Source organism: Buchnera aphidicola (Muscaphis stroyani) (assembly GCF_005080865.1).
GTDB classification, from domain to species: Bacteria; Pseudomonadota; Gammaproteobacteria; order Enterobacterales; family Enterobacteriaceae; genus Buchnera; species Buchnera aphidicola_AG.
On sequence record NZ_CP034861.1, the window covers coordinates 519,043 to 574,884 of the forward strand.

Annotated in this window: 71 protein-coding genes, 4 tRNA genes and 2 rRNA genes (1 of these 77 only partly in view); 19 read left to right on the plus strand and 58 right to left on the minus strand. The window is 27.7% G+C overall.

The genetic code is table 11. From position 1 onward, the window contains the following. Positions 1-952: the 5' portion of a cysteine--tRNA ligase gene (cysS, locus tag D9V75_RS02350; protein ID WP_158343829.1), read on the minus strand. The gene continues 434 nt to the left of window position 1, outside the view; only the first 952 of its 1,386 coding nucleotides appear in the window; the start codon lies at positions 950-952; its stop codon lies off the left edge, out of view. 222 nt (positions 953-1,174) lie between these two features. Between cysS and ybeD the strand changes: the two genes are divergently transcribed. Next, positions 1,175-1,438, plus strand: coding sequence for a DUF493 family protein YbeD (gene ybeD, locus D9V75_RS02355; RefSeq protein ID WP_158338733.1), 264 nt, complete (start codon positions 1,175-1,177; stop codon positions 1,436-1,438). A gap of 121 nt (positions 1,439-1,559) precedes the next feature. Here the strand turns inward: ybeD and cspE are convergent, their stop codons facing one another. The 7 genes from cspE to D9V75_RS02390 form a co-directional block, all read right to left on the minus strand. Then, the gene (gene cspE, locus D9V75_RS02360; protein ID WP_009874442.1) at positions 1,560-1,769 is read right to left on the minus strand and encodes a transcription antiterminator/RNA stability regulator CspE; all 210 of its coding nucleotides are present in this window, start codon (positions 1,767-1,769) and stop codon (positions 1,560-1,562) included. 231 nt (positions 1,770-2,000) lie between these two features. After that, a 5S ribosomal RNA gene (gene rrf / locus D9V75_RS02365) occupies positions 2,001-2,115 on the minus strand. Between the two features lie 91 nt (positions 2,116-2,206). Further along, positions 2,207-5,122 (minus strand): 23S ribosomal RNA (locus tag D9V75_RS02370). 173 nt (positions 5,123-5,295) lie between these two features. Beyond that, positions 5,296-5,368, minus strand: a tRNA-Glu gene (locus D9V75_RS02375). 177 nt (positions 5,369-5,545) lie between these two features. Further along, on the minus strand, positions 5,546-6,388 hold the full coding sequence (aroE, locus tag D9V75_RS02380; RefSeq protein WP_158343831.1) for a shikimate dehydrogenase: 843 nt from the start codon (positions 6,386-6,388) through the stop codon (positions 5,546-5,548). Further along, positions 6,381-6,953: a Sua5/YciO/YrdC/YwlC family protein gene (locus D9V75_RS02385; protein WP_158343833.1), complete on the minus strand. Its 573-nt coding sequence runs from the start codon at positions 6,951-6,953 to the stop codon at positions 6,381-6,383. The genes aroE and D9V75_RS02385 overlap by 8 nt, the downstream gene beginning before the upstream one ends. 55 nt (positions 6,954-7,008) lie before the next feature. Further along, positions 7,009-7,482 carry a DUF494 family protein gene (locus tag D9V75_RS02390; protein WP_158343835.1) on the minus strand — a complete coding sequence of 158 codons (474 nt, stop codon included), beginning with the start codon at positions 7,480-7,482 and terminating at the stop codon, positions 7,009-7,011. 253 nt (positions 7,483-7,735) lie between these two features. Here D9V75_RS02390 and def point away from each other — a divergent pair, with 253 nt between their 5' ends. Together def and fmt are read left to right on the plus strand one after the other, a co-directional pair. Continuing rightward, entirely contained in the window at positions 7,736-8,254 is a 519-nt protein-coding gene (gene def / locus D9V75_RS02395) for a peptide deformylase (RefSeq protein WP_158343837.1), read from the plus strand. A 14-nt stretch (positions 8,255-8,268) separates the two neighbouring features. Beyond that, complete coding sequence (gene fmt / locus D9V75_RS02400) at positions 8,269-9,210, plus strand: methionyl-tRNA formyltransferase (protein ID WP_158343839.1); 942 nt, start codon at positions 8,269-8,271, stop codon at positions 9,208-9,210. Positions 9,211-9,387: 177 nt separating this feature from the next. Here the strand turns inward: fmt and rplQ are convergent, their stop codons facing one another. The 36 genes from rplQ to fkpA all read right to left on the minus strand — a co-directional run bounded on the left by rplQ (position 9,388) and on the right by fkpA (position 29,675). Continuing rightward, positions 9,388-9,780, minus strand: a complete 393-nt coding sequence (rplQ, locus tag D9V75_RS02405; protein ID WP_158343840.1) for a 50S ribosomal protein L17 — start codon at positions 9,778-9,780, stop codon at positions 9,388-9,390. Positions 9,781-9,828: 48 nt separating this feature from the next. Next, on the minus strand, positions 9,829-10,821 hold the full coding sequence (locus D9V75_RS02410) for a DNA-directed RNA polymerase subunit alpha (protein ID WP_158343842.1): 993 nt from the start codon (positions 10,819-10,821) through the stop codon (positions 9,829-9,831). A 30-nt stretch (positions 10,822-10,851) separates the two neighbouring features. Then, a complete protein-coding gene (rpsD, locus tag D9V75_RS02415; RefSeq protein WP_158343844.1) occupies positions 10,852-11,472 on the minus strand; it encodes a 30S ribosomal protein S4 in 621 nt (206 codons plus the stop codon). Positions 11,473-11,489: 17 nt separating this feature from the next. After that, complete coding sequence (gene rpsK / locus D9V75_RS02420) at positions 11,490-11,879, minus strand: 30S ribosomal protein S11 (protein ID WP_158343846.1); 390 nt, start codon at positions 11,877-11,879, stop codon at positions 11,490-11,492. A gap of 17 nt (positions 11,880-11,896) precedes the next feature. Beyond that, positions 11,897-12,253: a 30S ribosomal protein S13 gene (rpsM, locus tag D9V75_RS02425; RefSeq protein ID WP_158343848.1), complete on the minus strand. Its 357-nt coding sequence runs from the start codon at positions 12,251-12,253 to the stop codon at positions 11,897-11,899. 62 nt (positions 12,254-12,315) lie between these two features. Then, positions 12,316-12,432: a 50S ribosomal protein L36 gene (gene rpmJ, locus D9V75_RS02430; RefSeq protein WP_158343850.1), complete on the minus strand. Its 117-nt coding sequence runs from the start codon at positions 12,430-12,432 to the stop codon at positions 12,316-12,318. A 34-nt stretch (positions 12,433-12,466) separates the two neighbouring features. Then, positions 12,467-13,786: a preprotein translocase subunit SecY gene (secY, locus tag D9V75_RS02435; protein ID WP_158343852.1), complete on the minus strand. Its 1,320-nt coding sequence runs from the start codon at positions 13,784-13,786 to the stop codon at positions 12,467-12,469. Between the two features lie 10 nt (positions 13,787-13,796). Continuing rightward, positions 13,797-14,234: a 50S ribosomal protein L15 gene (rplO, locus tag D9V75_RS02440; protein WP_158343853.1), complete on the minus strand. Its 438-nt coding sequence runs from the start codon at positions 14,232-14,234 to the stop codon at positions 13,797-13,799. A 7-nt stretch (positions 14,235-14,241) separates the two neighbouring features. Then, positions 14,242-14,421 (minus strand): 50S ribosomal protein L30, encoded by a 180-nt coding sequence (gene rpmD, locus D9V75_RS02445; protein WP_158343855.1) that lies wholly within the window; start codon positions 14,419-14,421, stop codon positions 14,242-14,244. Between the two features lie 8 nt (positions 14,422-14,429). Then, positions 14,430-14,933 carry a 30S ribosomal protein S5 gene (rpsE, locus tag D9V75_RS02450; protein WP_158343857.1) on the minus strand — a complete coding sequence of 168 codons (504 nt, stop codon included), beginning with the start codon at positions 14,931-14,933 and terminating at the stop codon, positions 14,430-14,432. A gap of 15 nt (positions 14,934-14,948) precedes the next feature. Further along, positions 14,949-15,317 (minus strand): 50S ribosomal protein L18, encoded by a 369-nt coding sequence (rplR, locus tag D9V75_RS02455; protein WP_158343859.1) that lies wholly within the window; start codon positions 15,315-15,317, stop codon positions 14,949-14,951. Between the two features lies 1 nt (position 15,318). Further along, positions 15,319-15,855: a 50S ribosomal protein L6 gene (rplF, locus tag D9V75_RS02460; RefSeq protein ID WP_158343861.1), complete on the minus strand. Its 537-nt coding sequence runs from the start codon at positions 15,853-15,855 to the stop codon at positions 15,319-15,321. 26 nt (positions 15,856-15,881) lie between these two features. Continuing rightward, complete coding sequence (gene rpsH / locus D9V75_RS02465) at positions 15,882-16,274, minus strand: 30S ribosomal protein S8 (RefSeq protein WP_158343862.1); 393 nt, start codon at positions 16,272-16,274, stop codon at positions 15,882-15,884. Between the two features lie 28 nt (positions 16,275-16,302). Further along, positions 16,303-16,608, minus strand: a complete 306-nt coding sequence (gene rpsN, locus D9V75_RS02470; RefSeq protein ID WP_158343864.1) for a 30S ribosomal protein S14 — start codon at positions 16,606-16,608, stop codon at positions 16,303-16,305. An 18-nt stretch (positions 16,609-16,626) separates the two neighbouring features. Further along, the gene (rplE, locus tag D9V75_RS02475) at positions 16,627-17,160 is read right to left on the minus strand and encodes a 50S ribosomal protein L5 (RefSeq protein ID WP_158343867.1); all 534 of its coding nucleotides are present in this window, start codon (positions 17,158-17,160) and stop codon (positions 16,627-16,629) included. A gap of 18 nt (positions 17,161-17,178) precedes the next feature. Beyond that, positions 17,179-17,490 (minus strand): 50S ribosomal protein L24, encoded by a 312-nt coding sequence (gene rplX, locus D9V75_RS02480; protein WP_158343869.1) that lies wholly within the window; start codon positions 17,488-17,490, stop codon positions 17,179-17,181. Positions 17,491-17,514: 24 nt separating this feature from the next. Next, a complete protein-coding gene (gene rplN / locus D9V75_RS02485; RefSeq protein ID WP_158343871.1) occupies positions 17,515-17,883 on the minus strand; it encodes a 50S ribosomal protein L14 in 369 nt (122 codons plus the stop codon). Positions 17,884-17,999: 116 nt separating this feature from the next. Beyond that, on the minus strand, positions 18,000-18,251 hold the full coding sequence (gene rpsQ / locus D9V75_RS02490; RefSeq protein ID WP_158343873.1) for a 30S ribosomal protein S17: 252 nt from the start codon (positions 18,249-18,251) through the stop codon (positions 18,000-18,002). Beyond that, on the minus strand, positions 18,251-18,448 hold the full coding sequence (gene rpmC, locus D9V75_RS02495) for a 50S ribosomal protein L29 (protein WP_158343875.1): 198 nt from the start codon (positions 18,446-18,448) through the stop codon (positions 18,251-18,253). The genes rpsQ and rpmC overlap by 1 nt, the downstream gene beginning before the upstream one ends. Beyond that, positions 18,448-18,858, minus strand: coding sequence for a 50S ribosomal protein L16 (gene rplP, locus D9V75_RS02500; protein ID WP_158343877.1), 411 nt, complete (start codon positions 18,856-18,858; stop codon positions 18,448-18,450). The genes rpmC and rplP overlap by 1 nt, the downstream gene beginning before the upstream one ends. A 19-nt stretch (positions 18,859-18,877) precedes the next feature. Then, positions 18,878-19,579: a 30S ribosomal protein S3 gene (gene rpsC / locus D9V75_RS02505; RefSeq protein WP_158343879.1), complete on the minus strand. Its 702-nt coding sequence runs from the start codon at positions 19,577-19,579 to the stop codon at positions 18,878-18,880. Between the two features lie 23 nt (positions 19,580-19,602). Then, on the minus strand, positions 19,603-19,935 hold the full coding sequence (rplV, locus tag D9V75_RS02510; RefSeq protein WP_158343881.1) for a 50S ribosomal protein L22: 333 nt from the start codon (positions 19,933-19,935) through the stop codon (positions 19,603-19,605). Positions 19,936-19,947: 12 nt separating this feature from the next. Further along, a complete protein-coding gene (gene rpsS, locus D9V75_RS02515; RefSeq protein WP_158343883.1) occupies positions 19,948-20,226 on the minus strand; it encodes a 30S ribosomal protein S19 in 279 nt (92 codons plus the stop codon). A 16-nt stretch (positions 20,227-20,242) separates the two neighbouring features. After that, complete coding sequence (gene rplB, locus D9V75_RS02520; protein ID WP_158343885.1) at positions 20,243-21,064, minus strand: 50S ribosomal protein L2; 822 nt, start codon at positions 21,062-21,064, stop codon at positions 20,243-20,245. A gap of 15 nt (positions 21,065-21,079) precedes the next feature. Then, positions 21,080-21,382, minus strand: a complete 303-nt coding sequence (gene rplW / locus D9V75_RS02525) for a 50S ribosomal protein L23 (RefSeq protein ID WP_158343887.1) — start codon at positions 21,380-21,382, stop codon at positions 21,080-21,082. Next, complete coding sequence (rplD, locus tag D9V75_RS02530; protein WP_158343889.1) at positions 21,379-21,984, minus strand: 50S ribosomal protein L4; 606 nt, start codon at positions 21,982-21,984, stop codon at positions 21,379-21,381. Before rplD ends, rplW begins: the two co-directional genes overlap by 4 nt. Before the next feature lie 17 nt (positions 21,985-22,001). After that, the gene (gene rplC / locus D9V75_RS02535; protein ID WP_158343891.1) at positions 22,002-22,631 is read right to left on the minus strand and encodes a 50S ribosomal protein L3; all 630 of its coding nucleotides are present in this window, start codon (positions 22,629-22,631) and stop codon (positions 22,002-22,004) included. A gap of 33 nt (positions 22,632-22,664) precedes the next feature. Continuing rightward, the gene (gene rpsJ, locus D9V75_RS02540; protein ID WP_158343892.1) at positions 22,665-22,976 is read right to left on the minus strand and encodes a 30S ribosomal protein S10; all 312 of its coding nucleotides are present in this window, start codon (positions 22,974-22,976) and stop codon (positions 22,665-22,667) included. Between the two features lie 263 nt (positions 22,977-23,239). Next, positions 23,240-24,424 carry an elongation factor Tu gene (tuf, locus tag D9V75_RS02545; protein WP_158343894.1) on the minus strand — a complete coding sequence of 395 codons (1,185 nt, stop codon included), beginning with the start codon at positions 24,422-24,424 and terminating at the stop codon, positions 23,240-23,242. Positions 24,425-24,488: 64 nt separating this feature from the next. Continuing rightward, the gene (gene fusA, locus D9V75_RS02550; protein ID WP_158343896.1) at positions 24,489-26,597 is read right to left on the minus strand and encodes an elongation factor G; all 2,109 of its coding nucleotides are present in this window, start codon (positions 26,595-26,597) and stop codon (positions 24,489-24,491) included. Between the two features lie 101 nt (positions 26,598-26,698). Then, on the minus strand, positions 26,699-27,169 hold the full coding sequence (rpsG, locus tag D9V75_RS02555; protein ID WP_158343898.1) for a 30S ribosomal protein S7: 471 nt from the start codon (positions 27,167-27,169) through the stop codon (positions 26,699-26,701). Between the two features lie 92 nt (positions 27,170-27,261). Then, complete coding sequence (rpsL, locus tag D9V75_RS02560) at positions 27,262-27,636, minus strand: 30S ribosomal protein S12 (RefSeq protein ID WP_158343900.1); 375 nt, start codon at positions 27,634-27,636, stop codon at positions 27,262-27,264. A gap of 113 nt (positions 27,637-27,749) precedes the next feature. Continuing rightward, positions 27,750-28,037 (minus strand): sulfurtransferase complex subunit TusB, encoded by a 288-nt coding sequence (gene tusB / locus D9V75_RS02565; protein WP_158343902.1) that lies wholly within the window; start codon positions 28,035-28,037, stop codon positions 27,750-27,752. A 12-nt stretch (positions 28,038-28,049) separates the two neighbouring features. Next, positions 28,050-28,409, minus strand: coding sequence for a sulfurtransferase complex subunit TusC (tusC, locus tag D9V75_RS02570; RefSeq protein WP_158343904.1), 360 nt, complete (start codon positions 28,407-28,409; stop codon positions 28,050-28,052). Positions 28,410-28,439: 30 nt separating this feature from the next. Then, positions 28,440-28,826, minus strand: a complete 387-nt coding sequence (gene tusD, locus D9V75_RS02575) for a sulfurtransferase complex subunit TusD (RefSeq protein ID WP_187306302.1) — start codon at positions 28,824-28,826, stop codon at positions 28,440-28,442. 117 nt (positions 28,827-28,943) lie between these two features. After that, complete coding sequence (gene fkpA, locus D9V75_RS02580) at positions 28,944-29,675, minus strand: FKBP-type peptidyl-prolyl cis-trans isomerase (protein WP_315984340.1); 732 nt, start codon at positions 29,673-29,675, stop codon at positions 28,944-28,946. 486 nt (positions 29,676-30,161) lie between these two features. Here fkpA and tsgA point away from each other — a divergent pair, with 486 nt between their 5' ends. Beyond that, positions 30,162-31,337 (plus strand): MFS transporter TsgA, encoded by a 1,176-nt coding sequence (gene tsgA, locus D9V75_RS02585; RefSeq protein WP_158343910.1) that lies wholly within the window; start codon positions 30,162-30,164, stop codon positions 31,335-31,337. 66 nt (positions 31,338-31,403) lie between these two features. On the opposite strand, the gene trpS is transcribed toward tsgA, so the two are convergent. The 4 genes from trpS to aroK form a co-directional block, all read right to left on the minus strand. Then, the gene (gene trpS / locus D9V75_RS02590) at positions 31,404-32,423 is read right to left on the minus strand and encodes a tryptophan--tRNA ligase (protein WP_158343912.1); all 1,020 of its coding nucleotides are present in this window, start codon (positions 32,421-32,423) and stop codon (positions 31,404-31,406) included. A 37-nt stretch (positions 32,424-32,460) separates the two neighbouring features. After that, positions 32,461-33,147: a ribulose-phosphate 3-epimerase gene (gene rpe, locus D9V75_RS02595; RefSeq protein WP_158343913.1), complete on the minus strand. Its 687-nt coding sequence runs from the start codon at positions 33,145-33,147 to the stop codon at positions 32,461-32,463. 271 nt (positions 33,148-33,418) lie between these two features. Beyond that, entirely contained in the window at positions 33,419-34,510 is a 1,092-nt protein-coding gene (gene aroB, locus D9V75_RS02600) for a 3-dehydroquinate synthase (protein WP_158343915.1), read from the minus strand. A gap of 33 nt (positions 34,511-34,543) precedes the next feature. After that, positions 34,544-35,068: a shikimate kinase AroK gene (aroK, locus tag D9V75_RS02605; protein ID WP_158343917.1), complete on the minus strand. Its 525-nt coding sequence runs from the start codon at positions 35,066-35,068 to the stop codon at positions 34,544-34,546. A 578-nt stretch (positions 35,069-35,646) separates the two neighbouring features. On the opposite strand from aroK, the gene D9V75_RS02610 reads away from it, so the two are divergent. Then, positions 35,647-35,731 (plus strand) — tRNA-Ser (locus tag D9V75_RS02610). Positions 35,732-35,767: 36 nt separating this feature from the next. On the opposite strand, the gene deoD is transcribed toward D9V75_RS02610, so the two are convergent. Genes deoD through D9V75_RS02625 form a run of 3 tightly spaced genes read right to left on the minus strand, consistent with a single transcriptional unit; the run spans position 35,768 to position 39,372 of the window. Beyond that, complete coding sequence (gene deoD, locus D9V75_RS02615; protein WP_158343919.1) at positions 35,768-36,475, minus strand: purine-nucleoside phosphorylase; 708 nt, start codon at positions 36,473-36,475, stop codon at positions 35,768-35,770. A 31-nt stretch (positions 36,476-36,506) separates the two neighbouring features. Next, positions 36,507-37,727, minus strand: coding sequence for a phosphopentomutase (locus tag D9V75_RS02620; RefSeq protein WP_158343921.1), 1,221 nt, complete (start codon positions 37,725-37,727; stop codon positions 36,507-36,509). Between the two features lie 52 nt (positions 37,728-37,779). Continuing rightward, the gene (locus tag D9V75_RS02625) at positions 37,780-39,372 is read right to left on the minus strand and encodes a peptide chain release factor 3 (RefSeq protein ID WP_158343923.1); all 1,593 of its coding nucleotides are present in this window, start codon (positions 39,370-39,372) and stop codon (positions 37,780-37,782) included. Positions 39,373-39,674: 302 nt separating this feature from the next. On the opposite strand from D9V75_RS02625, the gene ansA reads away from it, so the two are divergent. Continuing rightward, on the plus strand, positions 39,675-40,694 hold the full coding sequence (gene ansA / locus D9V75_RS02630; protein WP_158343925.1) for an asparaginase: 1,020 nt from the start codon (positions 39,675-39,677) through the stop codon (positions 40,692-40,694). Positions 40,695-40,705: 11 nt separating this feature from the next. Here ansA and D9V75_RS02635 read toward each other — a convergent pair whose 3' ends face one another. Next, on the minus strand, positions 40,706-41,281 hold the full coding sequence (locus tag D9V75_RS02635) for an NfuA family Fe-S biogenesis protein (RefSeq protein ID WP_158343927.1): 576 nt from the start codon (positions 41,279-41,281) through the stop codon (positions 40,706-40,708). 132 nt (positions 41,282-41,413) lie between these two features. Here D9V75_RS02635 and D9V75_RS02640 point away from each other — a divergent pair, with 132 nt between their 5' ends. Together D9V75_RS02640 and D9V75_RS02645 are read left to right on the plus strand one after the other, a co-directional pair. After that, on the plus strand, positions 41,414-41,788 hold the full coding sequence (locus tag D9V75_RS02640) for an alpha/beta fold hydrolase (RefSeq protein ID WP_158343928.1): 375 nt from the start codon (positions 41,414-41,416) through the stop codon (positions 41,786-41,788). Beyond that, positions 41,740-42,189 (plus strand): hypothetical protein, encoded by a 450-nt coding sequence (locus tag D9V75_RS02645; RefSeq protein ID WP_158343930.1) that lies wholly within the window; start codon positions 41,740-41,742, stop codon positions 42,187-42,189. The genes D9V75_RS02640 and D9V75_RS02645 overlap by 49 nt, the downstream gene beginning before the upstream one ends. Before the next feature lie 64 nt (positions 42,190-42,253). Here the strand turns inward: D9V75_RS02645 and ssb are convergent, their stop codons facing one another. Next, positions 42,254-42,763 (minus strand): single-stranded DNA-binding protein, encoded by a 510-nt coding sequence (gene ssb / locus D9V75_RS02650; RefSeq protein ID WP_158343932.1) that lies wholly within the window; start codon positions 42,761-42,763, stop codon positions 42,254-42,256. An 816-nt stretch (positions 42,764-43,579) separates the two neighbouring features. Between ssb and dnaB the strand changes: the two genes are divergently transcribed. From dnaB to hemW, 5 genes are all read left to right on the plus strand, one after another. Continuing rightward, the gene (dnaB, locus tag D9V75_RS02655; protein WP_158343934.1) at positions 43,580-44,977 is read left to right on the plus strand and encodes a replicative DNA helicase; all 1,398 of its coding nucleotides are present in this window, start codon (positions 43,580-43,582) and stop codon (positions 44,975-44,977) included. A 310-nt stretch (positions 44,978-45,287) separates the two neighbouring features. Further along, complete coding sequence (gene gshB / locus D9V75_RS02660) at positions 45,288-46,265, plus strand: glutathione synthase (RefSeq protein ID WP_158343936.1); 978 nt, start codon at positions 45,288-45,290, stop codon at positions 46,263-46,265. Then, positions 46,262-46,681, plus strand: coding sequence for a Holliday junction resolvase RuvX (ruvX, locus tag D9V75_RS02665; RefSeq protein ID WP_158343938.1), 420 nt, complete (start codon positions 46,262-46,264; stop codon positions 46,679-46,681). The genes gshB and ruvX overlap by 4 nt, the downstream gene beginning before the upstream one ends. A 16-nt stretch (positions 46,682-46,697) precedes the next feature. Then, entirely contained in the window at positions 46,698-47,375 is a 678-nt protein-coding gene (locus tag D9V75_RS02670) for a YggS family pyridoxal phosphate-dependent enzyme (protein WP_158343940.1), read from the plus strand. Positions 47,376-47,453: 78 nt separating this feature from the next. Continuing rightward, entirely contained in the window at positions 47,454-48,584 is a 1,131-nt protein-coding gene (hemW, locus tag D9V75_RS02675) for a radical SAM family heme chaperone HemW (RefSeq protein WP_158343942.1), read from the plus strand. On the opposite strand, the gene trmB is transcribed toward hemW, so the two are convergent. Beyond that, on the minus strand, positions 48,581-49,315 hold the full coding sequence (trmB, locus tag D9V75_RS02680) for a tRNA (guanosine(46)-N7)-methyltransferase TrmB (RefSeq protein WP_158343944.1): 735 nt from the start codon (positions 49,313-49,315) through the stop codon (positions 48,581-48,583). The genes hemW and trmB overlap by 4 nt on opposite strands. 107 nt (positions 49,316-49,422) lie before the next feature. Between trmB and mutY the strand changes: the two genes are divergently transcribed. From mutY to murI, 3 genes are all read left to right on the plus strand, one after another. Further along, positions 49,423-50,472, plus strand: coding sequence for an A/G-specific adenine glycosylase (mutY, locus tag D9V75_RS02685; RefSeq protein WP_158343946.1), 1,050 nt, complete (start codon positions 49,423-49,425; stop codon positions 50,470-50,472). Between the two features lie 28 nt (positions 50,473-50,500). Beyond that, positions 50,501-50,737: an oxidative damage protection protein gene (locus D9V75_RS02690; protein ID WP_158343948.1), complete on the plus strand. Its 237-nt coding sequence runs from the start codon at positions 50,501-50,503 to the stop codon at positions 50,735-50,737. 75 nt (positions 50,738-50,812) lie between these two features. Continuing rightward, positions 50,813-51,592 carry a glutamate racemase gene (murI, locus tag D9V75_RS02695; protein WP_158343949.1) on the plus strand — a complete coding sequence of 260 codons (780 nt, stop codon included), beginning with the start codon at positions 50,813-50,815 and terminating at the stop codon, positions 51,590-51,592. Here the strand turns inward: murI and sbcB are convergent. Then, positions 51,584-53,035 (minus strand): exodeoxyribonuclease I, encoded by a 1,452-nt coding sequence (sbcB, locus tag D9V75_RS02700; protein ID WP_158343951.1) that lies wholly within the window; start codon positions 53,033-53,035, stop codon positions 51,584-51,586. The genes murI and sbcB overlap by 9 nt on opposite strands. 116 nt (positions 53,036-53,151) lie before the next feature. On the opposite strand from sbcB, the gene D9V75_RS02705 reads away from it, so the two are divergent. Continuing rightward, on the plus strand, positions 53,152-53,460 hold the full coding sequence (locus D9V75_RS02705) for a DUF496 family protein (RefSeq protein ID WP_158343953.1): 309 nt from the start codon (positions 53,152-53,154) through the stop codon (positions 53,458-53,460). A gap of 37 nt (positions 53,461-53,497) precedes the next feature. Here D9V75_RS02705 and D9V75_RS02710 read toward each other — a convergent pair. Next, positions 53,498-53,570 (minus strand) — tRNA-Asn (locus tag D9V75_RS02710). A 142-nt stretch (positions 53,571-53,712) separates the two neighbouring features. On the opposite strand from D9V75_RS02710, the gene D9V75_RS02715 reads away from it, so the two are divergent. After that, positions 53,713-53,785 (plus strand) — tRNA-Ile (locus tag D9V75_RS02715). A 139-nt stretch (positions 53,786-53,924) separates the two neighbouring features. Then, positions 53,925-54,569 (plus strand): orotate phosphoribosyltransferase, encoded by a 645-nt coding sequence (gene pyrE, locus D9V75_RS02720; protein WP_158343955.1) that lies wholly within the window; start codon positions 53,925-53,927, stop codon positions 54,567-54,569. A 13-nt stretch (positions 54,570-54,582) separates the two neighbouring features. Here pyrE and dut read toward each other — a convergent pair whose 3' ends face one another. Continuing rightward, positions 54,583-55,038 carry a dUTP diphosphatase gene (dut, locus tag D9V75_RS02725; protein ID WP_261979451.1) on the minus strand — a complete coding sequence of 152 codons (456 nt, stop codon included), beginning with the start codon at positions 55,036-55,038 and terminating at the stop codon, positions 54,583-54,585. Positions 55,039-55,067: 29 nt separating this feature from the next. Next, positions 55,068-55,817 carry a 3'(2'),5'-bisphosphate nucleotidase CysQ gene (cysQ, locus tag D9V75_RS02730; protein WP_158343959.1) on the minus strand — a complete coding sequence of 250 codons (750 nt, stop codon included), beginning with the start codon at positions 55,815-55,817 and terminating at the stop codon, positions 55,068-55,070. Positions 55,818-55,842 lie beyond the last annotated feature (25 nt).

A 55,842-nucleotide genomic window follows, 5' to 3' on the forward strand; every position in this document is an offset into this window, starting at 1 on the left:
GTTTAAGAGACGCATTTGCTTTATTTAAATTGTTTTCACAAAAATGAATAGGGTGACGATAATGTGTTAATAAAAAAAAATATCTTAAAGTTTCAGCATCATAATTTGATAAAATGTTCCTTAAATAATGAGCATTTCCAAGGGATTTAGACATTTTTTGATTTTTTATAATTACCATTCCTGCATGCATCCAATAATTTATTATGCATGAATTATTCAAGCAAATAGATTGAGAATATTCATTTTCATGATGAGGAAATAATAAATCAGATCCACCTCCATGAATATCTATATGATTTTGAAAATAATGATTAGTTATAGCGCTACATTCAATATGCCAGCCAGGACGACCTTTTCCCCAAGGAGAATCCCAAGAATACTCTTCTTCAATAGATTTTTTCCACAGTATAAAATCTAATGGATTTTTTTTCATATAATTAAAAGGTACTCGCGAACCAGACTTTAAAAAATTTAATGATTGCCGAGATAACGTTCCGTACTTTTTGCTGCTTTTTATTGAAAAGACAACATCACCAATTTGGTTAATATAAGCATGTTTTTTATTAATAAGTTCTGTTATACATGTTATAATTTCATGAATATGTTTTGTTACTCGGGGTTCTTGATTGGGAACTAAAAGCCCCAAAGAACTAAAATCTTTATTCATTTCTTTAATCATATTATCAGTAAAATGTTTGATGCTCATTTTATTTTTTATCGATTTAAGAATAATTTTATCATCTACATCAGTAATATTGCGAATATATGTCACTTGAAAACCAGAATCTCTTAAATAACGAACAATCATATCAAAAACTACAAAGGTACGACCGTGACCAATATGGCATAAATCATATACGGTTACACCGCATACGTATACATTAATTTTATTGTTTATAATTGGTTTAAAAATTTCTTTTTTGCACGTTAACGTATTAAAAATCTTTAACATAATTTATGTCCTATAAAAACGCATTTTATTGTTAATAAATAACATAAAATATATAATATTCTCTATAGAGAATATGTTAAACTAGTAATCTTATAGAGATTTTATCTTAATAATTTTTTATTATTTAATTATTCTCATTTGTTTTAATATTTTTTTTGAATAAAATTAACATAAAGAATTTTATGCAAAAAATAAAATTTTTATAAAAAACAAGGATCAATAATGAAGACAAAATTAAGAGAAATGTTAAAATTCCCTTGTTTTTTTACTTATAAAATCATTGGTTTAGCTCAACCTGAACTTATTGATCAAATAATAAAAGTCATTCAAATTCAAATTCCTGGAGATTATACGCCTCAAGTTAAATCAAGTAATAGAGGGAATTATCTTTCTGTTTCAATTACAATTTGCGCTAAAAATTTTGAACAAATTGAAATTTTATATCATGAAATTAGCAAAATAAATATTGTGAGAATGGTTTTATAGAAAATATAACACTATTTTAGAAAAATAATTTAAAAAAATAATTTTGTTAAAAAGTACGACTCTTTCGAAAAAGAGCCGTATCGTGCAGAATATATTTTGTTTTTAAAAAAATAAAAAAGTTTTATAAACTAATAACATTAGCCGCAGAGGGTCCCTTTGCTCCTTCGGTAATTTCAAATTCTACACTTTGACCTTCTGCTAAAGTTTTAAATCCGTTGCTTTGTATAGCTGAAAAATGAACAAATACGTCTTTACTTCCATCTTCAGGAGTAATAAAACCAAACCCTTTAGATTCGTTGAACCACTTAACATTACCTTTAATCTTGGACATCTATATTACCTTTAAATGAAAAATATATACTGATATTAAAAACATTTAAAATGCTAAAATATAAAAATAGCATTTTAATTTAGATAGATTAACATCTAAATTCATTATTGGCTAGAAAGTAATTTATTAAAAAACTGAATTTTTATAAAAATTTATTACTCTTAAAAAGATATAATAATTTTTTTAAAATTACTCACAGCAAATACAAAAATTTCGGGTTTTTTTGTATTTGCCTGGAATTACCTACTCTCACACGGGGAGACCCCGTACTACCATCAGCGTTAAAGCGTTTCACTTCTGAGTTCGGAATGGATTCAGGTGGTACCACTTTACTATTTTTACCAGGCATTTTTAAAAAAATTTTATTAAATTATAAAAAATAAATTCAGCAAAAACAAGCTTTTATTAAATTTATTTTAAAACACCTCTGGTGTTGTAAGGTTAAGCCTCTCGGGTCATTAGTACTAGTTAGCTCAACGTATCACTACGCTTACACACCTAGCCTATCAACGTTGTAGTCTTCAACGTCCCTTCAGTAAACATTTCAGTCTTCAGGGAAGACTCATCTTGAGGCAAGTTTCGTGCTTATATGCATTCAGCACTTATCTTTTCCGCATTTAGCTACCGGGCAATGCCATTGGCATGACAACCCGAACACCAGTGATGCGTCCACTTCGGTCCTCTCGTACTAGAAGCAGCCCCCCTCAATCTTCCAACGCCCACGGCAGATAGGGACCGAACTGTCTCACGACGTTCTAAACCCAGCTCGCGTACCACTTTAAATGGCGAACAGCCATACCCTTGGGACCTGCTTCAGCCCCAGGATGTGATGAGCCGACATCGAGGTGCCAAACACCGCCGTCGATATGAACTCTTGGGCGGTATCAGCCTGTTATCCCCGGAGTACCTTTTATTTGTTGAGCGATGGCCTTTCCATACAGAACCACCGGATCACTAAGACCTGCTTTCGCATCTGTTCGCGTTATCACGCTCACAGTTAAACTGGCTTATGCCTTTGCACTAACCTTACGATTTCCAACCGTAATTAGCCAATCTTCGTACTCCTCCGTTACTCTTTGGGAGGAGACCGCCCCAGTCAAACTACCCACCAGACACTGTCTCTATGCCGGTTTACGGCACTAGGTTAGAACACTCAAGTTTTAAGGGTGGTATTTCAAGTTTGACTCCATTAAAGCTTGCGTTTTAATTTCATAGTCTCCCACCTATCCTACACATAAAAATTAAGAATTCAGTGTCAAGATATAGTAAAGGTTCACGGGGTCTTTCCGTCTTGCCGCGGATATACTGCATCTTCACAGCAATTTCAATTTCACTGAGTCCCAGGTGGAGACAGCCTGGCCATCATTACGCCATTCGTGCAGGTCGGAACTTACCCGACAAGGAATTTCGCTACCTTAGGACCGTTATAGTTACGGCCGCCGTTTACCGGGGCTTCAGTTCAGAGCTTCAAGTTTCCTTTAACTCCTTCGATTAACCTTCCGGCACCGGGCAGGCGTCACACCGTATACGTCCACTTTCGTGTTTGCACAGTGCTGTGTTTTTAATAAACAGTTGCAGCCAGCTGGTATCTTCGACTAGATTCAGCTCTTGGAGTAAATCCATTCACTTAAAACTAGCGTGCCTTCTCCCGAAGTTACGGCACTATTTTGCCTAGTTCCTTCACCTGGGTTCTCTCAAGCGCCTTAGTATACTCTACTTAACCACCTGTGTCGGTTTAGGGTACGATTTAACTTTACCTGATGCTTAGAGGCTTTTCTTGGAAGCGTGGTATTAATTACTTCATCACCTTGATGATTCGTCTTCATGCCTCAGATTAAAAACAATCGGATTTTCCTAATTGTTATACCTACACACTTAAACCAGGATAACCGTCACCTGGATAATCTAACCTTCTTCGTTCCCACTTCGCAGTAAAATTAAGCACAGGAATATTAACCTGTTTCCCATCGACTACGCTTTGCAGCCTCGCCTTAGGGGTCGGCTTACCCTGCCCCGATTAACGTTGGACAGGAAACCTTGGTTTTTCGGCGAGCAGGTTTTTTACCTGCTTTATCGTTACTCATGTCAGCATTCGCACTTCTGATACCTCCAACATACTTTACAATACATCTTCAACGGCTTACAGAACGCTCCCCTACCCAGCAAAAAAACATTTTTTACTGCCGCAGCTTCGGTGCATAATTTTAGCCCCGTTACATCTTCCGCGCAGGCCGACTTGACCAGTGAGCTATTACGCTTTCTTTAAATGATGGCTGCTTCTAAGCCAACATCCTGGCTGTTTATGCCTTCCCACATCGTTTCCCACTTAATTATGACTTTGGGACCTTAGCTGGCGGTCTGGGTTGTTTCCCTTTCCACAACGAACGTTAGCACCCGCTGTGTGTCTCCCGTGATAACATTCTACGGTATTCGGAGTTTGCATCGGATTGGTAAGCCGGGATGGCCCCCTAACCGAAACAGTGCTCTACCCCCGAAGATGAATTCACGAGGCGCTACCTAAATAGCTTTCGGGGAGAACCAGCTATCTCCCGGTTTGATTGGCCTTTCACCCCTAGCCATAAGTCATCCGCTGATTTTTCAACATCAGTCGGTTCGGTCCTCCAGTTAGTTTTACCTAACCTTCAACCTGCTCGTGGCTAGATCACCGGGTTTCGGGTCTGTACCCTGAAACTTAACGCCTATTTAGGACTCGGTTTCCCTTCGGCTCCCCTATTTGGTTAACCTTGCTACAGAGTACAAGTCGCTGACCCATTATACAAAAGGTACGCAGTTACATAAAAATTAAAGAAATATGCTCCTACTGCTTGTACGTACACGGTTTCAGGTTCTATTTCACTCCCCTAACCGGGGTTCTTTTCGCCTTTCCCTTACGGTACTAGTTCACTATCGGTCAGTCAGGAGTATTTAGCCTTGGAGGATGGTCCCCCCATCTTCAAACAGGATTTCTCGTGTCCCGTTTTACTTTTTGAACTCACAATAAAAATTATTTTATATACGAGGCTATCACTCTGTATCGCTAATTTTTCCAAATTATTCTACTTTAATTTTTATTGATTTTAGTTCTGGGCTTTTCCCTTTTCGCTCGCCACTACTAAGGGAATCTCATTTGATTTCTTTTCCTCAAGGTACTTAGATGTTTCAGTTCCCTTGGTTTGCTTTATTAACTTATTTGATTCAGTTAATAATGATGCATTTTTGCATCGGGTTTCCCCATTCGGATATCGCCGGTTTTAGCGCTTCATATCAGCTTGCCGACGCTTTTCGCAGATTTGCACGTCCTTCTTCGCCTCTGACTGCCAAGGCATTCACCATGTACGCTTATTTGCTTAACCTTACAACCCACAGGTGTTTTTAAATAACAAATATAAGTTATATATGCTTGTTTTTTCCGAATTTTTAAAGAGCTAAGTTTTTAACTTTTAATTTATTTTAAATTACATATTAAGAATAACATAGTAATTTAATTTAGTATATAAAAATTTTTAAAAAATTTTTGAAATATTATTGTCCCCTAGGGGATTTGAACCCCTGTTGCCGCCGTGAAAGGGCGATGTCCTAGACCTCTAGACGAAGGGGACTTTAAAAAAATATATAGAAGAACTGAGTATTATAAATAATACAGATCGAAAAAAGAGTCAAGCATTTTTTTATGAAAAATTAAAACAATAAAATATTTTTATAATTTTAATTTTTTAAAAAATTAAAAAACTTGTATTAATTAAAATAATTAAAATTAATTTAAAATAAAAAACATATCATTTTAAACACATTTTGTTTTCTTGACTTAATATTTTAATAATTAATTCAGTGCTTGGAAAAATATCATGCCATAAAAAAAAAGAATGAGCTGCTTGAAACACTAGCATTCCAATTCCATCAGAAAAAAAACGAGCTCCTATGCTTGAACACCAATTAACAAAAGGAGTATTAATAGAATTATAATTCATATCATAAAAAAAAGTCTTAGAGGAAATCATAGATAAAGGAACAAAATTCTTCATATCCTTTGCATCTCTTGATCTAGCATTAATAATTAAATTAAAATATTTTTTGTTCATTAATTGATTATTAAAAACATTTAAATTTCCATATTTTTTAAATTTTAATACAACTTTTTCTGCATTGACATTACTTCTATTCAAAATAAAAACTGAGCATCCAAAAGATAAAAGCGGATGAAGAATTCCTCTTACAGCTCCACCTGCTCCTAAAATTAAAACTAAATAATTTTTCTTAATAAAGTTTAATCGAATTAAATCAGATAAAAGTCCTGTTCCATCAGTATTGTCTCCTAAAATACTTCCATCATCTACTTTTTTCAATGTGTTAACAGACTCAGCTATTTTAGCCCTTTCAGTCAATTTATCAGATAATAGATATGCTTGCTCTTTAAATGGAGCTGTAACATTTGAACCTTTTCCATATCCTTTAAAAAAGTCTAAAACTACTGAAGGAAAAACACCTAATGGAACATTAATAGCCTTATAAGAATAAAAAATACCCGTGATTTGAGAAAAATAACTGTGGATTTTAGGAGATTTGCTGTGATTAATTGGATTCCCAAATACAGCGTAATCATATTTTTGAAGTTTACACATGACGAATTAATTTTCCATTAATAATATTAATGATTTTAGAGGGATATTTCTCATTTCCTATTTTTCCATTTAATAAAGGAAAATTTTTTCCAAAACACTTAAAGACTTCTTCTGGAGTTAAACATGGAACCATATTTGTAATATTAGCGCTAGTTGATATTAAAGCTTTTCCAAAAGAATCACACAATTTTTTTATGCAAAAATGATTACTTATACGAACAGCTACGGTGTTAAAACTACCAGTGAGCCAATAAGGAGCTGAAGAATTTGCTGGTACTAAAAAAGTAAATGGTCCCGGCCAATGTAAAAACATTTGATTTTTTTTTCGAATAGATATTTTTGATTCATTTATATACATTTTTATTTGATCATATTGTGAAGCTACTAATATTAAACCCTTTTTTATGCTTCTTTTTTTTAAAATCAATAATTTTTTTACAGCCTCTTCACTAGTTGGATCACAACCCAATCCAAACATAGATTCTGTAGGATAAGCAATAACATTCTTATTATTCAAGACTTGAACGCAATAAAACAACGAATTTAAAAAATTATTAGTATTCACTAAAATCTCTCATAAAAACAAAATTTTGAATATTTTAATATTTAAAAAATTAAATTTAATGAATAACTTCTATTTTAAAATTAAATAATAAATTTTCAAGTTTTCGATAAACTGTTTCACATCCAGGAATATTAAATAAAATAATTAAAACAATCCATTTTAAATCTTCAAGACTTAATCTATCTACGTCTAATTCCATTATTCTATCAATTATGACTTCACGAGTGTCTAATGTGAGTATCTCGAGTTGTTCTAAAAAAAGAAGAAAGCCACGACAGTCAGAATTTAATCTAAAACACTCTTCTTCTGTATAAATTCTAGTTGAAATTTGATGTGAATTTAAATCAATAGATGAAATTATATTTTTTTTGCAAGAAGACAAATTTTTTAACCAACGTAAAGTATTATAAATATCTTTTCTTTGAAAGCCTATATTTAATAAATCATTGGTTAAGCTCTCATAATTAATAGAAATTCCTGATTCTCCATGAATATGAGTTTCAAATAAATATATTAATATTTCAAACATTATATCCTCAATTACATATTAAAAAATTTTAGTATTTTTTATTAAATTCTTTAAAAATTTATTTTAAATATAATTATATAGAATATGTAAAATATTGCGTATTTTTTAAATAAAATGTTCAGAAAGTACGAAATTATAATATCTATTGAAAAAATTTAAATAAATTTATTCACAATTGAAAAAGTAAACTTTTAATTATAATAAAAAAGTTTATACTAATAAATAAAATTAAATAATCTCATATCTAAACTATATGTCAGTTTTAAAAATACTAAATTATCCAGACAAGAGATTACAATTGGTAGCAAAACCCGTTCTTGTAATCGATGAAAAAATAAAAAAAATCGCAAAAAATATGATAGATACTATGAATTATGGAGAAGGAATTGGATTAGCAGCAACTCAAATAGACATTCAATTACAAATTATTGTTATTCATAAAATGGAAACACAAAAAAATAATTTAATACTCATAAATCCTAAAATTATTGAAAAAAATGGTTTTATCAGTATAAAAGAAGGTTGCTTATCGATACCTGAGTATCGAGATTTTGTACCTAGATTTAAATACATAAAAGTTTTAGCAACGAATTTAAATGGAGAAAATGTACAAATAAAAGCTGAATCAATGCTGTCTATTTGCATTCAACACGAAATAGACCATCTTCAAGGAAAATTATTTATTGATCATCTTTCTTTATTTAAGCAAGAAAGGTTTCAAAAAAAAATTAAAAAAATACTAAAAATAAAAAATCAAAAAAAATTTTATTAAAGGATAAAGTAAATTTGAAAAAATTAAAAATAATTTTTGCTGGAACAGCTTATTTTTCTGCAGAACATTTACAATCTTTAATAAATTCTCAACATTGTATAAAAGCAATTATTACCCAACCAGACCGACCTTCTGGGAGAAATAAAAAAATAATTTTTTCTGCTGTAAAAATGATTTCTATAAAATATAATATTCCTATAATTCAACCACTAAAATTCAATAATAATACTATTAATCAAATATCTAAATATAAAGCAGATATTATGATAGTTGTATCTTATGGACAAATAATACCTAAAGAAATTTTATCTATTTTTCCAATGGGCTGCATTAACGTTCATGCATCATTACTACCCAGATGGAGAGGGGCTACTCCCATTCAATCAGCAATCTTAAATGGAGATAAAAAAACTGGAATAAGCATCATTTCTATTAATGAAAAAATTGATGCAGGGAATATTCTTTATTCAAAAGAATGCAGTATATGTCCGAAAGATACAACTCATAGTTTATCTTTAAAATTAATTCCGATTGGTATTCAAGCATTATCAGAAACTTTAGAAAAAATAGCAAGAAATAGAATAATACAAAAAATTCAAAATGAAAAATATGCAACTCTATCGAAAAAAATTTTTAGAAAAAATGCCTTTTTAAATTGGAATATAGAAGCTGAAATATTAGAACGTTTAATAAGAGCTTTTAATCCGTGGCCCATTTGTTATTTTATGATAAACAAAACTATAATTAAAGTGTGGAAAGCAAGCGTAATGTCCAAATATAAAAAAAATTATTCTATAGGAGAAATTATATTAGCAGACAAAAGAGGAATTCAAGTGAACACTATTAATAAAATACTGAATATTGAACAAATCCAAATATCAGGAAAAAAAGTTATGTCTGTAGAAAAAGTGCTTATATCAAAGAAAAAATGGTTTAAAATTGGTGTTATTTTATAAAAAATTTTTATTACATTTGAAATAAAATTTTAAATATTATTGAATATTTATAATTTTATAATAAATTAAGCAAACGGGATAGTTCCGTTTGCTTAAAATTTTAAATCAAACATTATTTACTACTTTAAAAAATTACAAACAATTAACACTCATAAATATAAATAAGTTTAATAGATATTAAGATGTAATAACTTTTTGATTTTTCTTATTTTTTACACGGTCAACTAGTTCAATATAAGCCATTGGCGCTTTATCTCCAGATCGAAATCCACATTTTAAAATACGAGTATATCCACCTAATCTACTTAAAAAAACAGGACCTAAATTATTAAATAATTTTGATACTATTTTGTTATCACGGATACGAGAAAAAACTAATCGTCTATGAGCCACAGTATCAACTTTTGACAATGTAATTATAGGTTCGACAACGCGACGTAGTTCTTTCGCTTTTGGCAAAGTAGTCTTTATAATTTCGTGATCAAACAAAGAACATGCCATATTTCTTAACATTGCTTTTAAATGAGCTCTATTTCGATTTAATTTACGACCAATTTTTAAATGACGCATACATTATTCTCTTATTAATAAAAAGTTATTAATACTATAGTGTGTATTTTATGACTGATCTGACAGATCCAAAGGTGGCCAATTTTCTAATTTCATACCAAGAGAAAGATTGCGAGAAGCCAATATGTCTTTAATTTCTGTTAAAGATTTTTTTCCTAAATTCGGTGTTTTGAGAAGTTCCACTTCTGTTTTTTGAACTAAATCTCCTATGTAATGTATTGATTCTGCTTTGAGACAATTAGCTGATCTAACAGTTAACTCTAAATCATCTACAGGACGAAGTAAAATCGGTTCAAACTCAGGCTTTTCTTCTTTCACTTCAGGTTCTCGAATATCTCTTAAATCAACAAAAGATTCTAATTGATCAGATAAAATTGTAGCCGCTCTTCGAATTGCTTCTTCAGGATCTATGGTTCCATTTGTTTCCATTTCAATAATTAATTTATCTAAATCTGTTCTTTTCTCAACTCTTGCCGCTTCCACATTATAAGAAATTCGATCTATTGGACTATAGCATGCATCCACTAATAAGCAACCAATGGGTCTAGCATCATCTTCTATATGAACTCTAGAAGAAGCTGGCATGTAACCTCTTCCTCGTTGCACTTTTATTCTCATTTTGATAGAAGCTTTTTCATAAGTTAAATGACAAATAACATGCTCAGGTTTAATTATTTCTACATCACCATCATGAATAATATCTGCAGCAGTTACGGAACCAACACCAGATTTATTTAACGTAAGGAAGACTTCGTCTTTTCCATATACTTTAATGGCTAGTCCTTTTAAATTTAGTAATATTTCTAAAATATCTTCTTGAATTCCTTCTTTAGTGCTATACTCATGTAAAACTCCATCGATTTCCACTTCAGTAACTGCGCAACCTGGCATAGAAGAGAGTAAAATTCTTCGAAGTGCATTGCCAAGTGTATGACCAAATCCTCTTTCTAAAGGTTCTAAAGTTACTTTAGTATGAGTTATGCTAATTTGCTCAATATCAACTAAACGCGGTTTTAAAAATCCCATTACTGAACTCTGCATACATTGCCCTCTCATAAATTAAAAACTTTATTACTTAGAATAAAGCTCAATAATTAAATGTTCATTAATTTCTGCAGATAAATCAGAACGTTCAGGAAATCTTTTTAAAAATCCTTTCATTTTTGAAGTATCGACTTCTATCCAAATAGGTTTTTCTCTTTGCTCTATAAGTTCTAACGCGGCTTTTATTCTTGATTGATTTTTAGATTTATCTTTTACTGAAATTTGATCATTAATACATATTTGATATGATGGAATATTGACAATTCTATTATTAACCATAATAGATTTATGATTAATAAGCTGCCTAGACTCTGACCTAGTAGATCCAAAACCCATACGATAAACTACATTGTCTAATCGTCTTTCTAACAATTTAAGTAAATTTTCTCCAGTATTTCCTTTTAAACGAGCTGCTTTTTTGTAATATATTTTAAATTGACGCTCTAGTATACAATACAATCGTTTTACTTTTTGTTTTTCACGTAATTGAATAGCATAATCAGATAATCTCGGTTTTCTTATTCCATGTTGACCAGGAGGCTGTTCTAGTTTACATTTAGAATCTATAGATCGAAATCCTGATTTTAAAAATAAATCAGTTCCTTCACGACGACTTAATTTTAATTTGGGACCTAGATATCTAGCCATAATCTCTTCTCCAAGATTTATACGCGTCGTTTTTTGGGAGGACGACAACCATTATGAGGGATAGGTGTTACATCAGTAATATTCGTGATACGAAATCCGGCGGAATTTAAAGCTCTAATTGTAGATTCTCTGCCAGGACCAGGACCTTTTACCATGACTTCTAAATTTTTTATACCATAATCTTTCACTATCTCAGCGCAGCGCTCTGCAGCGATTTGAGCAGCGAAAGGAGTTGATTTACGAGAACCTCTAAATCCAGAACCTCCAGAAGTTGCCCAACCTAAAGAATTTCCTTGCCTATCTGTAATAGTAACAATAGTATTATTAAAAGAAGCATGTATATGAGCTATTCCATCTAAAATTTGTTTTTTTACACGTTTTCGTGTACGAATTGAGTTTTTTGTCATGATTACAATTACCTAAATTATTTTTTTATTGGTTTTCTAGGGCCTTTACAAGTTCGAGCGTTAGTTTTTGTTCTTTGTCCGTGAACTGGAAGGTTTTTTCTATGACGTAAACCTCGATAACAATTTAAATCAATTAATCTTTTGATGTTTAATGTTTTTTCTCGTCTTAAATCACCTTCTACTAAATATTTAGAAACATTTCTTCTTAGTGAATCGATTTGATCTTCGCTTAACTCAATTATTTTAGAAGTTTCAGAAATCTTTGAAAGAAAGCAAATATTTTTAGATCTATTTTTACCAATTCCATATATTGAAGTTAATGCAATTAAGATGTGTTTTCGTTCAGGAATGTTAATCCCTGCAATGCGCGCCATATTATAATCCTCTCTATTAAATCTAAAATAATACTTTTCTAGTAAAAATTTTATAAAAAAATTTAACCTTGACGTTGTTTGTGTTTAGGATCATTGCTGCAAATAACTCGAACTACATTACTTCTTCTTACAATTTTACAATTTCTACATAATTTTTTAACAGAAGCCTGAACTTTCATAATAAACATCTCTTTTATTATATTTAAAATAGAATTAATTTAATTTAGCTTTTTTCAGTACTGAATCATACTGATTAGACATTATTAATGTTTGAACTTGAGAAATGAAATCTATAATAACTACTACTACGATTAATAAAGAAGTTCCTCCAAAATAAAATGGAACATTCATAGCTCTTCTCATAAATTCTGGAATTAAACAAATAAAAACAACATAAAAAGAACCAAACAGAGTCAATCTCAACATTATTTTATTAATATATTTAGCTGTTTGTTCTCCAGGTCGAATACCTGAAATAAAAGCACCTGATTTTTTTAAATTATCAGCTGTTTCACGAGGATTAAATACTAATCCTGTGTAAAAAAAACAAAAAAAGATTATTGAAGCAGTATATAATATTAAATAAACTGGATGATTAGGTGTTAAGCAAATAGAAATGAATTGTAACCAATCAGATTTTTCATCTAATCTAAACCACGATATAATCGTTGTAGGAAATAACATAATACTAGAAGAAAAAATTGCTGGTATAACACCGGACATATTTATTTTTAAAGGTAAATGAGCGCTTTGAGACGAGTAAACACGAAGACCTTTTTGACGCTGTGCATAATGAACAATAATTTTGCGTTGACCTCGTTCGACAAAAACAACCAGAAAAACAACTAAAAAAATTAATATTAAAACAAATAAAAATGATAAAAAATGTAAATTACCTTGTCTAGTTTGTTCAATAGTATGACTTATTGCTGATGGCAAGCCGGCTATAATTCCTATAAAAATAATAATTGAAATACCATTTCCAATTCCACATTCAGTAATTAATTCACCTAACCACATTAAAAACATAGTGCCAGTTACTAAACTAAGAATAGTAGTAAAATAAAAATAAAAATCATAATTTAATACTATTTCATTAATCTCTGATATATTTGGTAAAGCAGTAGCAAGACCAAAAGATTGAAAAAAAGATAATATCAATGTTGCGTATCTAGTATACTGATTTAGTTTATGACGCCCAGATTCACCTTCTTTTTTTATTTCAGAAAAAGTAGGATACACTAAAGTTAACAATTGAATAATAATAGAAGCTGATATATAAGGCATGATGCCTAAAGCAAAAATAGAAGCACGACTTAAAGCTCCACCAGAAAACATGTTGAACATTTCAACAATAGTTCCTGTTTGATGGCTTAATATTTCAGACAACAACAAAGTATCAATTCCAGGAACAGGGATAAAAGAGCCGATTCTAAAAATTGTTAAAGCTGTAATTAAAAAAATAATTCTTGTCTTAAGTTCACTAAAATTTTTTTTAGTATTTTTCAAATCCCATCCTAATCGATTAGCCATTATTTAAAAATTATCTTTCAATAATTTTCCCACCAAAATTTTCAATTTCAGTACGAGCTCCTTTTGTGATACCCAACCCTTGTACTGTTAAAGCTTTTTTTATTGTTCCAGAACAAATTATCTTGACGTACTTGATTGTTTTCTTAATAATTTTTAATTTTTTTAACAAATCTAAATTAATAAGAGAATCTGATAATTTCGATATTTCTGATAAACGAATTTCTATTGTAATATTTTTTTTAGGAGAATTAAAACCAAATTTAGGCAATCTTCTATATAAAGGCATTTGACCACCCTCAAAACCTCGACGAATACTGCTACCTGATCGAGATTTTTGACCTTTGTGTCCTCTGCCTGAAGTTTTTCCATGTCCTGAACTGATTCCACGACCTAATCGTTTATTATTTCGGCGCGATCTAATAGATGGAGAAAGAGTGTTTAAATACATCTAATTTTTATTCCTTTTCTATTTTTAAAATGTAAGAAATCTTCTTTATCATACCTCGAATGGAAGGAGTATCTAAACGTATCACAGTATCTCTAATATGACGAAGTCCAAGTCCTATTAATGTTTTTCTATGTTTAGGCAATCTTCCTATTCCGCTTTTAATTTGAGTTATTTTCAATTTTTTCATTAAAAAATTTATCCTAATATATCTTCAATGCGTTTATTTCTTTTATTAGCAATCATTTCTGGAGATTTCATATTAATTAAACCATTAATCGTTGCTCTAACTACATTAATAGGATTAGTTGATCCATAAGTTTTTGCTAAAACGTTATGAACTCCAGCTACTTCTAAAACAGCTCTCATAGCTCCTCCTGCAATAATTCCAGTTCCATCTGAAGCTGGTTTCATGAAAATATTTGAACCGGTGTGTGACCCTTTTAATGAATGCTGTAAAGTTTTATTGATTAATGGCACAGTGATCATATTCCGTCTAGCTCTTTCCATTGCTTTTTGAATAGCTGCTGGTACTTCACGTGCTTTTCCATAACCAAAACCTACTCTTCCTTCTCCATTACCAACTACAGTTAGTGCTGTAAAAGAAAATATTCGACCACCTTTAACAGTTTTAGAAACACGATTTACTGCAATTAATTTTTCTTTTAAATCATTATTGTTTTTTTTTTCAAAATTAGCCATTCTATAATTTTCACCTTAAAACTTTAATCCAACAGCACGTGCAGATTCTGCTAAAACCTTTACGCGACCATGATATTTAAAACCAGATCGATCAAAAGAAACATTATGTATCCCTTTTTCTAAAGCACGTTCCGCAATAGTTTTTCCAACAAAAGCAGCTGCTTCTTTATTACCTGTAAATTTTAAATTGTTACTTATTATTTTTTCCAAAGTGCATGCCATTACTAATACTTTAGATTTATCAGATGAAATAATTTGAGCATACATGTGACGAGAAGTACGATGTATGACTAGTCGAATTAAATTTAACGATTTAATTTTACAACGCGTTTTCATGCATCTTCTCATACGAGCTAATTTCTTGCTATCTATAGAAATTATCATTTTATTTCTTTTTAGCCTCTTTCATACGCACAACTTCATCTTCATATCGAATACCTTTTCCTTTATAAGGCTCAGGCTTTCGATAGGATCTTAAATTAGCTGCTACTTGACCAACAAGTTGTTTATCTATACTTTTTAATATAATTTCTGTTGCGGAAGGACTTTCAACATCAATATTTTCAGGTAAACAATATTGAATTGGATGAGAGTAACCTAATAAAAGATTTATGATATTACCTTTTGTTATTGAAACACGATATCCTACTCCAGATAACTTTAACTTTTTAACAAATTTTTTTGAAACACCTATAATCATGGAATTAACAAGAGCTCGCGCAGTTCCTGCTTGCGCCCAACCATCAGAACAATTGGGACGTGATTTAAAAGTTATTTTATCATTTAAATATTCTATTTTTACAGACGGATGAAAAGTACGTGAAAGATGACCATATTTTCCTTTGACTAATATTAATTGTGAATTTAATGTTACATTAATATTTGAAGGAATAAAAATGGGAGATTTAGCAATACGAGACATTATTCTTCCTACATTTATTTGCATTATTAAGCTACATAACAAATGACTTCACCACCAAGACCAATTTTACGTGCCTCGCGATCAGTCATTACTCCTTGAGAAGTTGAAATTATTGCTATTCCTAAACCTGCCATAACTTGAGGCAATTGATTCTTTTTTTTGTATACTCTTAAACTTGGCTTACTTACACGCTCAATTCTTTCAACTACTGATTTTCCTTGAAAATATTTTAAAAATACTTCTAATTCTAGTTTTAAAGTTCCTTTAACTTCAAAATTTTTAATGTATCCTTCTTTTTTTAATACTTTAATAATTGAAGTTTTTAATTTAGAAGCAGGCATTATAACAGAATATTTATTGGCTGATTGACCATTTCGAATACGAGTTAGCATATCTGCTATTGGATCTTGCATACTCATTGTATACTCCTAATACTAAAAATAAATTTCACCAACTGGCTTTTCTTAAACCAGGAATTTCACCTTTCATTGCAGCTTCTCTAACTTTAATTCGACTCAATCCAAATTTTCTTAAAAAAGCATGTGGACGACCAGTTTGTTGACACCTATTTCTTTGACGAGATGGACTAGAATCACGAGGAAAAGTTTGCAATTTTAACACCGCATTCCAACGATCTTTTTCTGAAAGACTCATGTTAGAAATAATGTTTTTTAATTCTATTCTCTGTACGTAAAACTTTTTAGACAGCTTAATACGTTTAATTTCTCGAGCTTTCATAGATTGTTTAGCCATAAAATATGTTACCTTAATTTATTTTCGAAATGGAAAATTAAAAGAGGATAATAATAAGTGTCCTTCATGATTAGATTTTGCAGTAGTGGTTATAGTGACATCTAATCCACGAACTCTATCAATTTTGTCATAATCAATTTCAGGAAAAATAATTTGTTCTTTTATTCCCAAGCTATAATTTCCTCTACCATCAAAAGATCGAATAGATAAACCTCGAAAATCTCGAATACGAGGAATTGCTATGACAATTAAACGTTCAAAAAAATCCCATTTTCTTTGACCCCGTAGTGTAACTTTACAACCAATAGGATAACCTTGACGAATTTTAAAACCAGAAATAGATTTTCGAGCTTTAGTAGTAATTGGTTTTTGACCAGATATTGCTTTTAAATCAGATAAAGCATAATCTAAAGCTTTTTTATCAGAAATAGAAGAACCAACTCCCATATTTAAAGTTATTTTATAAATTTTGGGAACTTCCATTATAGATTTATAATTTAACTTGAACATAAGTTGTTTTACTACTGTTGATTTGTAATAATCATATAACATTACATTACTCCAAAACTATTAAATCGCTTTTCCATTGGATTTAAAAAATCGAATTTTTTTACCATTTTCAAATCTGAACCCAACACGGTCTGATTTTTGAGATTCAGGGTTTAAAATAGCAATATTTGATATGTGAATAGGAGCTTCTTTTTCTATTATTCCACCTTTTTGATTTCTATCAGGAACAGGTTTTTGATGTTTTTTAATGAGATTTAATCCTTTGATTATAACTTTATTGACAGATATAATACTTTTAATAATGCTCTTTTTTCCTTTATCTTTTCCTGATAATACAATTATATTATCATTTCGACGTAATTTTAATGCCATTTAGTATTCCTTAACAGTTTTTGTCTAAAGAACCTCTGGAGCTAATGAAATAATCTTCATAAATTTTTCTGTACGAAGTTCACGAGTTACTGGTCCGAAAATTCGAGTACCAACAGGTTGTTCATTATTATTTAAAACAACGCATGCATTGCTGTCAAAACGAATAACTGAACCATCAGAACGTTTTACTCCTTTTTTAGTTCTAACTACTACAGCTTTTAAAACTTCTCCTTTTTTAACTTTACCTCTAGGTATTGCTTCTTTTATTGTGATTTTAATTACATCACCAATACTTGCATATCTTCTGCGTGAACCACCTAGTACTTTTATGCACATAGCAGAGCGTGCTCCAGAATTATCTGCTACATTTAAAATAGTTTGCTCTTGAATCATTTTTAAAAAATTCCAGTGTACTTGATTATATTAAAAAATATTATTTAATTTTGAAAAATAATTAATAATTTATTTGTTTTAAAATTATAATATAAGTATGTTTTTTAAAGTATATTTCAAAAAACAGTTTTTTTGATAATACCAACTAAAACCCAAGATTTAGTTTTAGAAATTGGTCGAGATTCACAAATTTCAATTAAATCTCCAACAGAACATTCATTTTTTTCATCATGAATATGCAGTTTTGTAGTTCTTTTAATAAATTTTTTATAAATAGAATGTTTAATAAATCTTTCAATTACAACAACTGCAGATTTTTGCATCTTATTACTTATAACACGGCCTTTTAATGTTCGAATTTTTTCCATTATTTTATACTTTTCTTTTCATTTAATGCAGTTTTAACCTGAGCAATATTTCTTCGAACTCTTCGTAATAAATGAGGCTGTTTTATTTTATTAGAAGCTAATTTCATACGAAGATTAAATTTTTCTCGAAACAACTGTAAAAGTTCAATGTTAAGGCTTCTTATATCTTTTTCCCGAAGATTCAACATTTTGTTCATTATATCACCATTTTAGTCACAAAAACTGTTTTAATAGGCAATTTAGCTGCTGCCAATTTGAAAGCTTGACGTGATTCTTCTTCAGAAATTCCGGATAATTCATAAAGAATTTTTCCAGGTTGAATTAAAGCTACCCAATATTCTACATTTCCTTTTCCTTTTCCCATTCTAACTTCTAATGGTTTTTGAGTTATAGGTTTATCAGGAAATATTCGAATCCATACTTTTCCTTGTCTTTTTATAAAACGAGTGATAGCTCTTCGAGCTGACTCAATTTGACGATCACTTAATCGCCCTCGGTCAGTTGCTTTTAATCCAAAAGTACCAAATACCACATCAGTTCCAACAGCTAAACCGCGATTTCGACCTTTGTGCATTTTTCGAAATTTAGTCCGTTTTGGTTGCAACATGAGTAGATTCTCCTTATTTTTACTTTCGATTTTTACGATGTTGCTTTTTAGTTTGCATAGAAGAATGTTCTATTTTTTCAATTTCTTTCATTCCTCCTAATATCTCGCCTTTGAATATCCACACTTTAACTCCGATAACACCGTAAGTTGTGTGAGCTTCAGAAATGCTATAATCAATATCAGCTCGTAATGTATGTAAGGGTACTCTTCCTTCTCTGTACCATTCTCTACGGGCTATTTCTGTTCCTCCTAAACGACCACTAACTTCTACTTTTATCCCTTTTGCTCCTTGTCTCATTGCATTCTGAACGGCTCTTTTCATTGCACGTCGAAACATAACTCGACGTTCTAATTGAGAAGTAATTCCATCAGAAACTAGTTTAGCATCTAGTTCGGGTCTTCTTACTTCTGAAATATTAATCTGAGCTGGAACACCAGTTATCTTAGAAATTTTGTTTCTAATTTTTTCAACATCTTCACCTTTTTTACCAATTACTATACCTGGTCGTGCTGTATAAATAGTTACTCGAATACTTTTCGCTGGCCTTTCAATAACTATACGAGAAACAGAGGCTTTTGTTAATTTTTTTGACAAAAATTGACGAACTTGATAGTCACTATCTAAATTTTTAGAAAAATCTTTAGTACTTGAAAACCAGATAGAATTCCATTTTTTTACAATTCCTAATCGCATGCCATTAGGATGTACTTTTTGACCCATAGCTAAAATTTCCTCAAAAAATATTAATGATCAGAAACAATGACAGTGATATGACTAGTTCTTTTTAAAATTCGATCTGCACGTCCTTTTGCACGAGGCATCATTCTTTTCATTGTTGAACCTTCATTGACAAATATTTTTTTAATTCTTAACTGATCTATGTCAGTACCATTATTATGTTCTGCATTAGCTACAGCAGATTCAAGTACTTTTTTTACTAAAAAAGATGCTTTTTTGTTAGTGTAAGTCAAGATAGTTAATGCTTTAGAGACTTTTTTTCCACGAATTAAATCTGCAATTAAACGAATTTTTTGAGCAGAAGAACGAGCTTGACGATATTGAGCTAAAGTTTCCATTTATTCCTCTTTTTAACGTTTTTTTACTTTTTTATCAGCTGTATGTCCTCTATAAGTTCGAGTTAAAGAAAATTCTCCTAGTTTGTGTCCAACCATTTCTTCAGTAATAAAAATTGGAATATGTTGACGACCATTGTGAACAGATATTGTTAATCCTACCATATTAGGAAAAACAGTTGAACGTCTTGACCATGTTTTTAATGGTTTTTTATCACTTTCTTTCACTGCTCTTTCAACTTTTTTTAACAAACTAAGATCAATAAAAGGACCTTTCTTAAGAGAACGTGGCATAAATAATCCCTTATAATTATTTGCTTCGATGACGTAAAATAAATCTTTCAGTACGTTTGTTTTTTCTAGTTTTCTTGCCTTTTGTTTGAATTCCCCAAGGAGTAACCGGATGTTTACCAAAATTTCTTCCTTCACCTCCACCATGAGGATGATCTACTGGGTTCATCGCTGTACCACGAACAGTTGGTCTTATTCCTAGCCAACGAGAAGCTCCTGCTTTTCCTAATACTTTTAACATGTGTTCAGAATTACCAACTTCACCTACAGTAGCTCTGCAATTAGATTGTATTTTTCTCATTTCTCCAGATCTCAATCTTAAAATAGCATAAAATTTATCTTGAGCTACTAATTGCACATAACTTCCTGCTGAACGAGCTATTTGACCTCCTTTTCCAGGCTTCATTTCTACATTATGAATAAATGTACCAACTGGAATGTTTTTTATTGGCAAAGTATTACCTATTTTAATAGGTATATGCGTTCCAGAAACAACATACTCTCCAACCTTTAAATTTTTAGGAGCTAAAATGTATTTTCTAGTTCCATCTTTATACAAAATTAAAGCAATATAAGAAGAACGATTTGGATCGTATTCAATCCTTTCCACTACTGCTTGAATATTATCTTTGTTTCTTTTAAAATCTATAATTCGATAAGATTTTTTGTGACCTCCACCAATATGACGAGTTGTAATTCTTCCATTATTGTTTCGCCCTCCACTTTTATTTTTTTTTTCAAGCAACAAAGAGTATGGTTTTCCTTTATACAACTCTTTATTTACTATTTTTATTACATGACGACGACCTGGAGATGTTGGTTTGCATTTTACAATTGTCATTTTCGTATCCTTCGATTACTCTGAATGACTTATAAAGTCTAAATTATACTCTTTTTTTACTTTTACATAAGCTTTTTTCCAATTTTTTCGCTGAACAAGGCGATTAGATTGGCGTTTTTTTTTACCTTTTACTTGAACAGTTTTTACACTTTCAATTTTTACTTCAAATATTTTTTGAACTGCACATTTTATTTCATATTTAGTTGCATTTTTTAAAACTTTTAACACAATAGTATTAAATTTATCTGATGTTATGGATGATTTCTCAGATACATGTGGAGAAAGCAATACACTAAGTAAACGTTCTTCAGAAATCATGAAAGTATTTCCTCTACCTTCTTTATCGCTTTAACAGTAATTATTACATGCTTAAAAGAAATTAAACTAACTGGATTTATAGAATCAACATCTTTTACATCTACTAAATGTAAATTTCTAGATGCAAGAAGTAAGTTATTATCTATTTTATCAGTAATAATAAATACATTTTTTAAATGTATGTCTCGTAATTTTTGTACTAAAAATTTAGTTTTAGGTTTATTTAATGAAAAATTTTCAAAAACTATTAATCTTTTTTGACGTATTAATTCAGAAAAAATACTTTTTAATGCGCCTCGATACATTTTTTTATTAACTTTTTGACTATGTTCTTGAGGTTTTGCGGCAAATGTTATTCCACCAGAGCGCCAAATAGGGCTTCTAAAAGACCCTGCACGTGCACGACCCGTTCCTTTTTGACGCCATGGTTTTTTACCTGAACCAGAAACTTCAGCACGACTTTTTTGGGCACGTGTTCCCTGACGGGTAGATGCTGAATAAGCAACAACGACTTGATGAATTAGAGATTCATTAAAACTACGACCAAAAGTAATTTCAGAAACACTAAGAACATTTTGTACGTCTTGAACTATTAATTCCATGCTTGACTCCTCACTACTTAAACCTTGATAGCAGGTTTAATGATAAGATCACTACCAGTAGCACCAGGAACAGCCCCTTTTAATAAAAGAAGATTTTGATTTTCATCAATTCGTACAATCTTTAAACTTTGCACTGTAACACGATGATTTCCTAGTTGACCTGCCATTTTTTTACCTTTAAATACTCTTCCTGGAGTTTGATTTTGACCGATAGAACCTGGAACTCTATGAGATAAAGAGTTTCCATGTGTTGCGTCTTGAGTTTTAAAATTCCAACGTTTAACTGTACCACTAAAACCTTTTCCTTTAGATATTCCAGTAACATCAACTTTTTTTATATCTTTTAAAATATTAATTGTTATGTTACTTCCTACCTGAAAATTTGATTTTTCATCAACTCTAAATTCCCATAAACTTCTACCAGGAACAACTCCAGATTTTAAAAAATGACCCGCTTCTGATTTTGTCAACTTATTGGTTTTTTTTATACCAGTAGTTATTTGAACAGCACAATATTGATCAGTTCTTATTTTTTTTACTTGAGTAATTCGATTTTCCTCGATTTCAATCACTGTTACAGGAATAGAGTTTCCTTCTTCAGTAAAAATACGAGTCATACCAATTTTTTTACCAACTAATCCTATCATTTTTCAAACCTTCTCAATCATGAATCCATTTGATTAACCTAGGCTAATTTGAACATCTACACCAGCAGCAAGATCTAAACGCATAAGTGCATCAACAGTTTTTTCAGTCGGTTCGACAATATCGATTAATCTCTTATGCGTACAAATTTCATATTGATCACGCGCATCCTTATTTACATGAGGAGAAACTAAAATAGTAAAACGTTCTTTACGAGTAGGTAATGGAATTGGACCGCGTACTTGTGCGCCAGTTCTTTTAGCAGTTTCAACAATTTCTGCAGTCGATTGATCAATTAATCTGTGATCAAAAGCTTTTAAACGAATACGTATTCTTTGGTTCTGCATCAGACCAGAACTCCAATTATATATGCACATTAAAAATTCAATCTTCTCTTTTATAAGAGATGATGTAATTAATTATTTTTAACTCCTAAATCAGGAGTATTGTTTTAAATATCTTTAAGAGATTATTTATATAAAATTAAAACCTATTTTTTAACAAAAAAAAAGTTTATAAATCAAGAAAAGAGCATTTTATACTCTTTTCTTAATAAATTCAACTAAGTATTAGCATAAAAAATCTTTTTAATTTTAAAATTAGGCAATTATTAGAGTATAATTTTAGAAACTACTCCCGCACCTACTGTTCGACCGCCTTCACGTATAGCAAATCGCAAACCATCAGTCATTGCAATAGGATTAATTAAAGTTACAGTTATTTTAATGTTATCTCCTGGCATTACCATTTCCATTCCTTCTGGAAGTTCAATTGAACCCGTTACATCAGTAGTTCTAAAATAAAACTGAGGACGATATCCTTTAAAAAATGGAGTATGACGCCCACCTTCTTCTTTGGATAAAACATAAACCTCGGACTCAAATGTTGTATGTGGATGAATACTGCCTGGTTTTGCTAAAACTTGACCTCTTTCGATTTCATCACGTTTTGTGCCACGAAGTAAAACACCTACATTTTCTCCAGCACGGCCTTCATCTAATAGCTTTCTAAACATTTCTACACCGGTGCAAGTAGTTTTTGTTGTTTTCTTAATTCCTACTATTTCTACTTCTTCACCAACTTTAATTATTCCTTTTTCTACTCTTCCAGTAACTACTGTTCCTCTTCCTGAAATAGAAAAAACATCTTCTATTGGCAATAGAAAAGGTTGTTCAATTGCGCGTTTAGGCTCAGGAATATAACTGTCTAAAAATTTAGATAAATCAAATATTTTTGATTCCCATTCAGGATCACCTTCTAATGCTTTTAAAGCAGAACCTCGAATGATAGGAGTATCATCTCCAGGAAAATTGTATTGAGTTAGTAAATCTCGAACTTCCATTTCTACCAATTCTAATAATTCTTCATCATCTACCATATCACATTTATTAAGAAAAACAATAATATAAGGAACCCCAACTTGCCTTCCAAGTAAAATATGTTCTCTGGTTTGAGGCATAGGACCATCAGTAGCAGCAACAACTAAAATTGCACCATCCATTTGAGCTGCACCAGTTATCATGTTTTTAATATAATCCGCATGACCTGGACAATCTACATGAGCATAGTGTCTGCATTCAGTATCATATTCTACATGAGAAGTATTTATAGTTATTCCTCTTGCTTTTTCTTCTGGAGCATTATCAATTTGATCGAAAGCTCGTGCAGAACCTCCATATTTTTTTGACAAAACAGTAGTAATAGCTGCTGTCAATGTTGTTTTTCCATGATCAACATGACCAATCGTCCCTACATTTATATGAGGTTTTAACCGTTGAAATCTTTCTTTAGACATCTTTTTTTCCTTATTTTATATATTTTTTAATGAACACTGATTAATACTACACGTGACAAAAAAGCTATTTTCCTTTTTTTTCAATGATAAAACTAGCAATAAAATCTGGAGCTTCTAGATATTTTAAAAATTCCATCGAATAAGATGCTCTACCTTGAGTTTTAGAACGCAAATCAGTAGCATAACCAAACATTTCTGATAAAGGAACGCATGCGTTAATAATTTTTCCCATAACTAAATCTTTCATGCCTTCAATAATACCTCTTCTTCGATTTAAATCTCCTATAACATCTCCCATATAATCATCTGGAGTTTCTATTTCTACTTTCATAATTGGTTCTAATAAAATTGGTTTTGCTTGTTTAAAACCTTTTTTAAATGCAATAGATGCTGCTATTTTAAATGCTAATTCAGAAGAATCTACATCATGATAAGAGCCAAAATAAAGACGAACCCCAACATCTACAACAGGATATCCGGCTAATGGGCCATGTTTTAATTGTTCCTGAATACCTTTATCAATTGCAAGAATATATTCTCCAGGTATTACTCCTCCTTTTATATCATTAATAAATAAATATCCTGAACCACCAGGTTCTAATGGAAACAATTCTATAACAACATGCCCATATTGACCTCTTCCTCCTGATTGCTTAATATGCTTTCCTTCAACATCCTTTACTTTTTGTAAAATAGTTTCACGATATGCTACTTGAGGTTTTCCAATATTTGCATCAACACCAAACTCTCTTTTCATTCGATCAACAATAATTTCTAAATGCAATTCACCCATTCCGGAAATAATAGTTTGATTGGATTCTTGATCAGTTTTGACCTGAAAAGATGGGTCTTCTTTAGCTAATCTATTTAATGCCAAACCCATTTTTTCTTGATCTATTTTTGTTTTAGGTTCTACGGAAATGGATATGACTGGTTCTGGAAATTCCATTCGCTCTAATATAATTGGTTTATTTAAATCACATAACGTATCTCCAGTAGTAACTTCTTTTAATCCTATCGCTGCGGCAATATCTCCGGCATGTACTTCTTTAATTTCTTCTCTTTTATTTGCATGCATTTGAACGATTCTACCAAATCGCTCACGTTGTGATTTGACAGAATTAAATACAGTATCTCCTGATTTTACTACTCCAGAGTATACTCTAAAAAAAGTTAAATTACCTACAAATGGATCAGTAGCAATTTTAAAAGCTAAAGCTGAAAACGGAGCTTGATCATTTGAAGATCTAAAAGAAGGAGTTTTGTTATTATCATTTAAAGTCCCTTTAATATCTTGAACATCATTAGGAGCGGGTAAATACTCAATTATTGCATCTAATAATGCCTGAACTCCTTTATTTTTAAAAGCTGAACCACAAGTTATAAGAGTAATTTCGTTGTTTAAAGCACGTTGACGAAGTGATAATTTGATTTCATTTTCTGATAATTCTATGCCATTTAAATATTTTTCCATAAGAATTTCATTAGATTCAGCTGCTGATTCAATTAATTTTTGGCGCCATTCTTCTGATAATTGAACCATATTATTTGGAATTTTATTATACGTAAATGTAATTCCTTGATCAGAATCTTTCCAATAAATAGCTTTTCTTTTAATTAAATCTACAACACCAATAAAATTTTCTTCTGAACCAATAGCTAATTGAAGAGGAACCGGATTAGCTCCTAATCTTTTTTTGATTTGTTTTACTACTTTTAAAAAATTAGCTCCCATGCGATCCATTTTATTTATAAAAGCTATACGAGGAACTTTATACTTGTTTGCTTGTCTCCATACAGTTTCTGACTGAGGTTGAACGCCTCCTACTGCACAATAAACCATGACAGCTCCATCTAATACACGCATTGAACGTTCTACTTCTATAGTAAAATCAACATGCCCAGGTGTATCAATGATATTAATTCTGTGAGGTTTAAATTGTTTAGCCATTCCACTCCAAAATGCCGTCGTAGCTGCTGAAGTAATAGTAATGCCTCTTTCTTGTTCTTGTTCCATCCAATCCATGGTAGCAGCTCCGTCATGAACTTCACCGATTTTATGATTAATTCCTGTATAAAATAAAATCCTTTCAGTTGTAGTTGTTTTACCTGCATCTATATGAGCACTAATTCCAATATTACGATATTGAGAAATAGGTGTTGTACGAGTCATTATTTTTTCTCTCATGTTTAGTGTTTCAAAAATCAGCACCCTATGAGTAAAATAAGATGATTGCACAATATAACAATATAAAAAATAAAATGATTAAGATTTTACCAACGATAGTGAGCAAAAGCTTTATTTGCTTCTGCCATTTTATGTATTTCTTCTCTTTTTTTTACTGCAGCTCCTTTTTTTTCTACTGCATCAAAAAGTTCATTAGATAATCGCACAGACATAGACTTATCGACTCTTTTACGAGCTGATTCCACGATCCATCTCATAGCTAACGCATTTCTTCTAACTGGTCGAACTTCTACAGGAACTTGATACGTTGAACCCCCTACTCGACGTGATTTTACTTCCACTGTTGGTCGAACATGTTCTAAAGCTATTTCGAATGCTTCTAATTCTTTTTTTTCAGTACGATTTGATAAATTTTTTAAAGCAGTATAAACAATGACTTCGGCAATAGATTTTTTTCCATTAATCATTAATATATTTATAAATTTAGCTAGTAATTCTGAAGAAAACTTTGGATCTGGTAAAATTTTTCGAGTACTAATAATGCGTCTGCGTGACATAAAATACTCCACTTAAAAACATAAATTAAAAGAATAGTATTTCGATACAATTAAAAATAAAAGATATTTTTATTTCATAAAATAAAAATGTGTTAAGATTTGACTTTTTTTACTCCATATTTTGAACGACTTTTTTTTCTTTCTTTAACGCCAGCGCAATCCAATGCGCCTCTAACAACATGATAACGAACTCCAGGTAAATCCTTAACTCGACCACCTCTAATTAAAATGACAGAATGTTCTTGTAAATTATGACCTTCTCCGCCGATATAAGCTGTTACTTCAAATCCATTCGTTAATCTAACTCGACATACTTTACGCAGGGCGGAATTAGGTTTTTTAGGTGTAGTTGTATAAACTCTCGTGCATACTCCTCTTTTTTGAGGACTTTTCCCTAATGCGGGAACGTTACTTTTAATTACTTTAGACAAACGTGGTTTACGGACCAATTGATTGATTGTGGTCATAAAGGCTCCTTTTTTAAACTTATTATCTAAATAAATGTTAATATATGTTAAGAAAAAAATAATTAATTATATATCATAATGATAAATATAAAAATTTTGATAAAACAAATATATCACCAAATTATTTGTTTTTTATTTTTTAATGTTAACTTAACAAATTGAGAATAGTTTATGAGAATAAATTTTCTTGAAACATTCTTGTGAATACCCCTAGCATAAACATCTTCTTTTATTGCATATAATTTTGCTTCTGAAAACGTTATTTTATTTAAAAAAACATTATTATTTAATGCAATTAAAACTCCATCTTGCAAAGCTAAAAAATCATCCGATATTTTTAGCATATTAATAAAAAAAGATATATCAGTTTTAAAAGGAGATTTCATTAAGGTATGTAACATAATGTATGCTCCTTAAAAATTAATAATTGCATCATAATTATCTAACTTTAAATATAAAGTTTCTTTATTTAAAATTGTTGTATTTAAAACAAAATGTCTGTAATTAAAAAGACCTCTTTCTATCAGAGATGATTTGCAACAATAAAAATTTTTAATATCAAGAATAGGCAATATAGAAAAAGAAGATACATAATTACGAGATAAAATTTTTTTTGTCTGATAACTTTTAATTAATTGTAAAACCCCGTCTCCAATAAAAAATAAGCTAATTTTTTTTAAGATAGCAGATATACTTAAAACAGCATCTAAACCTTCTCTTCCAAAACTGCTTCCATGCGGAGCATGAGAAAAAATTACGGCAATTGTTTTCATTGAAATATTTTATTTTATAAAGATTTTGCATTAAAATTGAACTATTCGGTCACATAACTGTATTGAGTAACCCAGTTCTACTAATCCACTTAATTGAAAAAAACAAGCTAAATTTTTTTTTTTAATTTTTAGATTTGATTTATTTTGATAATTGATAACTCCTCTTCTAAGAGCAGCTCCAACACACACATGAAGCTGAACATTATAATTTTTAAATAATTCTTGCCATCCTTTCACAAGATTAAATTCATCAGTAGCTGGTTCAGTAAAATCATTTCCATTTAACACGCCATCGCAATAAAAAAAAACGCTGTACAGTGCATGATTCATTTTAATTAAAGATTGACAAAAAAGAAAAGCAGTACTAGCGTTTTGAGTTCCATAAACAGGTCCTGTTACTAAAACTGTATATTTCATTATTAATATTTTATGCCTATAAAAAATTTTTTACTTTTTAACACGAAACGACAATGTGAATTACTTATTTATTATTTTTACATATTTATTGTTTTTAATGTTTTAATAGAACTTTTTTTAAACAGTCACATCTAATAGTTCTATATCAAAAATCACTGTAGAATTTGAAGGAATATTATTTGTTCCTTGCTCTCCATATGCTAAATAAGGAGGTATAATCAGCTTAATTTTACCACCTTTGTGAATATATTTTAAACCTTCTTGCCATCCAAATATGACATCTTTTAAAAATAATGATAGTGGTTGTTTTTTTTTGTAAGAGTTATCAAATTCTTTTCCATCGATAAATGTTCCTTTATAATGTACTGTTATTTTTGAATTATCTTGAACTTTTTCTCCTTCTCCTCTTTTTTCTATAGCATACAATAATCCGCTAGAGGTTTTTATTACATTTTTCATACGAGAAAATTTATTTATATATAATGTTCCTTGCGATAAGTTATCTTCTGCTTCTTTTTTAAATTCTATCTTTTTTTTATTATTAACTTGCTCTTCAAAACTTTGCAGAATAGAAATTATTTCTTGATTGGATAATTTTAATTTGTTTAATATAGAATCCTGAACTCCTAACAGGATACATTTTTTATTCAAAATTATGCCTATTTTTTTTTGTTTTTCAGAGGATTGATTAATGTAATTACCTAACGAAACACCTAAAGAATAACTCAATTTATCATTGTTATTATGAAATTTATCTTTCATGTCTAAATAAGATTGTACAGGAATATTAGGTAATGAAGCTAATGCTGAAAAGGATTGTGGAGTATAGATTATTATACACAAAAACATAATTCTTTTTAACAGAAAAAAAAACATTTGCTGCTCCAAAAAACTAGTATACATTAAATTTTACATATAGATTTTTTATTATAGAAATGAATTGTTTTAAAAACAACTATTAAAAAATCTTTTATCTTTTTTAAAAATTTTACATATTTATAAAATTTTTAATAAACGGTGCCAGTATTTTAAAAGTTATTAATAAAAAGATTTATAAATTCATAATTTATCTAAAAAAGAACAGTATTTTCATTTTATAAAAAATTAATACGTTCTATCCATAATTAATCTTAAATATTCAATGTTTTTTTAATTAAAATAAATCAACAAAAAATCATAAACTAATTCAATTAAATAATTAAAAAATATTATTTTAATTGACTTTCTTAATTTTATAAAATTTATAAAACAAAAAATTTTAAAAAAATTATGATATCTTTGTTAAGGGAAATTTATATAAATTTTAAAAAATTATGCAATAATATGGTGATAAAAATGAACGATATAAATCGAATAGGACTTGTATGGATTAGCTTTTTTTCATACGCTTTTACAGGCGCATTAGTTGTAGTTACTGGAATGATTATAGGTAACATTGCTGATTATTTTCATTTATCTATCTCTAGAATGAGCAATACTTTTACTTTTTTAAATGCAGGCATTTTGACGGCTATTTTATTAAATTCTTGGTTAATTGAAATTGTGTCATTAAAAAAGCAACTCATATTTGGATTTTTACTCACTTTTATCGCTGTAATAGGTATCATGTTTTCACATGGTATATTTTATTTTTCTATCAATATCTTTGTATTAGGATTGGTAAGTGGTATCACAATGTCAATTGGTACTTTTATTATAACTCATGTATATCCTGAAGAAAAAAGAGGTTCCAGGCTGCTTTTAACTGATTCGTTTTTTAGTATGTCAGGAATGATATTTCCAGTAATTGCAGCACATATATTAGAAAAACAGATTCCATGGTATTGGATTTATACATGTATAGGAAGCATTTATTTAGCTATTATTTTTTTAACAATTAATCTTACTTTTCCAAGATTAAAAAAAAACGTTATCCATAAAAATATTGATAAAGAAAAATGGAATATGAACGTATTTTTACTATCAATTTCTGCAATGCTTTATATTTTAGGTCAGTTAGGATTTATTTCTTGGGTGCCACAATATGGATCTAAAATTATAAATATTAATCTTAAACAAACTGGAAGATTAGTTAGTAATTTTTGGATGTCATATATGATAGGTATGTGGGTTCTTAGTTTTATAATCAAATTTTTTAATTTAAGACTTATTCTTATTTTTCTTACCGGAATTTCTACTTTTTTAATGTATATGTTTATACATATTAAAAATTATTTTTTATTGCAATTTACTATTGTCGGTTTGGGTTTTTTTTCTAGTGCGATTTATACAATTATCATTACCTTAGCTTCTTTGCAAACAAATAAACCATCTCCAAAATTAATAAATTTTATTTTATTATTTGGAACTATTGGTACATTGCTTACATTTATTATCACCAGTCCTATTGTTGAAAAAAAAGGATTATACACAGTTCTATTAAGTTCAAGTATACTATATGGAATAGTATTTGTTTTGTCTATCTTAATTAATTTTCTAATGAAACATCAAAAAAATTCAAAAAAATTATAAATTTTAAATAAAAAAAATTTATAACATTTTAAATAAACTGGAACAAGAAAAAAATTTCTGGTTTATTTAAAAAAAAGTTGTTAACCCCAGTATAGAATGTATTTTTTTTATGGTTTCTTCTGATTTTATTTTTGCTTGAATTGCTCCTTCAAAAACTATTTTTTTTAAATAAGTTTCATCAAGACGATAACTGAAATAAGATTTTTGTAATTTAGATAAAAATTTAGATAAACTATCTGCAACAATTTTTTTAAATTCAGAATACATAACACCATCAAGTTCTTTTTCTAACACACTAATCGTTTTTTTAGTAGTAGCTGAAAGAATCTCTAATAAATTTGAAATACCTAATTTTTTCTGCGTATTATAATATATTTTTGGAGGAAGATCTGAATCAGTTACAGAATTTTTTATTTTTAACATCGCAGATGGTATATCATCCATTAAAAAAATAACATTATTCTTATTTACATCAGATTTAGACATTTTTTTACTTGGCTCTAACAAAGCCATTATTTTTGAACCAAAATTTCTAATTAAAGGAGCGGGTAATTTAAATATATTTCCATACAAAGAATTAAAACGACAAGCTATTTTTCGTGCTAACTCTAAATGTTGTTTTTGATCTTTACCTACGGGTACTAAATTAGTTTGATATAATAAAATATCTGCAGCCATTAAAATTGGATAATTAAATAAACCAACATTTACATGTTGAAAATTATTTCCATCTATTTTTCGATTTTTTTTGAATTGAGTCATTCTAAGTAATTCTCCAAATCGACTAAAACAACTCAGAATCCAATTTAATTGACAATGATGATAAACGTGAGATTGAACAAAAATAATACTTTTTTTTGGATCTAATCCACAAGCCAAATAAAATCCTAGCGTATCAAATATAGATTTTTGTAAGTTTTTTGATTTTTTTAATGAAGTCAAAGCATGCAAGTCAGCAATACAATACAAACATTGATAATCATTTTGCATTTGAGACCAATACTGCATTGTTCCTATGTAATTACCAATAGTTAATTTGCCAGATGGTTGTACAGCACTAAATAATATCGGTTTAAAATCAGTCATCTTAATTCCTATAAAAAATACAATAAATAATCAAAGATTAATGAATTAATCTAAAATGAGCATTGTTCAGTTCTTCACGAATTTTTTGAATTATTAAAGAATAATTAGAATATTTAAATATTCCAGATCCAATAACAAAGACGTTTGCTCCAGATAACGCTATTTCGCAAATATTTTCAACTTTAACTCCTCCATCTACTTGTAATAATACATTAGGAGAGCTGGTATCAATACGCTTACGAGCTTCTCTTAATTTATTAAATGTAGATGGTAAAAAAATTTGATTTCCAAATCCTGGATTAACTGCCATTAACAAAATTAAATCTATTTTTTCTATTACATAATCTAAAAAATTAAGAGACGTAGTAGGATTAAAAGCCAATCCAACTTTACATCCATGTTCTTTAATTAATTGCAATGTTCCTTCAATATGTTGAGTAGATTCTGGATGAAAAATAATAGAAGTTGCTCCAGATTTAGCAAATTTAGAAACTAAGTTATCTACTGGATTTGTCATTAAATGCACATCAATTGGAACAGTAATGTTATAATTTCTTAATGACTCTAAAATCATTGGTCCTATTGTTAAATTTGGAACATAATGATTGTCCATAACATCAAAATGTATTAAATCACCACCTGCATCTATAACTTTTTTTGTATCTTCTCCTAAACGAGAAAAATCAGCGGATAAAATTGATGGAGCTAAAAAAAAATTTTTCATTACGAATATCCTCTATCAAAAAATTGATAAAAAATTAAAATGAACTGAATATTAAAAATAAATATGAGAAAATGTTAAAACACATATCTAACATTTAAAAAATTAATAAACTTATTTAATAAGTTTTTATTGATATGTTATTTGCTATGTATTTATTCTAACAATTGTGTTAGTGATTTCGCACGATAACTCTGTTTATAAAAAATAAAGTTATAGTTTTATAAAACAAATTAAATTCTTAAAAAATTTAAAAATAAAATTTATATAATCACTACTGAGAGTCTTTAATTGCAGTTAAAATAGTGTTTTTATCTATACTTTTATATATTCCTGCTTTTCCAATAGAAATAGGAAGTACCAGTCTTATTTCTCCTGAAACAACTTTTTTATCTCTCATCATATATGGTAAATAAGAAGCTGCTGACATATTTTTAGGCCCTTTAGTTGGCAAGCCAGTTCTTTTTAATAAATTCAATATTCTTTTATAATCTATTGAACTTAAATATCCCATTAATTCTGAAGTACGTGATGCCATTACCATTCCTACAGATATTGCTTCACCATGTAACCAACTACCATAACCTGAATGCGCTTCAATTGCATGACCATATGTGTGACCAAAATTTAATAATGCACGCAAATTATTTTCTCTTTCATCAAGAGAAATTAACTTTGATTTTAATTCACAACATTTTTTAATACAATAAGACATTGAATCACGATTCAAAGAAAGAATATCATCCATTTTTTCCTCTAACCAATAAAAAAAATTAGCATCAAAAATGATAGCATATTTGATTACTTCGGCTACGCCCGATACGAGTTCGCTATAAGGAAGAGTACGTAAACAATTAATATCAATGATAACAGAAGATGGTTGCCAAAAGGAACCAATCATATTTTTACCAAGTAAATGATTTACACCAGTTTTACCACCAATGGAAGCATCAACTTGAGATAATAGAGTTGTTGGAATTTGAATGAACTTTACGCCTCTCTGATAAACGGAAGCTGAAAAACCAGTTAAATCACCTATTACTCCTCCGCCTAAAGCAATTAGAGTCGTATCTCTAGAATGTTTTTTTTCTAATAAATCAGAAACAATTAATTCCATTTCATTTAATGTTTTGTACTGTTCTCCATCTGAAAGAATAACTTGATCAACTTTTATTCCAGATTGTCTTAAATGAAATAATACCTTGTCTTTCAAAAGATTAGCTATTGTTCTATTAGTCACTAACATAGCTTGATCTCCTGATTGTAAAGGATGAAATATATTATCTTTTTCGATAATCCCGCATCCTATACTAATAGAATAACTTCTCGTTCCTAGTGCAACTTTTATCTGCTCCACAATCTTAATACTCCATTTAAAATTTTATATTTTTAACTATTTTTATATTTTTTCTAGCAAACGAATGATATTATATGCTACAGATTTAACACTTTGATTATCAGTTTTAATAGTAATATCTGCTATTTCTTTATATAAAGGATTACGTTCGCGTGCTAATTTTTCTAAAATAATTTGATTTGAAACAGATTCTTTATTTAATAATGGTCTTTTTTTATCTCTTTTAGTACGAGATAATTGCTTTTCAATTGTTGTTTCTAAATACACCACAACTCCTCTAGAAGATAAAGAATTACGAGTATCTCTGAATTTTACTGAACCTCCACCTGTAGCAAGAATAATACCATTTTTACGAGTCAATTCATTAATAATCTTTTTTTCTCTTTCACGAAAACCACTTTCGCCTTCTATATCAAATACCCAACTTATATCAGCACCAGTCCGTTTTTCAATTTCTTGGTCGGAATCATAGAATTCTATATTAAGCTGTTGAGCTAACTGACGACCAATAGTACTTTTACCAGCACCCATGGGTCCAACTAGAAAAATATTTCGTTTTTCTGCCATTTTTTTATTACTATAATAATTTGTTAATAAAACCAATGCTCAGCGATTATCACTGGCAAAGACATAAACACACGTTTAAAATATAAAATAATATCAAAACATATTTTTTAATTCTTGATAATTTTAATTTTCAAAAGATTTATACTATTATTTATATAAAACAGTTATTAATACTAAAAAATTAATTCATTGATATTGAAATATAATTGTTTTAAAAGTGTAAATCATTAAAAATAGCTCATTTTATTTTTATTTAAAAAATATAGTTTTTTAATTAATCTATTTTTAAAAAATTTTGAAAAACGTTTTTAAAAATTTAGTTTGTTAATACTTTTTAGAAGGTTGCTAAATTTTTTAAAAATAAAACATGCTTTATCAAAATTAGATAAATTTATTTCTAGTGTTCTTTAAAAAAATTTAATAATTGTACATTTTATTATACAAAATAATTTTTAAGTAAAAAACTTGACGTCATTTAGTTTTCTATTCTAAAATGTTGTTTTAGTATGCGTTAAATACGTATTTAAAGAATTTATTTTTTAGTATAAGTAAACTATAAAATAATAAAAAATTAAAAAGGTGAGGTGTCCGAGAGGCTTAAGGAGCACGCCTGGAAAGCGTGTATATGGAAACGTATCAAGGGTTCGAATCCCTTTCTCACCATAAAAATGTAATAAAATATATTAGTTCTTGAAAACTTTATAATAAAGAAGACTCTAAAGCTATTTTTATCATGTCATTAAAACTAGATTCTCTTTCTTTTGAAGTTAATGTTTCTTTTTTTATAATATGATCAGAAACAGTGCATATTGATAGAGCTGGAACTTTAAATTCCGCAGCTACACTGTATATTCCAGCAGTTTCCATATCTACTCCAAGAATATTATATTTTTTTAATATATTTAATGTTTCTTGATCCTCCGTATAAAAAGAATCTGTTGTAAAAAAATTACCTATATTTACTTTTATTTTCATTTTATTAGCTACTGATGCAGCATTTAAAATCATTTTAAAATCTGAAATAGCAGCAAAATCATGATTTTTAAAACGCGCTCTATTAAATTTAGAATCAGTAGAAGCGCCCATACTAATTACAACATCTCGTAATTTTATATCATTCCGTATAGCACCACAAGTTCCTATACGAATAATTTTTTTTATATTATATTCAGTAATTAACTCTTTCACGTAAAGAGCGGCAGAGGGTATTCCTATCCCGTGACTCATAATAGAAATTTTTTTATTTTTATATTTTCCAGTATAAGCTAACATTAAACGAACATCGTTAATTTTTAAAATCTCATCTAAATAATTTTCCGCAATATATTTTACTCGTACAGGATCTCCTGACATAAGAACTGTATCTGAAAAATCATTTTTTTTGCTGTGAATATGAGGGGTAGGCACTATTTTTTTCCTTTTAAAAAAGATTTTAATTTTAAAGCATATTTTTACCATATTTCATATCAGACAAAAGAAAATATTTTGCAATTGTCTGACCAATATCAGAAAAAGTCTCACGATGACCTAAAAATTTTTTTTTAATACCTGGATAATAAATTAATATAGGAATATATTCTCGAGTATGATCTGATCCTTTCCAAGTAGGATCACATCCGTGATCTGAAGTAATTATCAATAAATCCGTTTTTTTGACTAAATTTATAATTTCAGATAATCGAAAATCAAAAAATTCTAATCCTTGTGCATATCCAGAAACATCTCGACGATGCCCCCAATTAGAATCAAAGTCTACAAAATTAGTAAAAATAATAGTATTATTTCTTGCTTTTTTAATTTCCATCACAGTAGAATTACATAATTCTTCTAATCCAACAGCTTTAACTTTTTTGGTTATACCAACTCCAGCATAAATATCAGAAACTTTACCTATTCCTACTACTGCACCTTGATTTTCTTTGATTAATTTTATCATAACAGTATCATCAAAAGGTTCCATAGATAAATCTTTTCTATTACCAGATCGTTGGAAATTTAACTTGCTTTCTCCAAAAAAAGGTCTAGCAATTACTCTTGCAACTTTAAATCCATTTTTGTTTAAAATTATTCGAATAATTTCGCATAATTTGTACAATTTAGACAATCCAAATTTAAATTCGTGACAAGCTACTTGAAATACAGAATCTGCTGAAGTGTAAAAAATTGGTTTTCCAGTTTTAATATGTTCTTCACCAAAAACATTAAGAATTTCTATACCTGATGAGTGACAGTTTCCTAAAATACCCGGTATTTTTGACGTGATGATAATTTCTTGAATTAGTTCATCAGGAAAACTATTTTTTTTATTTTCAAAATAAAACCAATTATCTAAAACTGGAACACCAGCGATTTCCCAATGTCCTGAAGTAGTATCTTTTCCAGAAGAAATTTCACTTGCTAATCCATAGCTTCCAATAAGATCTACTTTACTAAAACCTAAAGGATAAACTCCTGTAGACATTTTTGAAGCTTCTAAAATTCCTAATTTTGATAAATTTGGAATATTTAACAAGCCTGTTCTTCCTTTATTTGCGTTCCCTAAAAAACATTCTCTTGATATATGACCAAACGTATCTGATCCAGAATCATTAAAATTTTCTGCATCAAAACTTGATCCTATTCCCAAAGAATCTAAAATCATTAAAAAAACTCGTCTCATTTTTATATCCAACAAAGTGATTAAAGAATTTTATATAATATTTTAATAGAAATTATTGCTCCCTTGTCTTATGAAAAGAAATGCCAGGATATTGTTGAATTGATATATTTAAGTTTGCAGCATTCGGCGCAAGATATATTAAATTTTTTGAATTGTCAAAAGCTAAATAAGTTTTATTTTTTTCTTGAAATGAAGTGATATCACAATTTTTTGATCTAATCCAACGAGCAAGAGAAATATTTACTTTTTCATATATCGCGTCTACATTATATTCTATTTTTAGACGTTCAATTACAACATCAAACTGAAGTATTCCAATAGCTCCTAAAATAATATGACTATTAATTATTGGTCGAAAAACTTGAATAGCTCCTTCTTCTGACAATTGTATTAAACCCTTTATTAATTGTTTTTGTTTGAGAGGATTTTTTAAAAGAATACGACGAAATATTTCTGGAGCAAAACTAGGTATACCAATAAACTTTATTTCTTCACCTTCTGTAAATGTATCTCCAATTCTAATAGTTCCATGGTTATGAAATCCTATAACATCTCCTGGATAAGCTCTTTTTATAGCAAATCTTTCTCCAGCAATAAATGAAAAAACATTAGAAACTATAATATCTTTTTTGATTCTGACGTGTCTTATTTTCATACCTTTATTATATTGTCCTGAAACAATTCTTATAAAAGCAACTCGATCACGATGTTTTAAATCCATATTCGCTTGTATTTTAAATACAAAACCAGTAAATTTTTTTTCTTGAGGATTAACTATCCTTATATCGCTTTGACGCTTAAGAGGAGCTGGTGCCCATTTTATAATGCTCATTAACAAATGATCAATTCCAAAATTTTTAAGCGCACTTCCAAAAAAAACAGGAGTTAAAATGCCTTTTAAAAATTTATTTTTATTAAAAAAAGGATATATGTTACTAATTAATTCTAATTCTTCTCGAATCTGCACCGATAAATCTATTCCAATATGATGATCTAATTTTGTATCTAATACATCAGATAAAGAAATTAAACTTGATATATTACTTTTCTCAGTTATTTGATTGAGATGTAAATGAATATATTTATCATATAAATGATATATGCCTTTAAAATTTTTTCCACAACTAATAGGCCAAGTAATCGGAACACAATTTAATTGTAATTCTTGTTCAATTTGATCTAAAAGTTCTATTGAATCAAGACTATCCCTATCTAATTTATTAATAAAAGTAATAATAGGAGTATTGTGTGAACGAGTCACATCTATTAACTTTTTAGTTCGAGATTCAATCCCTTTTGCAGCATCAATTACTACTAAACAACAATCAACTGCAGTGAGAATGCGATATGTATCTTCTGAAAAATCTTGGTGTCCTGGTGTATCTAACAAGTTTATTAAAACATTTTTATACGCAAATTGAATAACAGAAGTTGTGACAGAAATACCTCTTTCTTTTTCAATATTCATCCAATCTGATTTAGCATATTTTCCAGTACCTCTTCCTTTAATTGTTCCAGAAGTTCGAATTATTTTTCCAAAAAGTAACATTTTTTCAGTAATAGTGGTCTTACCAGCATCAGGGTGAGATATAATGGCAAACGTACGTCTTTTATTTAATTCTATATTATGGTTTACATCAAACATATATACTCACTTTAAAATACTTATTTTAGTGCATTACACTATCTTACTTTTAATAAAAAATTTATAAATTCTAATTTTTTGATCATAATAATAATTATTTCTAAAACTAAAAAATTAGACAACTTGATTTATTAAAAGATAATAGTAATATTATAAAAAATACATCGCCTATAAGTTATATTTTTAGTTTTTAAAAAAAATTATTTTTTATTTATAAAAAATTTTATTTTTATATTAAAATTAAATTTATATTAAAAAAGTATCTATAAATAAATATTAATAATCAAAAAAAGAGCTTCTAAATGAAGAAAAAATTTATATATATTGCTTATACAGGTGGAACCATTGGAATGAAAAAAACAAAATACGGATACATTCCTGCGTCCGGACATCTTCAAAAACAACTAGTAAAAATGGAAGAGTTTCACAGTCCAGAAATTCCTTCTTTTATTATAAATGAATATCAACCTTTAATTGACTCTTCAAATATGACTCCTTTAGAATGGCAAATAATCGCAAATGACATTGGGAAAAATTATAATAAATACGATGGATTCATAGTTCTCCATGGAACTGATACAATGGCGTATACCGCATCTGCACTGTCATTTATATTTGAAAACTTAGAAAAACCAATTATAATTACTGGATCTCAAATTCCTTTGTCAGAAGCTCGTTCAGATGGTCGTCAAAATTTATTAAATGCACTTTTAATAGCAGCTAATCATCCAATTAATGAAGTAACCTTATTTTTTAATTATAAATTGTACAGAGGAAACAGAACTACTAAAGCACATGCAGATGGTTTTAATGCTTTTTTATCTCCAAACTTAGATCCATTGTTAGAAGTTGGAATCAAAATTAAGATTTTACATAAAGAAAAACCGAAAAAAAATGAAAAAAAACTTAAAATCCATCAAATTTTTCCTCAACCAATTAGTATATTAACTATTTATCCTGGAATTTCTAATCAAGTTGTTAAAAACTTTTTGTCATATCCAGTAAAAGCATTAATTTTATGTACATACGGAATAGGAAATGCTCCTCAACATAAAAATTTTTTAGAAGAATTAAATATAGCATTTCAAAAACACATTATCATTGTTAATTTAACGCAGTGCATATCTGGACGAGTTAATATGAACGGATATGCAACTGGAAGTTCGCTTATTAACGTTGGAGTAATTAGTGGTTATGATTTAACAATAGAAGCGGCGTTAACAAAATTACATTTTTTATTAAGTCAAAATATCTCAGATACACACATACGTACTCAAATGCAAACTAATTTAAGAGGAGAGCTAACTTCTTTAAATCATTAAAAAACAACAAATTAATAAAAAGAATGATTCCCGCGTAAATGATTTGTTTCATCACTCACTTTTTTTATTTCAGGAAAATAAAATAGTAATTTTTTTTCAATTGTTTCTTTTAAAGTTAACCCAATCATAGAGCATCCGTTACAACCTCCACTAAATGCAATTATAGCGGTATTACTTGATGTGATTTTAACTAAATTAACTTGACCTCCATGCATTGACAATTGAGGATTAATTTCAATATTTAAAAAATTTTTTATTTTTTTTTCTAAAGAATTTTCTTTTATTGAAAAATTTTTTTTTGCATACGGCGCTTTAAAAGTTAGTTGAGAACTGATATTATCAACTAAAATGTCAATTTCAGAATCTTTCAGATGATCAACAAAAGAATTATGCACATAAACGTTAAATTTATCATATTTAAATTCAACATCTAAATCTTTTATTTCCTCTTTTGAGCAATAAGCTAATCCACATTCTGCAGTATGTGTTCCTGGATTTTTAATAAATACACGTATCTGGGTTCCAATTGGTTCTTTAGACAAAAGGAAAACAAGATGTTTATGAGCTAAATCAGAAATCTTAATCATAATAAATTATATAAATAAACTTTAATTAGTAAAAATAATTATTAATTTTACTTATATGGTTTATCAAATACAAGAAGATAATGTTAATACATTAACAAATTATAATGAAATTATACAAAAAAAAGGAAACAAATGAAATCATTTTATTGGGAAACTCTAGGAACTGGAAACATTAATCTTATTTTAATACATGGGTGGGGATTTAATTCGCAAATTTGGTTTTTTATTATTAAAGAATTCAGTTCTTTTTGTAAAATTTATTTAATAGATTTACCTGGTCATGGAAAAAATAAAAATTTACCAAATATGGAAATTGACGAAATTGTTCAAAAATTACGCGTTACCATACCTAAAAATTCAATCTGGATAGGATGGTCAATAGGAGGGTTAATCGCTAGTCGTTTCGCATTATTATATCCAAAGTATGTTTTAGGAATTATTACTATATCTTCTTCTCCATGTTTTATTTTAAAAAAAAATGGCCTGGAATTCAAAAAAAACAAATAAAATCTTTTTATTTGAAATTAAAAAAAAACTATTATCAAACAATTGATAACTTTTTAAAATTACAAAATTTGTATTCTCATAATATAAATAAAGAACTAGAAATATTAAAAAAACTTTTATTTTCTCAATCTTATCCTAACCTAAAAACTTTAAAAGATAGTTTAAAAATTCTTTTTTTAACTGATTTACGTAACGATATAATTTCCTTAAAAATACCATTTTTGCGTATATATGGATCTTTAGATAGTTTAATCCCCTGTGAAACTATTAAAATACTAGATCAAATATGGCCTCAAACTTGCTCTATCATTTTAAATCAAGCAGCTCATACCCCATTTATTTCGCACAAAAAAGAATTTTGTTTAATTTTGTCAAATTTTATTAGAAATATAAAAAAATAAAAAATTGAAATTTATAGCCCCAAACATTTGGGGCATTAAATGATTTTTAATAAGAATACACTTTTTAAAAAGGAATTTCATCATCAAAATCAATATCTGAAGATGAGTCTAAACTTTCTTTATTTATTTTATATTTTTCTGAATTTTTTAAAATGTTATTTTTATCCGATTTCTTTGTTTTAGATACATTGTTCTCATTTGTCGATGCAGTGTTTAAATTAGAATTTCGATTTCCTAGCATTTGCATGGTTCCGCCAATGTTTACAATTACTTCTGTCGTATAGCGCTCTAAACCATTTTGGTCTTGCCATTTTCTCGTCTGTAAAGTTCCTTCAATATATACCTGAGAGCCTTTTTTGAGATATTCACCCGCAATTTCTGCTAATTTCCCAAATAAAACTACTCGATGCCATTCTGTTTTTTCTTTATTTTCTCCAGTATTTTTGTCTTTCCAATTTTCTGAGGTAGCTAATGTCATATTAACCACCGCATTTCCATTTGGCATATAACGAACTTCAGGGTCTTGACCTAAATGCCCAATAAGAATTACTTTATTAATTCCTCTACTTGCCATAATACAAACTCCATTTTTAATTTAATAAAAAATAAATAATATATTTATATATGACGCATAAAAAATTATTTTAAAAAATATATTTTCAATAAAATTTTTTAATAATGAAATTAATACACAATAATATAGTTATCAAAAAAATAATTATAATTAAATAAACTATTTTAAAAACTCAAAAATTAACATTCATACATATACTGTTTAAAAACATTTTCAATATAAAAATAAAATACTATTAAAACAATATTAATGTACTGTAAATAAATATAATGTAATTAGCATGATTAATTCAAACTGAATATTATTTAAACTATAAGGAACATATAAAATTTTTTGAACAATATTCAAAAATTAAAAAATATAATTTTTTTTAAAAAAAAATTATTTCAAAAATAAAAAATATACTAATTGATTTATACAAAAAACATTTTTAAATTGTTTCTTTTATAATAATTGATTAGTGATTTAATTGAATAAAACTTTTTATAAAATCAAAAATTATAAAAATATTTTATAAAAAATAAAATCAATTAAATCATTATTTAATCTATTTAAAAACAATATTTTATTTAAGTATTTTGACATATAAATTTAATGAAGAATAGATATTATTGAGACAATCAAACATATACTAAAATATTTTAATATATAAAAATAAAAAACTATTAAATGAAATCATATAGTAATAAACAAATTAATATTAAAATCAATCTTTTTGTTTTAACTTTGTTAAAAAAGCCAATTAAACAGATTGATCAGCAGATAGTGTATTATTTTCAACATTAAAGATATAATTTCATAGTGATTTACTAAATAATGGTATATGCAATAAATATGGCTAAAAATAAATTATATTTACATCAAATTAATAGACTAAAAATTCCTCCACATTCTTTAGAAGCAGAGCAATCAGTACTAGGTGGATTAATGTTAGATAATGAACAGTGGGATACTGTTTCAGAACATGTTGTTGCAGACGATTTTTTCAGTAAACCTCACCGTATAATATTTCAGGAAATGCAAAAACTACTTGATCAAGGAAATCCTATTGATTTAATCACTTTATCTGAATCTTTAGAACAAAAAGGAAAATTAGAAAGCGCCGGTAGATTTTCTTATTTAGCTGAATTATCAAAAAATACCCCCAGTACAGCGAATATTACAGCATATGCAGATATAGTTAGAGAACGAGCCATAGTCAGAGAAATGATATTAGTAGCTAACAAAATTGCAAATGCTGGATACGACACACAAGGAAGAAAAAGTGAAGAATTATTAGATTACGCAGAATCTAGCGTATTTAAAATTGCAGAAAAAAGATTCAAAAAAGATTCTGGTCCTAAAAACGTTGAACAAATCCTAGATGAAACTGTAGCTAGTATTGAAAAACTGTTTTTAGCTCCTCACGACGGAGTGACTGGTATTAACACTGGATATCAAGATTTGAATAAAAAAACATCGGGATTACAACGATCTGAGTTAATTATTATTGCTGCTCGACCTTCAATGGGAAAAACAACATTTGCAATGAATTTATGTGAAAACGCTGCAATGATTTATGATAAACCAGTATTAATTTTTAGTCTAGAAATGCCAGGAGAACAAATTATGATGCGCATGTTAGCATCTTTATCCAGAGTAAATCAAGCGCGCATTCGAACTGGTCAATTAAACGATGAAGATTGGTCACGAATGTCTGGAACAATTAATGTACTTTTGAAAAAAAAGAACATCTATATTGATGATTCTTCAGCACTAACTCCAAGCGAAGTTCGTTCAAGAGCTCGCCGAATTTATCGAGAAAACAATGGATTAACATTAATAATGGTAGATTATTTGCAATTGATGAGAGTTCCTTCCTTATCTGATAATCGAACATTGGAAATTGCGGAAATATCTAGAACTCTAAAAGCTTTAGCAAAAGAACTTCAAGTTCCTGTAATTGCATTATCTCAACTTAATCGATCTTTAGAACAAAGATCTGATAAAAGACCAGTAAATTCAGATCTTCGAGAATCTGGATCATTAGAACAGGATGCAGATTTAATCATGTTTATATATCGTGATGAAATTTATCATGAAAATAGTGACTTCAAAGGAGTTGCTGAAATTATTATAGGAAAACAAAGAAATGGACCAGTTGGAACAGTCTATTTAACCTTTAACGGACACTGGTCTAGATTTGATAACTACTCAGGTTCAAAATATGATTAAGAACAAATTATAATGTTTAAAAAATATTTTTTTGAATTATAAATAAATTTTATTTTTTAAATAAAATAATTTAAAAATATAAAACAATAGATCTAATTTAATAAAAATTTTATATGAAAAGTATATTTTTGTATGTTAAATTTAAATATTATAAAATTATATTTTCTCTATTTAAATATTTTAAAAAGATAAATGTAAATAAAATTTTTAATGTATTACTTATTTTAATTGACTACATGATATTAAATTTTGAAAATAATTATTATTATTGAAAATTATTAAAAAAAAATCAGTGACTAACAAAAATAATATGAATGACAAAAAAGATTTAAAAATTGGAATAGTAATGGATCCAATAGAATCAATTAACATTAAAAAAGATTCAAGCTTTGCTATTTTAATTGAAGCGCAAAAAAGAAATCACACTATTTATTATATGCAAACAAATGATATATACCTACATAATGGAGAAGGGCATGCTAGAATTCAATTGATTAAATTAAAAAAAAATAAAGTTCAATGGTTTGATTTTATAGAAGAAAAAAACATCTTATTACGTGATCTTGATGTTATTTTAATGAGAAAAGATCCTCCTTTTAATACAGAATTTATTTATGCAACTTATATTTTAGAACGAGCGGAAGAACAAGGGGTATTAATTATTAATAAACCTCAAAGCTTAAGAGATTGTAATGAAAAAATTTTTATATCATGGTTTTCTCAATTTACTACAGATACTTTAATCACTAACAGCACTTCAAGAATATATAATTTTTGGAAAAAACATAAAGATGTTATATTAAAGCCACTAGACGGAATGGGAGGAAAAAACATTTTTAGAATTACAAAAACAGGTTTAAATTGTTCTGTTATTATGGAAAACATGACGAATTACGGTAAAAAATATTGTATGGTACAAAAATATTTACCAAAAATTAAATATGGCGATAAAAGAATTTTAATTGTTAATGGAAAACCTGTTCCTTGGTGCTTAGCTAGAATTCCGATTATGGGAGAAACACGAGCTAACTTAGCAGTTGGAGGTAAAGGTAAAGTTCAATCGCTCAGCAAAACAGATTGGGAAATTTCAAATTATGTATCTCCAATTTTAAAAAAAAGAGGATTAATTTTTGTAGGATTAGATGTCATAGGTAATAAATTAACTGAAATTAACGTCACGAGTCCAACATGCATTTGTGAAATTGAATCAAAAAAAAATATTTCTATTACTGGTATGTTACTTGATTGTATAGAAAAAAAAATAAAAAAAAGAGATGCGAAAAAATGATAGTTATTGCATTTGATTTTGGAATAAAAAATATTGGAGTAGCTATTGGGGAAAACATCACTAAAAAAGGAAGACCTTTAAATTCTTTAAAATCAAAAAACGGATGTCCAAATTGGATTGTTGTAAAAAAATTACTACAAACGTGGCAGCCTAAATTTGCCATTGTGGGACTTCCATTAAACATGAATGGTACAAAACAAGAAATTACAAAAAAAGCTGAAAAATTTGCAAATTTATTAAAGTGTAAATTTAACGCTTTTGTTAAACTGCATGATGAACGTTTAAGCACAATAGAGGCTAAATCACTAATGTTTAATCATGAAAAACTTAGAACAATTAAATCAAAAACAATACATTCTTTTGCTGCTGTTATTATACTAGAAAGTTGGTTTTTAGAGTATAATTCTAAAAATTAATTTTTTTAAAAAATATATGAATAATATCAAATTAAATTTAAAATTATTAAAAAAAAATATACAAACCATCATTGAAAAAAAAAACCTTTTATCAAGTAAAATAAAAATTGTAGCAGTTAGTAAAAATCAAAGTATTGAAAAAATTAAAAAAGCCATCCTTTTGGGGCAAAACGATTTTGGAGAAAGTTACATTCAAGAAAGCATAAACAAAATAAAAAGGTTAAAAACAAATAAAAATATTAACTGGCATTTTATTGGCAAAATCCAATCTAATAAAGTTAAAAAAATAGCTAAATATTTTTCTTGGTGTCAAACAATTGATCGAGAACGCATTGCTATTTTATTAAATCGTCATAGATCTCAATATTTAATTCCAATGAATGTACTTATGCAAATTAATATTTCACAAGAAAGCAGAAAAAATGGAATTGATATAAATGAGTACCATAAATTAGCCAAAACTATTTCTTTAATGCCTTATCTTAATTTTAGGGGAATTATGGCTATGCCTTCAATTCAAAAAAATAATATTCATGCAGAAAAAGAATATAAAAAAATTCAAAGCATATTTAACGTATTAAAAAAAACATACGATTCTATAGACACCTTATCAGTGGGAACAAGTTCTGATATGGAAAATGCTTTAATCTTTAAAAGTAACATGCTAAGAATAGGTCGTTCTATTTTTAAATGATTTATATTCATTTATTTGAATAGAATCTTTTTTATCTTAAAATACACTTATTTTATTGACTTTATATAATACATTATTATGTTTAAACTTCCCCCTATTAGTCTTTATATTCATATTCCTTGGTGTTTAAAAAAATGCGGATATTGCGATTTTACTTCATATGTTGATAAAAATACTCTACCAGAAAAACAATATATTAAACATTTACTAAAAGATTTTGAAAAAGACTTATCTTTAATTAACAATAGAAAAATTGGTACTATTTTTATAGGCGGCGGTACTCCTAGTTTGCTGAAATATGAATCTATCCAAGATTTAATTCAAGGTATAAAAAAAAGAACGTTTATCTCTAACAATATCGAAATCAGCATGGAAGCAAATCCAAGTACATTAGAATCTGAACGTTTTATTTATTATAAAATGTCTGGAATTAACCGTTTTTCATTAGGAATTCAAACATTTCAATCAAGTTTTTTAAAAAAAATAGAAAGAACGTACAGTTCTAAAGAAGCTCATAAAGCTATAAAAATTATAAAAAAAATAAATTCAAATATAAATTTAGATTTGATGTATGGTTTACCAGGTCAATCAATAAAAGATGGATTATTAGACTTGAATTATGCTATTAATTATGATCCTTCTCATATATCTTGGTATCAATTAACTATAGAACCTAATACGAGATTTTACCAAAAAAAACCAAAATTACCTGATGAAAATATTGTTTTAAGTATATTAAAAAAAGGAAAAAAACTGCTTAAAGAATCAGGATATAAACAGTATGAAATTTCTTCATATTCAAAACCTAATTATCAATGCAAGCATAATCTTAATTATTGGAATTTTGGAGATTATATAGGAATAGGGTGCGGTGCGCACGGGAAGATTACTCAAAAAAATGGAAATATTATTAGAACCATTAAAAATAAAAACATGAATGATTTCTTAAGTGGTAAATATATTCATTCAGAACATAAAATTTCTATAAAAGATAGAACATTTGAATATTTTATGAATCTTTTTCGACTTTATCAGCCAGTTATAAAAAATCATTTTAGAGAAAGAACAAATATAAATGAAAAATATATTCAAAAAAAAATTGAAAAAGCAATAAAAAAAGGATACTTAATTGAGACGTTTAATTCATGGAATACCACTGATCTTGGAAAAAATTTTCTTAACTCATTATTAAAAATTTTTTTATATTAAATAGAAAAATTAATTGTTTTAGATTTAAACATTAAATCAAAAATATTTCGACCCAAAATACAACCTTTTTTCTCAAATTTAGTTATACTTCGAGAACACGGTCGATCAATAAAATTATTTTGTTTCGATAAATTTAAATATGTATTAATCGATTTGATTTCATCTAATATGTAATAAGCATATTCTTCTGAATCAGTAGCAATATGCAAAATACCATTAGCAACTAATTTTCTTGAAATTTTTTTCAAAAAATTTTTTTTTATCATTCGTCTTTTTTTATGACGTTTTTTATGCCACGGATCTGGAAAAAAAATTTGCACCATAGACAGAGTATTATCTGAAATCATTGCATTGATCACTTCAACTGCATCATGATATATAATCTTTAAATTCTTGATTCCAGAAGAATAAATATTGTTTAAACAAGTCCCTATACCTGATTTATAAACTTCAATGCCTAAAAAATTTTTATCAGGAAAATTCATTGCTGTTTCAACTAAAGACTGACCTGAACCAAATCCTATCTCCAAAACAATTGGAGCGTGTCTATTAAAAACAGAAAATAAATTTAATGGTTTTAATTGAAAATCAACTCCAATCAGTGACCAATAATTTTTAATTGCTAATGACTGAGAACGAGTGATTCTTCCTGTTCGACAAATAAAGCTACGTATTTTTCTTAAAAAAATGCCATCACAATTATATTCAGGAGTTAAAATTTTATGTTTCATTTGAATAATTAATTTTATAGTATTAAAGAAATTATTGAGAACTTTATTATTAAAACACATTACATTAAATATTATAACAACTATTTTAATAAGTAATAGGAAATATTATGATTGTTCATATTTCTTCGCAATTGATTGTTAACTGGTATCATCAATACGGAAGAAAAAATTTACCATGGCAAATAAATAAAACACTATATACAGTTTGGATATCTGAAATTATGCTTCAACAAACTTCGGTTAAAACTGTTATTCCATATTTTCAAAAATTTTTATTAAGATTTCCTAACATAAAAATCTTGAATAATGCATCATTAGATGAAATATTATACTTATGGAGCGGTCTAGGGTATTATAGTAGAGCTAGAAATATATATAAAACATCAAAAATTATCGAAAAAGAATTTAAAGGGCAATTTCCAGACCAATTTTCAGATGTAATAAAATTGCCTGGTATAGGAAAATCTACAGCAGGTGCAATTTTGTCGTTATCATTAAATTATTTTTATTCTATTTTAGATGGAAATGTAAAAAGAATTTTAATTAGATATTATAATATAATGAACGATCTCACAAAAAACAAAATGGAAAAAAAACTATGGAATTTAATTGAACTAATTACTCCGATACATCATACCGGTAAGTTCAATCAGGCTATGATGGATATTGGATCACTAATTTGTACACCTTTAATTCCAAAATGCAGCTTGTGTCCAATAAAAAAAACGTGTGTATCTTTTCGAAAAAATAATTGGAAAAAAACTTCTTTTAAAACATCAAAAACAAAACATTTACAAAAAGAATCTTGGTTTGTTTTAATTGAATTTAATAATACCTTTTGGATGAATCAAAACATTAATAAATTAATTTGGAAAAATTTGTTTTATTTTCCAAATTTTATAAATGAATCAGAAATGTTAAATTGGTTAAAAGCAAAAAAAATAAATATAAAAAAAATCAAAAAAATGCCATCATTTTTTCATAAATTTAGTCATTTTACACTGAATATTCATCCTATTTTAATTAACTTATCTTTTTTTGAACATTCTTTTTTCTTAAGTAACAACGAAAAAGGAATTTGGTTTAATAAACAAAAACCTCAGCACATTGGTTTACCTAAAGCAGTTCAAAAAATGCTTGATTTTTTAAAAAAATAAATTTAAATTAAGAGACAATATAAAAATTATGAATCGTTTAATTTTTTGTGTATTTTTAAAAAAAGAATCTGAAAAACAAGATTTTCAACCATATCCAGGCGAATTAGGAAAAAAAATTTACAATAAAATTTCAAAAATAGCATGGAATAAATGGATTTCTAGACAAACTATACTAATTAATGAAAAAAAACTTAATATGTTCAATCAATCAGATCGAAAAATATTGGAAACACAAATGAAACTTTTTTTGTTTAAAGAAAAATAAATTGCATTTAAATTAAATTAACAAAAAATTATTTTATACACAAATTTATACTTTTTAAATTCTAAAAAAAATCTATTGTTTATATTTGATTCGGGTGTAGGCGGATTGTCTGTATTAAATAACATAAAAAAAATATTACCGAATACATCTTATATTTACATGTTAGATAATCAATTTTTTCCTTATGGAAATAAAGGAGAAATTTTTATTATTAAAAGAAGTATAAAAATTATAAAAAAAATAAAAAAAATTTACCCTATTAAAATAATAATAATAGCTTGTAATACAATCAGTACTATAAGTTTAAATATTTTAAAAAAAAAATTTAACATTCCTATTATTGGAGTATTGCCTTCAATAAAACCAGCTATTCATGCCAAACAAAATAAATTTATTGGATTAATAGCCACTCCAGCAACTATTAATTCTAAATATGTTCAAAAAATACTTTTTCAACACTCTAATTATAACATAAATGTTATCGCTACAAATAAACTAGCTAAAATAGCTGAAAAAAAAATAAGAAAAAATTATATTAATGATGCTGATTTAAGGCGTATTTTTTATCCATGGATTTATTTTTATCAAAAGATAGATACAATTATACTAGGATGCACTCATTTTTCGATTTTAAAAAAAGAAATTGAAAAAATTTTAAAAAAGAAAATTAAATTTATTCATCCAGAAAATGCTCTTTGCTTTCACATAAAAAAATATTCTAAAATGATAATTAAAGATCAAAAAATAAAAAAAAATATTTTTTTTTATTCTGAAAAAAATTATCAATTAATTAAATTGATGGATGCTTTAAAAAAATACAAATTTAAACATATAAAATATATTAATTTAAATTAATTTTTTATTAAATTTTTTAGAAATACTTATTACATAATCTAATAAATCATTTATTAATTTAATCTTTTTTTGATCTAAGGCATGCTCATGCAGCAAGCGTTTTATTTTTATCATGTATTCTTTTAAAGAATTTTTATTAAAAATTTTTATACAATGATCAAACCATATTTTTTTTTCAACTTCATTTAATGTATATAAAAAATTTCGGGCACGATAACGGAAAAAAAGTTCATTTAAACGAGCGTCCCTAAAATTCAAATTGAGATTTTTTAAATTCAATGGTTTAGTATTTCTTACGATTTTAATTAAATTTTTATCATAAGAACTGAAAAAAGAATCATATATTTTTAAATCAACGTTTTCTGTCTGTTCTGCATTATGTTTATAAGAAAATAAAATTTTGATCTTTTGGAAAATAAAATTATTTTTTTTTATTAAACTTATATTTTTATTATATAAATTATAATCAAAATTCAATCTTTCAAAATCTTTTTTGCGCATAATTTTCATTGTAGATAATATAGGGCATCGATTAAGATAAACCAATACTATTCCTAGATTAAAAAAATTCTTAATAGAAGTATTAAGTAATTTTTTTTTAAATAAGGATATAAGTTCTTCAATGTGCTCGCTTAATAAATCAATAGAAATAAATATATTAGGATTTTTTTCATGTAAAATTATAGGAAGTATGCAGCTAAAATTGTGACGAATAGATCCAAAAAAACTTGAAACATAAACTATAGGATTAAGCTTTTCCGAATTTAAAAATGAATAAATGTTATTTTTTTTTCTATATTGAAAAAAAAAGTTAAATAATTTATTTTTTTTATTTTTAATGAGTCTTGCTATTTCAATTGTTGCATACACGTCTGATGCGGCATCATGAGCATGAGTATGAATAATACCATTTGCTTTTGTTAAGTCAGATAATTTAAAACTAGTCAAACCTAGATTATTTTTTGGCCATTGAATTCCACTTGGTCTTAATGCGTAGCATGCTCTTAATATATTTAATAAATCCCATCGGGAATTTCCATTTTTCCAACTCCATTCATAGGGTTCAAAAAAATTTCGATAAAATAAGTTTCTTGTAATTTCATCATCAAAATTAATATTGTTATATCCTATGATGCAAGTATTTGGTTTTTTTAAAATATTATATATTTTTCTAGAAAAATTGTATTCATTTGTTCCGTATTCTTTCGTACGTTGAGGAGTAATTTCGGTTATTAAAATAGAAGAAGGATCTGGCAAATAGTCATCTGGTGGAAAACAATAAAAACATTGAGGATCATCTATAATATTTAAATTTATATCTGTTCTGATACATGCAAATTGAGCGGCTTTGTCTAAAGCAGTATCTGTCCCAAAAGTTTCATAATCATAAAATAAAAAAGTAGATAAATTTTTAAGATGATTATTTTTTGTGATATAGTTCATAATTATTTTAATTAATAATTAATTATTAAGCTCCTTAAATATCGGTTTAATAAAATAAATATTATGTGTTTTAAAAAATTATTAAATAATGTATTTCAAAAAAAAGGATTTTTAATATGACTGAAACTAAAAAATCATTTAAAAATGTATTAGAATTTGTACATATGTTTCGAAGAAAAAACAAAATAAAAAGAGAAATATCTGATGTTGAAAAAAAAATTAGAGATAATCAAAAAAGAATATTATTACTTAATAACTTGAAACAATATATTACTCCAAAAACAAACTATGAAGAAATTTTAAAAATTATTTCTACGATGAAAAGTGACTATGAAGATCGAGTGGATGATTATATTATGAAAAGTGCAGAATTATCGTCTGAAAAAAGAAAAATATCAAAAAATTTAAAATTAATTGCAGATTAAATTAATAATACTTTATTTTTTTAATTTAATCAATTATCTCCTCTGACTGGATTCGAACCAGTGACATACGGATTAACAGTCCGCCGTTCTGCCAGCTGAACTACAGAGGAATATTAATATATATATCAAATTTTTATACGTCTGTCAATTAGATATTGAAAGAAAAAAAATTTTAAAAACTATAAAATTTATTAAAAGAAATCTAGATTATTATAAAAAATTGATTTAATATAAAGATATTAAAATAATTAAGGCCCCTTAGCTCAGAGGTAAGAGCAGGCGACTCATAATCGCTTGGTCGCTGGTTCAAATCCAGCAGGGGCCAAAAAATTCTATTAAATTAAGTTAACAATGATATTAATTTAAAATTAACAAAAAATTTTTAAATAAATATATTATATATCTTAATAAAATTTTAATCAGTACAATTGTTTTAAATTTTTATTAATCAGGATTTAATTTTTATGGAATGGAAAAAAGAATTCATTGATTTTTCTTTTAAAAAAAAAGTATTAAAATTTGGAAAATTTATCTTAAAATCAGGAAGAACTAGTCCTTATTTTTTTAATTCTGGAACACTTTCTAGTGGAAAAGACATTAATAAAATTGGTTTGTTTTATGCACATTCCATAATTCATTCTAAAATAAAATTTAATGTATTATTTGGTCCTGCTTATAAAGGAATTCCTATTGTAGTAGCCACTGCTATCGCACTAAAAAATTACTATAATCTTAATATTCCTTATTCTTTTAATAGAAAAGAACAAAAAAAATATGGAGAAAAAGGAGATATAATTGGCTCTCAAATTAAAAATAAAAAAATTATTATTTTAGATGATGTAGTAACTTCAGGAAAAGCTTTAAATAATTCTATTCAAATTATTGAAAAAAAAGAAGCAAAAATATCCTCTGTATTTGTATTGCTAGATAGAAAAGAAAAAGGAGAGAGAAATTTTTATGAATTAAAAAATTTTAAAAATAAAAAAAAATATAAAATTATTTCTATGATTACAATTACAGATCTAATTTCATACATTTTAGAAAAAAAAGAACTCCATCAATATCTATCTATGTTGATACAATATCGTAAAAAATACGGAATTAGTTAAAAAGTAATTGACTTTATACTCCAGAATGACCAAAACCTTTATCAAAACGAGAAGTTTTATTAAAATCTTTAACAATTTTAAATTTTGCTTTAATAATTGGCACAAAAATAATTTGAGCAATTCTATCATAAGGATTAATAAAAAAATCTTTTTTACTTCGATTCCAAAGAGATACCATTAATTGCCCTTGATAATCAGAATCAATTACTCCAACTGTATTTCCCAAAATAATTCCTTTGTAATGACCCAAACCAGAACGCGGCAGGATAAGTGCTGTAATATTAGGTTTTTCAATATAAATTGCGACACCAGTAGGAACTAAAATAGTTTCTTTGGAAACTAATTTTATTTTTTTTTCAATACATGCTCTTAAATCTAATCCAGATGATCCTAAAGTTTCATAAATAGGTAAAAGAAAATTTTTTTTTATATACGGATCTAAAATTTTGATTTTAATATTATTCATAATACTACTTTTAAAAATATTTTTTAAGAAAATTATGATGATAGAACACAAAAGCCGGAATTTTTAAAAGAATTAGAAGTTGATATTAAATAATTCAATTTTTTTCCTTTCCATGTTCTAACTTGCCCTCCAGCTGCTGAAACAATCACGCTACCAGCAGCAGTATCCCATATATTTGTATTGCCAAAACGAGGATAAATTTGCGCTTTTCCTTCTGCAATTAAACAAAATTTTAAAGATGATCCTATTTTTAAAATTTTATAATTCTTTAATTTTTTTAGATAACTATTTAATTCTACGTCAGGATGTGATCGACTGATAACTACAACAGGTATTTTAGAATTAGATACATGAATTTCTTTTTCATAACTGTTATTTATTGACTTCCAGGATTTTTTACTATCAGAATAGTATAATACTTTAGAAAAAGGAACATATATTACTCCTAAAGTAGGTTTTCCATTTTTAATTAGACTAATATTGACAGTAAATTCTCCATTTTTTTTTAAAAATTCTTTAGTTCCATCTATTGGATCAATTAGCCAATAAGTTTTATATCCTTTGATCATCTTTAAATTATAAAATCCTTCTTCGGACACTATTGGAATATTAGGAGTTATTAATAACAATTTTTTATAAATTATTTCATGAGCTTCATGATCTGCATTAGTCACTGGAGTATTATCTAATTTATAAAATTTATATGTTAATTTTTTAGAGAAATAAAGCTTCATGATGTGATTGCCTGCATCACGTGCCAATTGACAAATGTGTTTCAACATACTAAAACATCCATTTCAGACATTA

Coding starts and splice junctions, on each gene's coding strand:
- ybeD (WP_158338733.1), top strand. CDS start 1,175: ATGAAGACAAAATTAAGAGAAATGTTAAAATTCCCTTGTTTTTTTACT.
- cspE (WP_009874442.1), bottom strand. CDS start 1,769: ATGTCCAAGATTAAAGGTAATGTTAAGTGGTTCAACGAATCTAAAGGG.
- aroE (WP_158343831.1), bottom strand. CDS start 6,388: ATGTGTAAACTTCAAAAATATGATTACGCTGTATTTGGGAATCCAATT.
- D9V75_RS02390 (WP_158343835.1), bottom strand. CDS start 7,482: ATGTTTGAAATATTAATATATTTATTTGAAACTCATATTCATGGAGAA.
- def (WP_158343837.1), top strand. CDS start 7,736: ATGTCAGTTTTAAAAATACTAAATTATCCAGACAAGAGATTACAATTG.
- rplQ (WP_158343840.1), bottom strand. CDS start 9,780: ATGCGTCATTTAAAAATTGGTCGTAAATTAAATCGAAATAGAGCTCAT.
- D9V75_RS02410 (WP_158343842.1), bottom strand. CDS start 10,821: ATGCAGAGTTCAGTAATGGGATTTTTAAAACCGCGTTTAGTTGATATT.
- rpsD (WP_158343844.1), bottom strand. CDS start 11,472: ATGGCTAGATATCTAGGTCCCAAATTAAAATTAAGTCGTCGTGAAGGA.
- rpsK (WP_158343846.1), bottom strand. CDS start 11,879: ATGACAAAAAACTCAATTCGTACACGAAAACGTGTAAAAAAACAAATT.
- rpsM (WP_158343848.1), bottom strand. CDS start 12,253: ATGGCGCGCATTGCAGGGATTAACATTCCTGAACGAAAACACATCTTA.
- rpmJ (WP_158343850.1), bottom strand. CDS start 12,432: ATGAAAGTTCAGGCTTCTGTTAAAAAATTATGTAGAAATTGTAAAATT.
- secY (WP_158343852.1), bottom strand. CDS start 13,786: ATGGCTAATCGATTAGGATGGGATTTGAAAAATACTAAAAAAAATTTT.
- rplO (WP_158343853.1), bottom strand. CDS start 14,234: ATGTATTTAAACACTCTTTCTCCATCTATTAGATCGCGCCGAAATAAT.
- rpmD (WP_158343855.1), bottom strand. CDS start 14,421: ATGAAAAAATTGAAAATAACTCAAATTAAAAGCGGAATAGGAAGATTG.
- rpsE (WP_158343857.1), bottom strand. CDS start 14,933: ATGGCTAATTTTGAAAAAAAAAACAATAATGATTTAAAAGAAAAATTA.
- rplR (WP_158343859.1), bottom strand. CDS start 15,317: ATGATAATTTCTATAGATAGCAAGAAATTAGCTCGTATGAGAAGATGC.
- rplF (WP_158343861.1), bottom strand. CDS start 15,855: ATGTCTCGTATTGCTAAATCTCCCATTTTTATTCCTTCAAATATTAAT.
- rpsH (WP_158343862.1), bottom strand. CDS start 16,274: ATGAGTATGCAAGATCCAATAGCAGATATGCTAACTCGTATTCGAAAT.
- rpsN (WP_158343864.1), bottom strand. CDS start 16,608: ATGGCTAAACAATCTATGAAAGCTCGAGAAATTAAACGTATTAAGCTG.
- rplE (WP_158343867.1), bottom strand. CDS start 17,160: ATGTTATATGATTATTACAAATCAACAGTAGTAAAACAACTTATGTTC.
- rplX (WP_158343869.1), bottom strand. CDS start 17,490: ATGGCATTAAAATTACGTCGAAATGATAATATAATTGTATTATCAGGA.
- rplN (WP_158343871.1), bottom strand. CDS start 17,883: ATGATTCAAGAGCAAACTATTTTAAATGTAGCAGATAATTCTGGAGCA.
- rpsQ (WP_158343873.1), bottom strand. CDS start 18,251: ATGGAAAAAATTCGAACATTAAAAGGCCGTGTTATAAGTAATAAGATG.
- rpmC (WP_158343875.1), bottom strand. CDS start 18,448: ATGAACAAAATGTTGAATCTTCGGGAAAAAGATATAAGAAGCCTTAAC.
- rplP (WP_158343877.1), bottom strand. CDS start 18,858: ATGTTGCAACCAAAACGGACTAAATTTCGAAAAATGCACAAAGGTCGA.
- rpsC (WP_158343879.1), bottom strand. CDS start 19,579: ATGGGTCAAAAAGTACATCCTAATGGCATGCGATTAGGAATTGTAAAA.
- rplV (WP_158343881.1), bottom strand. CDS start 19,935: ATGGAAACTTTAGCTCAATATCGTCAAGCTCGTTCTTCTGCTCAAAAA.
- rpsS (WP_158343883.1), bottom strand. CDS start 20,226: ATGCCACGTTCTCTTAAGAAAGGTCCTTTTATTGATCTTAGTTTGTTA.
- rplB (WP_158343885.1), bottom strand. CDS start 21,064: ATGACAATTGTAAAATGCAAACCAACATCTCCAGGTCGTCGTCATGTA.
- rplW (WP_158343887.1), bottom strand. CDS start 21,382: ATGATTTCTGAAGAACGTTTACTTAGTGTATTGCTTTCTCCACATGTA.
- rplD (WP_158343889.1), bottom strand. CDS start 21,984: ATGGAATTAATAGTTCAAGACGTACAAAATGTTCTTAGTGTTTCTGAA.
- rplC (WP_158343891.1), bottom strand. CDS start 22,631: ATGATAGGATTAGTTGGTAAAAAAATTGGTATGACTCGTATTTTTACT.
- rpsJ (WP_158343892.1), bottom strand. CDS start 22,976: ATGCAGAACCAAAGAATACGTATTCGTTTAAAAGCTTTTGATCACAGA.
- tuf (WP_158343894.1), bottom strand. CDS start 24,424: ATGTCTAAAGAAAGATTTCAACGGTTAAAACCTCATATAAATGTAGGG.
- fusA (WP_158343896.1), bottom strand. CDS start 26,597: ATGACTCGTACAACACCTATTTCTCAATATCGTAATATTGGAATTAGT.
- rpsG (WP_158343898.1), bottom strand. CDS start 27,169: ATGTCACGCAGACGCATTATTAGTACTCGAAAAATTTTACCAGATCCA.
- rpsL (WP_158343900.1), bottom strand. CDS start 27,636: ATGACCACAATCAATCAATTGGTCCGTAAACCACGTTTGTCTAAAGTA.
- tusB (WP_158343902.1), bottom strand. CDS start 28,037: ATGTTACATACCTTAATGAAATCTCCTTTTAAAACTGATATATCTTTT.
- tusC (WP_158343904.1), bottom strand. CDS start 28,409: ATGAAAACAATTGCCGTAATTTTTTCTCATGCTCCGCATGGAAGCAGT.
- tusD (WP_187306302.1), bottom strand. CDS start 28,826: ATGAAATATACAGTTTTAGTAACAGGACCTGTTTATGGAACTCAAAAC.
- fkpA (WP_315984340.1), bottom strand. CDS start 29,675: ATGTTTTTGTGTATAATAATCTATACTCCACAATCCTTTTCAGCATTA.
- tsgA (WP_158343910.1), top strand. CDS start 30,162: ATGAACGATATAAATCGAATAGGACTTGTATGGATTAGCTTTTTTTCA.
- trpS (WP_158343912.1), bottom strand. CDS start 32,423: ATGACTGATTTTAAACCGATATTATTTAGTGCTGTACAACCATCTGGC.
- rpe (WP_158343913.1), bottom strand. CDS start 33,147: ATGAAAAATTTTTTTTTAGCTCCATCAATTTTATCCGCTGATTTTTCT.
- aroK (WP_158343917.1), bottom strand. CDS start 35,068: ATGGCAGAAAAACGAAATATTTTTCTAGTTGGACCCATGGGTGCTGGT.
- D9V75_RS02620 (WP_158343921.1), bottom strand. CDS start 37,727: ATGAGACGAGTTTTTTTAATGATTTTAGATTCTTTGGGAATAGGATCA.
- D9V75_RS02625 (WP_158343923.1), bottom strand. CDS start 39,372: ATGTTTGATGTAAACCATAATATAGAATTAAATAAAAGACGTACGTTT.
- ansA (WP_158343925.1), top strand. CDS start 39,675: ATGAAGAAAAAATTTATATATATTGCTTATACAGGTGGAACCATTGGA.
- D9V75_RS02635 (WP_158343927.1), bottom strand. CDS start 41,281: ATGATTAAGATTTCTGATTTAGCTCATAAACATCTTGTTTTCCTTTTG.
- D9V75_RS02640 (WP_158343928.1), top strand. CDS start 41,414: ATGAAATCATTTTATTGGGAAACTCTAGGAACTGGAAACATTAATCTT.
- D9V75_RS02645 (WP_158343930.1), top strand. CDS start 41,740: ATGTTTTATTTTAAAAAAAAATGGCCTGGAATTCAAAAAAAACAAATA.
- ssb (WP_158343932.1), bottom strand. CDS start 42,763: ATGGCAAGTAGAGGAATTAATAAAGTAATTCTTATTGGGCATTTAGGT.
- dnaB (WP_158343934.1), top strand. CDS start 43,580: ATGGTATATGCAATAAATATGGCTAAAAATAAATTATATTTACATCAA.
- gshB (WP_158343936.1), top strand. CDS start 45,288: ATGAATGACAAAAAAGATTTAAAAATTGGAATAGTAATGGATCCAATA.
- ruvX (WP_158343938.1), top strand. CDS start 46,262: ATGATAGTTATTGCATTTGATTTTGGAATAAAAAATATTGGAGTAGCT.
- D9V75_RS02670 (WP_158343940.1), top strand. CDS start 46,698: ATGAATAATATCAAATTAAATTTAAAATTATTAAAAAAAAATATACAA.
- hemW (WP_158343942.1), top strand. CDS start 47,454: ATGTTTAAACTTCCCCCTATTAGTCTTTATATTCATATTCCTTGGTGT.
- trmB (WP_158343944.1), bottom strand. CDS start 49,315: ATGAAACATAAAATTTTAACTCCTGAATATAATTGTGATGGCATTTTT.
- mutY (WP_158343946.1), top strand. CDS start 49,423: ATGATTGTTCATATTTCTTCGCAATTGATTGTTAACTGGTATCATCAA.
- D9V75_RS02690 (WP_158343948.1), top strand. CDS start 50,501: ATGAATCGTTTAATTTTTTGTGTATTTTTAAAAAAAGAATCTGAAAAA.
- sbcB (WP_158343951.1), bottom strand. CDS start 53,035: ATGAACTATATCACAAAAAATAATCATCTTAAAAATTTATCTACTTTT.
- D9V75_RS02705 (WP_158343953.1), top strand. CDS start 53,152: ATGACTGAAACTAAAAAATCATTTAAAAATGTATTAGAATTTGTACAT.
- pyrE (WP_158343955.1), top strand. CDS start 53,925: ATGGAATGGAAAAAAGAATTCATTGATTTTTCTTTTAAAAAAAAAGTA.
- cysQ (WP_158343959.1), bottom strand. CDS start 55,817: ATGTTGAAACACATTTGTCAATTGGCACGTGATGCAGGCAATCACATC.